The sequence below is a fragment of the Faecalicatena sp. genome (assembly GCF_058819085.1).
Genome location: NZ_JBZUUL010000018.1, coordinates 115343 through 172483 on the forward strand (window position 1 = coordinate 115343; position 57141 = coordinate 172483).

At 47.4% G+C, this 57141-nt stretch carries 60 protein-coding genes (2 of these 60 only partly in view); 4 read left to right on the forward strand and 56 right to left on the reverse strand.

Going from position 1 to position 57141, the window contains the following annotated elements:
- From AC4OGX_RS08760 to AC4OGX_RS08865, 22 genes are all read right to left on the reverse strand, one after another.
- A protein-coding gene (locus AC4OGX_RS08760; protein WP_493329851.1) for a sensor histidine kinase crosses the window boundary here: on the reverse strand, nucleotides 1-357 show its 5' end (the start). Its footprint begins 888 nt before the window's first position; only the first 357 of its 1245 coding nucleotides appear in the window; it begins with the start codon at nucleotides 355-357; its stop codon lies off the left edge, out of view.
- Between the two features lie 20 nt (nucleotides 358-377).
- Complete coding sequence (locus tag AC4OGX_RS08765) at nucleotides 378-1151, reverse strand: cell division ATP-binding protein FtsE (RefSeq protein ID WP_493329965.1); 774 nt, start codon at nucleotides 1149-1151, stop codon at nucleotides 378-380.
- 16 nt (nucleotides 1152-1167) lie between these two features.
- On the reverse strand, nucleotides 1168-2238 hold the full coding sequence (gene flhB / locus AC4OGX_RS08770; RefSeq protein ID WP_493329853.1) for a flagellar biosynthesis protein FlhB: 1071 nt from the start codon (nucleotides 2236-2238) through the stop codon (nucleotides 1168-1170).
- A gap of 19 nt (nucleotides 2239-2257) precedes the next feature.
- The gene (locus AC4OGX_RS08775) at nucleotides 2258-3031 is read right to left on the reverse strand and encodes a flagellar biosynthetic protein FliR (RefSeq protein ID WP_493329855.1); all 774 of its coding nucleotides are present in this window, start codon (nucleotides 3029-3031) and stop codon (nucleotides 2258-2260) included.
- 13 nt (nucleotides 3032-3044) lie between these two features.
- Nucleotides 3045-3308 carry a flagellar biosynthesis protein FliQ gene (fliQ, locus tag AC4OGX_RS08780; RefSeq protein WP_493329856.1) on the reverse strand — a complete coding sequence of 88 codons (264 nt, stop codon included), beginning with the start codon at nucleotides 3306-3308 and terminating at the stop codon, nucleotides 3045-3047.
- 13 nt (nucleotides 3309-3321) lie between these two features.
- A complete protein-coding gene (gene fliP / locus AC4OGX_RS08785; protein WP_493329857.1) occupies nucleotides 3322-4128 on the reverse strand; it encodes a flagellar type III secretion system pore protein FliP in 807 nt (268 codons plus the stop codon).
- Nucleotides 4125-4484, reverse strand: coding sequence for a FliO/MopB family protein (locus AC4OGX_RS08790; RefSeq protein WP_493329858.1), 360 nt, complete (start codon nucleotides 4482-4484; stop codon nucleotides 4125-4127). Before AC4OGX_RS08790 ends, fliP begins: the two co-directional genes overlap by 4 nt.
- Nucleotides 4485-4495: 11 nt before the next feature.
- On the reverse strand, nucleotides 4496-5440 hold the full coding sequence (locus AC4OGX_RS08795) for a FliM/FliN family flagellar motor switch protein (RefSeq protein WP_493329860.1): 945 nt from the start codon (nucleotides 5438-5440) through the stop codon (nucleotides 4496-4498).
- Between the two features lie 18 nt (nucleotides 5441-5458).
- Complete coding sequence (locus AC4OGX_RS08800) at nucleotides 5459-6343, reverse strand: flagellar motor switch protein FliM (RefSeq protein WP_493329861.1); 885 nt, start codon at nucleotides 6341-6343, stop codon at nucleotides 5459-5461.
- Nucleotides 6344-6456: 113 nt separating this feature from the next.
- Complete coding sequence (locus AC4OGX_RS08805) at nucleotides 6457-7251, reverse strand: OmpA family protein (protein ID WP_493329863.1); 795 nt, start codon at nucleotides 7249-7251, stop codon at nucleotides 6457-6459.
- 37 nt (nucleotides 7252-7288) lie between these two features.
- Complete coding sequence (gene flgC, locus AC4OGX_RS08810; RefSeq protein WP_493329865.1) at nucleotides 7289-7762, reverse strand: flagellar basal body rod protein FlgC; 474 nt, start codon at nucleotides 7760-7762, stop codon at nucleotides 7289-7291.
- Between the two features lie 12 nt (nucleotides 7763-7774).
- Complete coding sequence (flgB, locus tag AC4OGX_RS08815) at nucleotides 7775-8137, reverse strand: flagellar basal body rod protein FlgB (protein WP_493329866.1); 363 nt, start codon at nucleotides 8135-8137, stop codon at nucleotides 7775-7777.
- Nucleotides 8138-8153: 16 nt separating this feature from the next.
- Entirely contained in the window at nucleotides 8154-8540 is a 387-nt protein-coding gene (fliS, locus tag AC4OGX_RS08820) for a flagellar export chaperone FliS (RefSeq protein WP_493329867.1), read from the reverse strand.
- 12 nt (nucleotides 8541-8552) lie between these two features.
- On the reverse strand, nucleotides 8553-11114 hold the full coding sequence (gene fliD / locus AC4OGX_RS08825) for a flagellar filament capping protein FliD (RefSeq protein ID WP_493329868.1): 2562 nt from the start codon (nucleotides 11112-11114) through the stop codon (nucleotides 8553-8555).
- A gap of 11 nt (nucleotides 11115-11125) precedes the next feature.
- The gene (locus AC4OGX_RS08830) at nucleotides 11126-11611 is read right to left on the reverse strand and encodes a hypothetical protein (protein WP_493329869.1); all 486 of its coding nucleotides are present in this window, start codon (nucleotides 11609-11611) and stop codon (nucleotides 11126-11128) included.
- Entirely contained in the window at nucleotides 11598-11867 is a 270-nt protein-coding gene (gene csrA / locus AC4OGX_RS08835; protein WP_493329871.1) for a carbon storage regulator CsrA, read from the reverse strand. The genes AC4OGX_RS08830 and csrA overlap by 14 nt, the downstream gene beginning before the upstream one ends.
- Before the next feature lie 3 nt (nucleotides 11868-11870).
- Nucleotides 11871-12308 carry a flagellar assembly protein FliW gene (locus tag AC4OGX_RS08840; RefSeq protein WP_493329872.1) on the reverse strand — a complete coding sequence of 146 codons (438 nt, stop codon included), beginning with the start codon at nucleotides 12306-12308 and terminating at the stop codon, nucleotides 11871-11873.
- A gap of 30 nt (nucleotides 12309-12338) precedes the next feature.
- Complete coding sequence (locus AC4OGX_RS08845; RefSeq protein ID WP_493329873.1) at nucleotides 12339-12926, reverse strand: DUF6470 family protein; 588 nt, start codon at nucleotides 12924-12926, stop codon at nucleotides 12339-12341.
- 20 nt (nucleotides 12927-12946) lie between these two features.
- Nucleotides 12947-13927 (reverse strand): flagellin N-terminal helical domain-containing protein, encoded by a 981-nt coding sequence (locus tag AC4OGX_RS08850; RefSeq protein WP_493329874.1) that lies wholly within the window; start codon nucleotides 13925-13927, stop codon nucleotides 12947-12949.
- Between the two features lie 14 nt (nucleotides 13928-13941).
- Entirely contained in the window at nucleotides 13942-15387 is a 1446-nt protein-coding gene (gene flgK / locus AC4OGX_RS08855) for a flagellar hook-associated protein FlgK (protein ID WP_493329875.1), read from the reverse strand.
- Between the two features lie 33 nt (nucleotides 15388-15420).
- On the reverse strand, nucleotides 15421-15867 hold the full coding sequence (gene flgN / locus AC4OGX_RS08860; RefSeq protein WP_493329876.1) for a flagellar export chaperone FlgN: 447 nt from the start codon (nucleotides 15865-15867) through the stop codon (nucleotides 15421-15423).
- 125 nt (nucleotides 15868-15992) lie between these two features.
- The gene (locus AC4OGX_RS08865; RefSeq protein WP_493329878.1) at nucleotides 15993-16298 is read right to left on the reverse strand and encodes a flagellar biosynthesis anti-sigma factor FlgM; all 306 of its coding nucleotides are present in this window, start codon (nucleotides 16296-16298) and stop codon (nucleotides 15993-15995) included.
- Nucleotides 16299-16473: 175 nt separating this feature from the next.
- On the opposite strand from AC4OGX_RS08865, the gene AC4OGX_RS08870 reads away from it, so the two are divergent.
- Both AC4OGX_RS08870 and AC4OGX_RS08875 read left to right on the forward strand, forming a co-directional pair.
- Nucleotides 16474-17262, forward strand: coding sequence for a ParA family protein (locus AC4OGX_RS08870; RefSeq protein ID WP_493329881.1), 789 nt, complete (start codon nucleotides 16474-16476; stop codon nucleotides 17260-17262).
- Nucleotides 17238-17771: a late competence development ComFB family protein gene (locus AC4OGX_RS08875; protein ID WP_493329883.1), complete on the forward strand. Its 534-nt coding sequence runs from the start codon at nucleotides 17238-17240 to the stop codon at nucleotides 17769-17771. The genes AC4OGX_RS08870 and AC4OGX_RS08875 overlap by 25 nt, the downstream gene beginning before the upstream one ends.
- 99 nt (nucleotides 17772-17870) lie before the next feature.
- On the opposite strand, the gene ttdB is transcribed toward AC4OGX_RS08875, so the two are convergent.
- The 3 genes from ttdB to AC4OGX_RS08890 all read right to left on the reverse strand — a co-directional run bounded on the left by ttdB (nucleotide 17871) and on the right by AC4OGX_RS08890 (nucleotide 20744).
- On the reverse strand, nucleotides 17871-18497 hold the full coding sequence (ttdB, locus tag AC4OGX_RS08880; protein ID WP_493329885.1) for a L(+)-tartrate dehydratase subunit beta: 627 nt from the start codon (nucleotides 18495-18497) through the stop codon (nucleotides 17871-17873).
- On the reverse strand, nucleotides 18497-19396 hold the full coding sequence (gene ttdA / locus AC4OGX_RS08885) for a L(+)-tartrate dehydratase subunit alpha (RefSeq protein ID WP_493329886.1): 900 nt from the start codon (nucleotides 19394-19396) through the stop codon (nucleotides 18497-18499). Before ttdA ends, ttdB begins: the two co-directional genes overlap by 1 nt.
- Before the next feature lie 82 nt (nucleotides 19397-19478).
- Complete coding sequence (locus tag AC4OGX_RS08890) at nucleotides 19479-20744, reverse strand: SLC13 family permease (RefSeq protein WP_493329887.1); 1266 nt, start codon at nucleotides 20742-20744, stop codon at nucleotides 19479-19481.
- 359 nt (nucleotides 20745-21103) lie between these two features.
- On the opposite strand from AC4OGX_RS08890, the gene AC4OGX_RS08895 reads away from it, so the two are divergent.
- The gene (locus AC4OGX_RS08895) at nucleotides 21104-21985 is read left to right on the forward strand and encodes a LysR family transcriptional regulator (protein ID WP_493329889.1); all 882 of its coding nucleotides are present in this window, start codon (nucleotides 21104-21106) and stop codon (nucleotides 21983-21985) included.
- 108 nt (nucleotides 21986-22093) lie between these two features.
- On the opposite strand, the gene AC4OGX_RS08900 is transcribed toward AC4OGX_RS08895, so the two are convergent.
- The 25 genes from AC4OGX_RS08900 to fliE all read right to left on the reverse strand — a co-directional run bounded on the left by AC4OGX_RS08900 (nucleotide 22094) and on the right by fliE (nucleotide 47486).
- A complete protein-coding gene (locus AC4OGX_RS08900; RefSeq protein WP_493329890.1) occupies nucleotides 22094-22336 on the reverse strand; it encodes a hypothetical protein in 243 nt (80 codons plus the stop codon).
- A gap of 20 nt (nucleotides 22337-22356) precedes the next feature.
- On the reverse strand, nucleotides 22357-24300 hold the full coding sequence (locus AC4OGX_RS08905; protein WP_493329892.1) for a YeeR family protein: 1944 nt from the start codon (nucleotides 24298-24300) through the stop codon (nucleotides 22357-22359).
- 124 nt (nucleotides 24301-24424) lie between these two features.
- Nucleotides 24425-25903: a flagellin N-terminal helical domain-containing protein gene (locus AC4OGX_RS08910; RefSeq protein ID WP_493329894.1), complete on the reverse strand. Its 1479-nt coding sequence runs from the start codon at nucleotides 25901-25903 to the stop codon at nucleotides 24425-24427.
- Between the two features lie 191 nt (nucleotides 25904-26094).
- Entirely contained in the window at nucleotides 26095-26901 is an 807-nt protein-coding gene (locus tag AC4OGX_RS08915) for a M15 family metallopeptidase (protein ID WP_493329895.1), read from the reverse strand.
- 12 nt (nucleotides 26902-26913) lie between these two features.
- Nucleotides 26914-27522 (reverse strand): PilZ domain-containing protein, encoded by a 609-nt coding sequence (locus AC4OGX_RS08920; RefSeq protein WP_493329896.1) that lies wholly within the window; start codon nucleotides 27520-27522, stop codon nucleotides 26914-26916.
- A gap of 2 nt (nucleotides 27523-27524) precedes the next feature.
- Nucleotides 27525-27899: an EscU/YscU/HrcU family type III secretion system export apparatus switch protein gene (locus tag AC4OGX_RS08925; RefSeq protein WP_493329897.1), complete on the reverse strand. Its 375-nt coding sequence runs from the start codon at nucleotides 27897-27899 to the stop codon at nucleotides 27525-27527.
- Nucleotides 27886-29277, reverse strand: a complete 1392-nt coding sequence (locus AC4OGX_RS08930) for an antitoxin (RefSeq protein ID WP_493329898.1) — start codon at nucleotides 29275-29277, stop codon at nucleotides 27886-27888. The genes AC4OGX_RS08925 and AC4OGX_RS08930 overlap by 14 nt, the downstream gene beginning before the upstream one ends.
- Before the next feature lie 48 nt (nucleotides 29278-29325).
- On the reverse strand, nucleotides 29326-30936 hold the full coding sequence (locus AC4OGX_RS08935) for a flagellar assembly protein A (RefSeq protein ID WP_493329899.1): 1611 nt from the start codon (nucleotides 30934-30936) through the stop codon (nucleotides 29326-29328).
- Nucleotides 30937-30993: 57 nt separating this feature from the next.
- Nucleotides 30994-31728: a flagellar hook-basal body protein gene (locus AC4OGX_RS08940; protein ID WP_493329901.1), complete on the reverse strand. Its 735-nt coding sequence runs from the start codon at nucleotides 31726-31728 to the stop codon at nucleotides 30994-30996.
- Nucleotides 31729-31767: 39 nt separating this feature from the next.
- Entirely contained in the window at nucleotides 31768-32508 is a 741-nt protein-coding gene (locus AC4OGX_RS08945) for a flagellar hook-basal body protein (protein ID WP_493329903.1), read from the reverse strand.
- A gap of 1 nt (nucleotide 32509) precedes the next feature.
- Nucleotides 32510-33304: a sigma-70 family RNA polymerase sigma factor gene (locus AC4OGX_RS08950; RefSeq protein WP_493329904.1), complete on the reverse strand. Its 795-nt coding sequence runs from the start codon at nucleotides 33302-33304 to the stop codon at nucleotides 32510-32512.
- Between the two features lie 15 nt (nucleotides 33305-33319).
- Nucleotides 33320-35368, reverse strand: a complete 2049-nt coding sequence (flhA, locus tag AC4OGX_RS08955) for a flagellar biosynthesis protein FlhA (RefSeq protein ID WP_493329905.1) — start codon at nucleotides 35366-35368, stop codon at nucleotides 33320-33322.
- Between the two features lie 2 nt (nucleotides 35369-35370).
- Nucleotides 35371-36411: a flagellar motor switch protein FliN gene (gene fliN / locus AC4OGX_RS08960; RefSeq protein ID WP_493329906.1), complete on the reverse strand. Its 1041-nt coding sequence runs from the start codon at nucleotides 36409-36411 to the stop codon at nucleotides 35371-35373.
- A gap of 41 nt (nucleotides 36412-36452) precedes the next feature.
- On the reverse strand, nucleotides 36453-37331 hold the full coding sequence (locus AC4OGX_RS08965) for a motility protein A (RefSeq protein ID WP_493329908.1): 879 nt from the start codon (nucleotides 37329-37331) through the stop codon (nucleotides 36453-36455).
- Between the two features lie 30 nt (nucleotides 37332-37361).
- The gene (locus AC4OGX_RS08970) at nucleotides 37362-37565 is read right to left on the reverse strand and encodes a flagellar FlbD family protein (RefSeq protein ID WP_493329967.1); all 204 of its coding nucleotides are present in this window, start codon (nucleotides 37563-37565) and stop codon (nucleotides 37362-37364) included.
- A gap of 45 nt (nucleotides 37566-37610) precedes the next feature.
- Nucleotides 37611-39281, reverse strand: a complete 1671-nt coding sequence (locus AC4OGX_RS08975; RefSeq protein ID WP_493329909.1) for a flagellar hook protein FlgE — start codon at nucleotides 39279-39281, stop codon at nucleotides 37611-37613.
- A 67-nt stretch (nucleotides 39282-39348) separates the two neighbouring features.
- A complete protein-coding gene (locus AC4OGX_RS08980; protein WP_493329910.1) occupies nucleotides 39349-39756 on the reverse strand; it encodes a TIGR02530 family flagellar biosynthesis protein in 408 nt (135 codons plus the stop codon).
- Nucleotides 39737-40258 (reverse strand): flagellar hook capping FlgD N-terminal domain-containing protein, encoded by a 522-nt coding sequence (locus AC4OGX_RS08985; RefSeq protein WP_493329912.1) that lies wholly within the window; start codon nucleotides 40256-40258, stop codon nucleotides 39737-39739. The genes AC4OGX_RS08980 and AC4OGX_RS08985 overlap by 20 nt, the downstream gene beginning before the upstream one ends.
- Nucleotides 40259-40273: 15 nt before the next feature.
- A complete protein-coding gene (locus AC4OGX_RS08990; protein ID WP_493329914.1) occupies nucleotides 40274-41815 on the reverse strand; it encodes a flagellar hook-length control protein FliK in 1542 nt (513 codons plus the stop codon).
- A gap of 44 nt (nucleotides 41816-41859) precedes the next feature.
- A complete protein-coding gene (fliJ, locus tag AC4OGX_RS08995; protein ID WP_493329915.1) occupies nucleotides 41860-42309 on the reverse strand; it encodes a flagellar export protein FliJ in 450 nt (149 codons plus the stop codon).
- A gap of 11 nt (nucleotides 42310-42320) precedes the next feature.
- Complete coding sequence (locus tag AC4OGX_RS09000) at nucleotides 42321-43625, reverse strand: FliI/YscN family ATPase (protein WP_493329969.1); 1305 nt, start codon at nucleotides 43623-43625, stop codon at nucleotides 42321-42323.
- A 43-nt stretch (nucleotides 43626-43668) separates the two neighbouring features.
- Complete coding sequence (locus AC4OGX_RS09005) at nucleotides 43669-44433, reverse strand: FliH/SctL family protein (protein ID WP_493329918.1); 765 nt, start codon at nucleotides 44431-44433, stop codon at nucleotides 43669-43671.
- Complete coding sequence (gene fliG, locus AC4OGX_RS09010; protein WP_493329920.1) at nucleotides 44408-45415, reverse strand: flagellar motor switch protein FliG; 1008 nt, start codon at nucleotides 45413-45415, stop codon at nucleotides 44408-44410. Before fliG ends, AC4OGX_RS09005 begins: the two co-directional genes overlap by 26 nt.
- A gap of 3 nt (nucleotides 45416-45418) precedes the next feature.
- Nucleotides 45419-47026 carry a flagellar basal-body MS-ring/collar protein FliF gene (fliF, locus tag AC4OGX_RS09015; RefSeq protein ID WP_493329922.1) on the reverse strand — a complete coding sequence of 536 codons (1608 nt, stop codon included), beginning with the start codon at nucleotides 47024-47026 and terminating at the stop codon, nucleotides 45419-45421.
- A 151-nt stretch (nucleotides 47027-47177) separates the two neighbouring features.
- A complete protein-coding gene (fliE, locus tag AC4OGX_RS09020) occupies nucleotides 47178-47486 on the reverse strand; it encodes a flagellar hook-basal body complex protein FliE (protein WP_493329970.1) in 309 nt (102 codons plus the stop codon).
- Between the two features lie 466 nt (nucleotides 47487-47952).
- On the opposite strand from fliE, the gene AC4OGX_RS09025 reads away from it, so the two are divergent.
- On the forward strand, nucleotides 47953-49227 hold the full coding sequence (locus AC4OGX_RS09025; RefSeq protein ID WP_493329924.1) for a dicarboxylate/amino acid:cation symporter: 1275 nt from the start codon (nucleotides 47953-47955) through the stop codon (nucleotides 49225-49227).
- A 132-nt stretch (nucleotides 49228-49359) separates the two neighbouring features.
- Here the strand turns inward: AC4OGX_RS09025 and AC4OGX_RS09030 are convergent, their stop codons facing one another.
- The 6 genes in view from AC4OGX_RS09030 to AC4OGX_RS09055 are tightly spaced (at most 57 nt apart) and all read right to left on the reverse strand, a layout consistent with a single transcriptional unit that may run on beyond the window.
- The gene (locus tag AC4OGX_RS09030) at nucleotides 49360-50325 is read right to left on the reverse strand and encodes an ROK family protein (protein WP_493329925.1); all 966 of its coding nucleotides are present in this window, start codon (nucleotides 50323-50325) and stop codon (nucleotides 49360-49362) included.
- A complete protein-coding gene (locus AC4OGX_RS09035) occupies nucleotides 50291-51493 on the reverse strand; it encodes an ROK family protein (protein WP_493329927.1) in 1203 nt (400 codons plus the stop codon). The genes AC4OGX_RS09030 and AC4OGX_RS09035 overlap by 35 nt, the downstream gene beginning before the upstream one ends.
- Nucleotides 51494-51550: 57 nt before the next feature.
- On the reverse strand, nucleotides 51551-52465 hold the full coding sequence (locus tag AC4OGX_RS09040; RefSeq protein WP_493329928.1) for a glycyl-radical enzyme activating protein: 915 nt from the start codon (nucleotides 52463-52465) through the stop codon (nucleotides 51551-51553).
- The gene (locus tag AC4OGX_RS09045; protein WP_493329929.1) at nucleotides 52462-54825 is read right to left on the reverse strand and encodes a pyruvate formate lyase family protein; all 2364 of its coding nucleotides are present in this window, start codon (nucleotides 54823-54825) and stop codon (nucleotides 52462-52464) included. Before AC4OGX_RS09045 ends, AC4OGX_RS09040 begins: the two co-directional genes overlap by 4 nt.
- 19 nt (nucleotides 54826-54844) lie before the next feature.
- Entirely contained in the window at nucleotides 54845-55813 is a 969-nt protein-coding gene (locus AC4OGX_RS09050) for an ABC transporter permease (protein ID WP_493329931.1), read from the reverse strand.
- A gap of 16 nt (nucleotides 55814-55829) precedes the next feature.
- On the reverse strand, nucleotides 55830-57141 hold the 3' portion of the coding sequence (locus AC4OGX_RS09055; protein ID WP_493329933.1) for a sugar ABC transporter ATP-binding protein. The gene runs 173 nt beyond the window's last position; the window shows 1312 of its 1485 coding nt (coding positions 174-1485); the start codon falls outside the window, past its right edge — the gene reads right to left on this strand; it ends in the stop codon at nucleotides 55830-55832.

Consider the following 57141-nt stretch of genomic DNA (forward strand, 5'->3'; position numbering starts at 1 on the left):
CAGCCGGAACTTCTGGCTGTGGTTTGAAATATAAAACCAAATGCTCATCAGAATGCTGTATATCCCATAATAAAAAAGGGCCGGAAGGAACATCGACATAAATCCCGCATCCCCCGCGGCTCCCACAGTCCCCCTCAACAGACATGCTGTTGCTGACATCACTGTCATCAGAGGCAGGACCGGAAATTCCGGCTGAAATAAAAGAAGGGTATTCACAGCAGGTGTACCCAGTGATACCACATAGCTTGTATAAGTAAATGGAGAGATGTAGACCTGGCATAAAAGCCCAAGCAGCAGGCCATAGCATAGAATACGGAACCACTGCTTTTTAAACAGATCTCTGATATGTCTTGTCATCCTGCCGCCTCCCATTCTTCTTATTCTATGAGTGTGCCATTCATTCCCATATGTTCTTCTTCGGCCTCCTGGCACATATATCTCCCATGCTCACAGTCATTGATCACCCTTCCATTCTCCAGCGTCACCACTCTCTTGCCAAGTGCATTCACGATCTCCCGGTTGTGGGTAGCCACGACCACGGTTGTCCCTGTCTGATTGATCCTCTCCATGATCTTGATGATCTCGATCGCGTTCAGCCTGTCCAAATTCCTGGTCGGCTCATCTGCCAGAAGGATGTATGGCTTATTAATGACCGCCCTGGCGATTGCCACACGCTGCATCTCACCGCCGGACAGCTGGTCTGGATGGCTCTTGGCCTTATCCTCCAGCCCTACCATGGCAAGGACTTCCTTCACATGCCTGGAGATACTATGGGAGGTCACACCCAGCACGCGCTGTGCAAAGGCAATATTCTCATAAACCGTCCACTCTGGGATCAGCCGGAAATCCTGGAATACCACCCCGAGGATACGGCGGTATCGGTATAGATAATGGGGAGTCACCTTTCCCAGGTCAACCCCGTTCACGACGATCCTCCCTCTGTCCGGTTCCAGATCCTTTAACAGCAGATTGATCAGAGTCGTCTTCCCTGCACCGCTCTGCCCGGTCAAAAAGACAAACTCTCCCTTTTTAATATGAAGGCTGATCCCATTAAGCGCCGCCTCATCCGCATACCTTTTCTCTACATTTTCCAGAATAACCATATGAACTCCTGTCCGCTGCTTCCCTCCCTGGGAGGGCGGTTTCCTCATACACTCCAAACACAGCCTATTTGGATGTGTGCTTCCTCTTTCTCATATTATAAACCACTGCCAGTATCGCTGCAACTGCCTGATAAAACTGGGCAGGAATCTCCATATCGATCTCCACCGCCTCAAACAGCCCCCGGGCAAGCGGCCGGTCCTCGGTGATATAGATCCCGTGTTCTTCCCCGATCGCCACGATACGAAGTGCCACCCGGTCGGCGCCTTTTGCCAGGACAACGGGCGCATGGTTTTTCTCAGAATCATATTTGATCGCAACGGCATAATGGGTCGGGTTACGGATAATAACATCTGCCTCCGGCACCTTCTGCATCATACGCATAGAGGCCATCTGCCGCTGCTTTTCTTTGATCTTCCCTTTGACCTGCGGATCCCCCTCCGACTGCTTATATTCTTCCTTGATCTCTTGTTTGCTCATTCGCAGATTTTTCTCATAATCCCACCACTGATACAGATAATCAAACACTCCCATCACAAGAAACATGATCCCCACCGTATTGACCAGAGAGACCAGGCTGTCTCCTGCAAAGCTCAGTGCTCCCACGACACTTCCGTCCATCAGGCGGGGATATTCATAGATCCTGCTCTTGATATTTAGATAGATCACCACGCCAAGTACACTGATCTTCACCACTGCTTTGAGAAGCTCGATCGTGGAACGTAGAGAAAACAAGCGTTTGAATCCTTTCAGGGGACTGATGCGGCTCCCTTTAAACTTGATTGCATCTCCCGAAAACAGCATTTTGGTCTGAAATGCAGTAAAAATAACAGCTCCTGCCATACTGACAAGCAGTAGTGGAAGTGCCGCCATACCAAACAGCATGACCGCCTTTACCAGCATATCTTTGATATTTCCGGATGTCACCGGATACATGGTCGCTGCCAGAGAAAAGAAAAGCTGTACTGCCTGCCGGATATGTTTATAAATGTAAGGAGCCAGCAGCCTAAGGGCATTAAAAATAACTAAAAGCGACAGCACGGAAGTCAGATCATGACTCTGGAAGATATTTCCTTTCTTCCGTTCATCCCGGCGCCGCTTGGGAGTGGCTTTTTCAGTTTTTTCGTCCGCTGCCATAACCGATCAACTCCTTTTTCTACACCGCGACCGTCAATAATTTCTGCATGTTATCGAGTATCACACCTATATAATTATCAATAAAATTCCCTATAGGCTGTGCAAACAAAAGCACCAGCAGAAGTCCTGCGATGATCTTGCACTGCATATTAATCACAAACACATGGATCTGCGGGATCAGCTTCATCAGAATCCCCATTGCAGCCTCCACGATAAATTCAGCAATGATAAACGGAAGACTCATCTTGAGCATCAGAAGAAATGCCGAATTGAACAATGTTAATAGAAAGCTGCTGATCTCTTCCAAAAGAAGGGTATAGGCTCCCGGCGGAATCACATCAAATGAGTACGCAAAAGTTTTGATCATGACCAGATGGCTTCCCGTGGCAAAAAAGTACAGAACAAACACGATCTGAAGCAGCTGTCCCATCACAGAAACCTGTGTTCCGCTGACTGGGTCAAACACTTTTGCCATGGACAACCCAAAGACAGTATCCATAACATCGCCTGCCACAAATATCATATAATAAAAAATCTGGAACACCAGACCGAAGCAGACTCCTAAAGCTGCCTCTTTGAACAGTGCCATCATCATCTCTACCGTTTGAAAGCCGGCAGCAGCCTGAGCATCCAGATTCGGTGCGAGTAAAAGACTGAGCGCCAGCACAAGCCCGACACGCACACGCATCGGCACATTTTTCCTGGAGAGAAGCGGGTTGGCAAGGAGCATCCCTCCCATTCTGGCAAATACCAGCAGAAACACATCGAAGTAACCCATGAGACTGTCCATCATCTATCCCTCCGCATTACAGGCCTGCCATAAGCGAAAACAGCTTCTGGATAAAATCATTAAAAATGTTGAACATCCAAGGGCCGAGAAGTACCAGGACGATCGCTATCACGATCAGCTTCGGCACAAAAGTCAGGGTCTGCTCATGGATCTGTGTTGCCGCCTGGAATATGGCAATGATAAGTCCCACCACGATACTCACGATCAAAAGCGGCCCCGCAAGCTCAAAGGCAACAAACATCGCCTCTTTCATTACTTCTAAAACTTCTCCTGTACTCATCTGATCTCTCCTGTCACTTGAATCCCTGCACTAATGTCTTGATCACCAGATCCCATCCGCCTACCAGTACAAACAGCATGATCTTAAAAGGCAGTGCGATCATTGTCGGCGGCAGCATAACCATTCCCATCGACATCAGTGTGCTCGCCACCACCATGTCAATGATCAGAAATGGGATGAAGATCAGAAATCCCATCGTAAACGCCCGGTTCAGTTCACTTAGAACGAACGCCGGGGTAAGTACCGTAATGCTCAGAGGCATATATTTCTCGATCCCCTTCGCTTCCTTCGATATCTCCGGCAGCTTTGTCTTGGAGATGGACATGATCAGATCCAGACTCTTCTTCTCCGTCTGCTTTAGCATAAACTCCTTCACCGGAACTTCCGCCTCCTTTAAGGCTTCCTGTCTGGTCATCGTCCCTTCCTTATAGGGCTCATAGGCGTTTGTATTTACCTTTGAGATGACCGGGCTCATGATGAACACCGTAAGCACCAGCGCCAGTCCCACAAGGATCTGGTTCGGCGGTGACTGCTGGGTGCCCAGTGCATTTCTCATAAAGGAAAGTACGATGATGATCCTCGTAAAGCTGGTCATCATCACAACAAGAGAAGGCACAACAGCTAAAAAAAGGAACAGCAAAAGAACGTCCAGTGTATCCGAACCATTCCCGTCTGTTCCATTTCCCAGGCTGATACTCAGATTGGCAGCCTCTGCCTGACGTCCCCAGATAAAAAACAGGACTGCTGCGGCTGCAAATGATAGTAAAAAAATAGCACCGTATTTGATTAGATCTTTTCGTGTGTACTGCCTTTCCTTCATGCCCTGTCCCCTCTGTTTCTGCTTCTGCCTGACTTACTGCCGAAATTTTTCTGAATCTGCTTTGCCAAAATCCTGCCAAAATCCTCCGGCTGCTTCTGACTGCCCTCTATATACTCCTCCAACTCCTCCAGCTTCTGTATCCCACCCGGCGTTACCCCCAGAAGGACCACCCGCTCCTGGATACGGGCGATCAGAAGATAACTGTCCTTCCCAAGCATCACCTTCTCCAGGATCTGGATATTCGCTGATGCCTGTCTTTGCCCCGCTGTCCCCGCGATCAGCTTTGTTGTGTAATAAGCAAGCACTAAGACCCCGATCAACACTGCAAAATACAGCAGAAGTTTTAATACAATCATAATTTACCTAACTACCCTTTCCTGTTCACGATCTCTGTAATACGGGTCGCGAACTGTTCTCCCATGACCACGATATCTCCCTTGGCGATCAATTCACCGTTCACCACGATATCAGCGGGGGAGCCTGCCTGTTTATCCAGCATCAGCACACGTCCCTCTTCCAGATTCAGGATGTCCTTCACCGTACACTCCATGCTTCCGATCTGCACCGACACCCCGAGTGTGATCTCCTGTATCTTATCACGCTTTTCATCGATATCCGTCACTGTCTCTTTCAACTCTTCCATCTTAAATTCCGGGAAACCGGCTTCTTTTACCTTGATCATCCTTCCCGGTCTTTCAGCCGGCCTGAACTTCTGCTGTACTGTTTCCCTTGAAACAGTCTCTCTGCTTGACCCGATTCCAAGTACCTTAAGTATCTGCTCCGACAGTACACAGAAGATCCGTCCAGATACGGTGTCCTGAATCTCCATCTCCCAGTTGATCAGTAAAAGCTCCTGCATATCTGCCTCACGGCACCAGCCTTCCAGCTGTTCTTCTGATTCCATACGCTTGAGGCCGAGCAGCTCCTGATGAACCTCATATCCCAAAAATTCAGTAACTGCCTCCCTGGCTGATTCTACGCTCTGTGCAGTAATCTCCTTTAGTGTGCTCAGTACAATATCATCGATCGTCTGCGCATTGCCTGTCCCCATCACCAGTCCTGCCGCATATCCGGCAAGCACCTCCTCGACCAGGAATATCTCTCTGCTCTGTGTCTGTTCTCTGTACACCCTGATCCCTGCCGCCACACAGGACTCCGGCAGGATGGTCCGAAGTTCTCCGAACGTGACCCTCTGGATTTCAGGCTCTGACATCACAGCCCTTTTTCCAAAAAGCATCGACATCGTACTGGCAGCCGGCACCAGGGCCAGCTTTATCAGTTCTATCAATGATTCAAAATCCAATCTGCCCATTTTATTCTTCCCTCCGGCCTAAAGTACTTTCTCTATCTGTACAGCCTTGCGAAGCTTGGTGTGTCCGGGCTTTGCCGTAAAACTTAAGACATCCTCGACCATCACTTCCACATCACTGTCTATTCTCCTATTCAACGGCACCACATCTCCGACCTGCAGCTTCATGACCTCTTGTGCATCCAGCTCAAACCGCTGCAGGATCGCTCTAAGCTCTACCTCTGTCTCCAGAAGATTCTGTACAAGATTCACTCTTCTTGCCGCCCCATTATCTCTGCGCTTTGTCTTCTGAACATACTTGAATCCAAACTTAGAAGTCAGTTCCTCCACATTTGCAGCCGGCATTGCAAGATAAAATTTCGTTGCAAGTTCTTTCACACGTACTTCCATCTCCACGACCAGGATCACATCCTCCGATGCACTCATCTGAAGAAGGTGAGAATTCGTCTCCATTCCCGTCAGTACGGCCCTGATATCCATATAACCGTTCCATGCATCCTGCACATATTCGGTGATCTTCTTTAACAGGTGCTCTATGATCGCCATCTCTATGTCCGTAAACTCCCGGTCCAATTCGTATTCTGTCCCCTGTCCGCCCAAAAGACGTTCGATCATAAAGAAACACAACGCAGGCTCCATCTCAAACACGATGGGAGATTCGTTGTATTCCTTGTTATCAGGGATCAGGTTCATCAAGGCGAACATAGAAATATCCTCCCCCGCACTGATGTATTCCTGATACCTGCATTCTTCTATTTTTGAAACACTGACCTCACAGTACACCTGCATAAGCCCGGTCAGCCAGGTTGCAAGTGAGCGTGAAAAACTTTCGTAGAGATTCTCCACGATGCTCATGCGCTCTTTTGTAAACTTTTTTGGAGATTTAAAATCATATGTCTTGATCAATGTTATGTCCTTCCTCTGCCGCTTTCGGATCTATACTGCCTCATATTACCTCGAAATCCGCACTCCCCGGTCTATAATCCGTTCTGTCTATGTAATATGTCTATAGGAGCTGTCTACTGGGTCTGTGCCCCCGGGACATCGATCGGTGTCAGCGGGTCGAATTTTTGTGCACTTCCGGTCCCGTCCCCTTCCAGCTGGGTCCACTCAAAATCTTTTCCTAAAATGATGATGTCGACCCTGCGGTTCTGATCCCGGCCTTCCTTTGTACTGTTGTCTGCTATGGGATAATTCTTGCCATATCCTCTGGAGATCAGCTTCTTCGGCTCGATTCCTTTCTGCTCCTCCAGATAGATCGCAACATTGTCCGCTCTCTGTGAGGAAAGAATCCGGTCATTCCATGCTGAATCCGGTGCATCTGCCGTATGGCCGTTGATATAGATCGCCAGGATCTCCGGCTCCTTCGCCTTTAAGACATCCCCCACATAGTCCAGATAGCTGATATTCTCCTGGCGGATATCCGGGCTGTCCGGTGCGAACAGCATCTCGTTCTTAAACCGGATATATAACACATCATCCTCCTGTGTCACTTCTGCTGCCGCATGATTTGCCTGCATATAAGACTCGATCTTCTCCTTAGCCTCATTCAGCGCCGCTTCCGAGGCAGTCAGTTCCTCCTTTGTATCTCCCACCTGGGGATACTTCAGGTTCTGAGGCAGATCCTTTAATTCCAGCTTGGATTCGATTCCAAGCTTCTTCTGCATGGCCTCTGCCACCTTCTCCAGCTTGACCATGTTAATGTTCGATATACTATACAATAAAACGAAGAAGGTCAGAACCAATGTAATCATATCTGCATATGTATTCAACCATTCCTGACCGTCTCCGCTATTCCTCTGCTTCCGTTTCATCGGGAACACCGCCTTCTTCCCTATCTATTTCCCGTATCTATTTCCCGATTTCAAGAGCCTTCATTGCCATTGATTTCGTAATATTCAGTGCTGTGATATTCGCCTCATATGCCCGGGTAGCTGCCATCAGATCCACCATCTCCTCGGCATTGTTGACATTGGGCATCTGTACATATCCGTTCTCGTCCGCATCCGGATTGGTGGGATCATACACGGGTACGAAGGCCTCCTGGCTCTCCACCACTTCCTCCACGATCACGCCGCCCTCTGTCCTGCTGCCTGTTCTGTGGTTCCTGCCCACAGAGGCGCCGCCGGTCTTCATTGCATTGCCAAGCTGCTCCTGAAAGGAGAGGGGCTGTTCCCGAAAAACAACCTGCTTCCTCCTGTAAGGTCCGCCTTCTTCTGTCCTGGTCGTATTCTGATTCGCAAGATTCTGGAGGATGATATCTGTCCGGAACCGTTCCGCCGTCAAGGCAGAACCTGTAATATCCAGTGAATTTAAAAATGACATCTCTTCTCCTCCTTACTTCGCCGTATTGTTGATGACATAGCGCAGGGAAGAGAGCTTCCCTGCCATCCGCTGTGACAATGCTGAATATTGTGCATATGCCTGCCACATCTCAAGCTCCTCTTTGTCTACATTCACATTATTGCCATCCGGCCTGGAGGAGGTCGAATCATCTGTCGTGATCACTGCCTTCTGCTCCCAGGCTGCCGCCTTTCCTTTCTCTGCCTTGGAAAGGACCTCCTGAAACTCAACATTCTTTGATTTAAATCCCGGTGTCTCACTGTTGGCAACGTTATTGCTGTGCACCTTCTGCTTCATCCAGGCTGCATCCAGTCCGTTGATCAGAGATTGATATGACTTGTCTTCAAATAGTGACATGGCGTAACTCCTTTACTTATGAAACCTGGCTCCTCATGATCCTCGCCTGCTTATCAGCCTGCTTAAAGGACTCCTTAAGCTCTCCGATCAGAGGCAGTATCTCCTCCACCGGCTCCGGGTCCTTCTTCATATTCGCCTGTACGATCTTATAGTTAAAAAACTCATACAGTGCAGATAGATTCTTTGATATCTCATACTTATCATCAAGCGTCACGTCCAGATGGGTGAAGATACTCTGTGCCTTCTGGAATGCAGTATTGCTGCTAACGTAATCCTTCTGTTCCAGAAACTTCAGACCTTCATTCAGACGCTTTTGTGCTGTCTCAAATAATAGATTGATCATATCGCCGCCCGTCATCGTCATCACGGACTGCTCTTTATATTTCTCATATGGATTCTGCATGATATCTACTCCTTAATTCGAACCAGAAAACTGTTGTGTCACCCAGGAACTCTGCGAATTTAACTGGGACAAGGCCTGCTCCATGGCTGAAAACTGCTGCCAGTAGCGCGCCCTCTCAGCTTCATATTTCTTATTAAGCTCTTTGATTCTGTCACTGATCTCAGAGAGTTCCTTACTCAATGTATTCTGTTTGTCGAGTGCTGTTTTTGCTCCCGCATACTCAACTAGGATTCCCGGTGAACCACTGCTGATATTAGCAGTATCCTTCAAGATGTCACCTAACGCCTGGCCCACACCATCCGTCTTATTAGAGAACAGCTGCTGTACTTTATCCAGATTGGTAGAAAGTGCTGCACGCAGCTTTTCCTCATCCAGTATCAGCTTTCCATTGTCCTTATAATCCGAGGAAGTATCAAGACCGATATCATATAATGCCATCCCGGCACTCTCCACAGTCTTGTACATCACAGAGCGCATACTGCCCAAAAAAGAGTCTATGGTACCGTCATTGCGTAGAAGACCTTGTTTCGCTTTTTCCTCCCAGCGTTCGATATCCTTCTCTGTCATCTCCTTTTTCTGTGCGTCTGTCAGAGGTGGATAAGAGCGGTAATTCGATTTTTCTGTCAGATATCCATTCAATTCGTCGACTATTGAATTATAATCTTCGACAAATTCTTTAATTCCACTTACTATTTTATCGGTATCCCGCTCAGTTGTCAAGCTAATTGGGCCAGTTGACTCCGTCATTAATTCGATGTTAACACCATTGATCGAAAATTCATTTGTGTTCCTTTCTATTGCAGTTCCGTCAACAGTGAGCTTTGCATTCTGCCCCTGCTTAATCTCAAGAGGATCACCTGTTGTGTTAAAAGAAAGGGACTCCTCTCCAAACAGCTGTTTCAGCGTATTTTCGCCGTTTACATCCCCTGTGACCGATACATTCTTACCCGTCATATTTGTAATAGATAAGGACTTTGTAACCGGATCAAAAGCAAGAGTACCAATGTTCATATCATTAAACTTTTGTGTGAGCTGTTCTACCGTCCAGGAGGAATCAAGAACTAACGTCTGTGTGACTGCATTCCCTGAATCATCTGTCCCATTAATCGTCCAGCTCCCAGTAAGTCCGAGCGCCCCAAGAGTACTGTCTTTTGTCACTTCCTGGCTGACAAGAGCCTGAGTGGTGTCATCACCTGCACTGAATCCAAACGCGTCATTCACATTATGCAGCAGATCCTCCTCATCAAAGCTTATTGTATATCCATTCGCAGATTTAATCTGTATATGATGGTCCGCTGTCTCTGAAAGCCGGACATTCCCGGCTCCCAGCCCGGTGTCCAGCTGGTCATTAATCGCCTGGATAAAACTGCTTTTGTCATAATCAGGATCATCCTCCGCCAGAGCGGGAATCCCAACCTCTACTGCCCGGCCGTTCAAATGGAATTTAAAACTCTGCCCGCCAGAGCGCGCAGCCGACATGATACTGTCCAAAAGTCCATCATCTATCTCATCAAATCCGGTCAGCGTATCTGTAGAACGCATCCCTGCCATACTGCCTGTGATCCCGCTTCCCTGACCGGATCCGAACATGGCTGACAGCAGGTTTCCCTGGGTCTGCTTTATTTCAATATCTGCGATATCTCCTGTCATTTTGGATTCCATCGTGAACTTATCTGTGATCGAATTGTAAGTCACCCTCACTCCTGCATCACTGTTATTGATCCGGTTAAGTACATCCCCCACCGTATCATTACCGTTTGCCTTGATCACGGTCCCATTGATAGAAAACTCAAACGACGCTCCCTGAAGCTTCGTAGCAAAAGGAGCTTCACTCAGCAGCGCATTGTAATTCAGTTTATTGGAAGCGCCCTCCATAAACCCAAGCTTTTTTAAAGAATCCCCGCCGATTGTATCTGTCAGGATAATGGTATGGCTGCTGCCGCTTCCGTCAAACTTAAGGCCTCCATTTAACTCCGATGCCGTAATTGTATTCCCAAATACACTTTTTAGGCTTTCATTCAGATTTGTTACAAGATCCGTAACATTACCTGCTCCCTGAAAACGAATCGTTTTTTTCACACCATCCAGACTGACATCAATGGAAAGCTCTTCTCCTGCAAAAGCCGCAAGGTCAGCGGCATCGATCGCACCGCCTTCCAGAACCTTTGACACTGTCAGGCTGCTGTTCGTAGAAACCTGATACGCCGTCGCAAGCTGGTCAATGCTGTCGATCCTAATATTCGAAGCCGCCTGTGAGCTGGATGAGATTACCTTCACTGCGCCTGAACTGCTTGTAGAATTCATCACATTAAAAAATGCATTACTCAATAAATTGGTATCGGTCGGACTGCTGAATGTAAAAAATTTGGTTCTGAAATTGTCCAGCTTCGTTATGATATCCCGGTAGATCTCCTGCTTCCATTCAATCTGCTGTTTCTTAGCATACTGCTTATCGATCTTGGACTGCGTACCTGACAACAGCTTCTCGACCATACTCTCCGTATCCAGGCCTGATACAAGTCCCGGCATCATATTACCTATGGTGACACTGCTTGTTGGGTCAATTGATGACATACGGCTCCCTCCTATCTCTTCTCATTATATAAAAATCCCTTTTTCACATCTTCTCCATAATCCATGCTTTTCAGATAGCCGGAAAACTTGGATACCTTCTGGTTCTGCCGGATATTCTTATGAAGCCGGTCCCTTACATGCTCCATACTGGCAGCGGCAAGCCGGTCTTCATTCTGTATCCGTACAATGATCTGAAACACCTGCTGCCCGGCTTTATACACTTCCTGATATTCTGGCGACAGCTTCTCATATTCACAGCAATTCTTAGAGGCATTCCAAAGCTGTCTGCCATCCTCTGACTCTTCACATATACTGCGGATCTGTGCATCGAGCGCATCGATCTCCCCGATCAATTCCTGGCGTACAGCCAAAGCTGCCAGGATCTGTTCCACTGCATCTTCACCATTTGCAGTTAATTTTTTTGTTTCTTCTTCGTATCTCAGGAATTTTTCTTCTTTCTTAAGCAATAAATTTATTACTCGTTCATCTGGTCTCATCTGTTTCCTCCCTGCCTTTTCCGTTCTCTGTACCATGCAGGTTCCTGGATAACTGGAAAATCTTGAGAAGCTCTACTTTATCAGATGCCTCTTTATTATTTTCAACAGTCAGATAGAATTCCGTACGGGTAATCTTCTTATCCGGCGGTGCCGAGATTCCAAGACGCACCTTGTCTCCCTTGATGTCAGAGACAAAAATCTCAATATCATCACCGATCTTAATGGACTCTCCTTTTTTCCTCGATAATACAAGCATCTGTTATCCCTCACTCTCCCCGTCGAATATTCTCTTGCGTATTGGGTAATCCTGCTCCAAAATGATCTGCATTGCAAAATTCATCTTATGGTTGATGACGATCGGGCTTTTCAGGTTCACAGTCGAATCCTGGAATGTCTTCCCGATCACTGTAATGACCCAGCAGTCCAGATCATCCTCCGGTGCCGCCTGCAGGGTGAACAGCACATCCTGCATTACGACCGGTGAGTAATCCTCACATACCTCCAGGGGATTCATCAGGATAAAGCAGACGTCCTTCTCCTCGATAGACTGGAGCCAGCAGATACCGCTGCCCATATTAGAGTCTGATACCAGCACATACTGTGTGTATTCCTCAAATCCAAAAACAGGCTGCTTAAATGTAATGATGTTATTTTCCTCTATGTCAATTATTCCGAAATCTCTCGTTTCTATCTGCACGTTTATGTCCTCCCAAGCTGTAACCACTTTTTATTCCTCATAATTCGGATCGGCCCGCGGCGGTACATACAGCGGGTCTGCCACATATTCAATCTCTACCTTTGGGAACTGTTCCACATTGACCTCTAATTTCCCGGGCACATAATCCATGGCCGGGAGATCCACCTTCGGATCAAATTCCACTTTTCCGGGTGTATAATCAATATTCAGATCCGGGGCATCCCAGCTGATCTTTGGCCCCTGCGACGGGATGAACTTGATTCCCGTGGTGACCGGACCGGGAATGGTAAACTGCTTCATCACATCCGCCGGGGTCACGCCGTTCTGGATCTGTGCCAGCTGGTTTCCCATCTTTGCATACTGAGCAGTGGCATTCCCGGCCGCCTGGACACCGGCATTTGCAGAATCCTTCATAAGTCCCAGACCTGTCCGATACCCCATACTCTGTCTTGCATCAAATGTATCAATATTCACTTTAATATTCTCTGACCTGATCTCCAGCTTCCCCGGCTGATTGATGATCCCTGCCTCCGGCTCCGGGATCTTCGATTCCAGCCTGGCCCTCTGCGAAGACATCGACAGCCTGATCGGTGTCGTTGAAATCCTTAAAACATCCATATCAATACCTCCTGTGTATACTATCTCATGAAATCAAAGATGGAGGGTGGTATGATACTGGATCCTAGCTGCAGTGTCACCATCCATGCCATCTCATAAGACTTATTATTCACAGATTCTGATTCCAGGGAAACCACTTCCAGATCCTTCTGACGCGACTTTAAATTGATCTTCTCCGCGTCCAGTCTGTCCTTGGCACGGTCCAGGATACTCTGTCTGGTCCCCAGTTCTGCGATACATGCTGACAGGTTCTCCTCCGACTTTTTCAGATGCGTCATACTGTTCCCTGCACCCTCCACGTCTCCTGATCTTAACTGTGTCTCGATCTGGGAGATCAGGCTGTAGATGTTATTCGGTTCCCCATCTTCATCCCTTCCATATCCAAGCGCATCCACACCCGAGGTAGAGATCTTAATTCCTGTCTGTCCGTTAATCCCGCCCGGTGCTGCCGTCATCCCGAACCCGATATCCAGATAGACTACCTTATTCTCATGGAAATCCGTACCTGCCACGGCATCATCCACGGATACACCATTAAATAGAAGCTTTCCCGACTCATCTACTTTAAAAGGCTGTTCTCCATTACTGGAACCGGAAAACAAAAACTTATCTCCATATTTGGAATTCATGGTCTGTAATATCTCGTTATTCAGCCCATGCAGCTGTTCCGCATAGGAATCCAGATCCTCCTGGGATTTCGTCCCCGACTTTGCTTTCGTTACTGTCTCATAAACCGTCTTCAATATCGAACTGACTACCGCAATGCTGTCATCCGCCGTATCCAATTCTCCGATGGAGTTCTCAACCGTATTGACATACTCCTGGTTCTTGGAAATCTGATCTCTCACCGCAAATGCCCTTGCCGCACTTCCCGTATCCTCGGACACATGATTAAAATTCCTGCCTGATGACAGCTTCAGGTTAGAGGAGGCCAGATCTGACATATTCCTCTGCAGATTCTTCAGATAAGTCTGGCTCAAAGCACTCTCTGTTATTCTCATCCCATCTTCCTCCTTTACCTTCCGACCAGTCCGGTCTTATTGATCAGGACATCCAGCTGTTCATCCATCGTTGTCATCATACGCGCCAATGCCTGATAAGCTTTATTATAAGTCATCATCTGAATCCCCTCTTCATTCAGGGATACCCCGGAGACAGACATCCTGTCCTTATCTACAGACTCTGCCGTAGATACGGATGCCTCCAGCCTGGATTCATTCAGAGTCATGTCACTTCCAAGAGCCGTTGTAATATATGTAACAAATTCACTGAAATTCCCTGTAAATTCACCATTAAATGTAAACTTCTGATCCAGTATGTTCTTCATATTCAGGACATTAGTATTATCCATCTCGCCGTCCGGGTTCTGCTGGATCACATAATTTGCATCCGCGAGCCATTCTTCGCTGACCGTTAGATTCTCTGCGGTAATGATTCCATCCTCACCGCCCTCCAGCAGCACCTTATAACCGGCTTCCCCGTTATCATTAGGGATTACCTGGTTAAAGGCTGCGGCCAGATTTCCAGCCAAATCATCCAGCTTTTCCTGATAATACGGAATCCCTTTATCCAGCTGGCTGGCTCCATTCAGTACATCCACATATCCTTTCAGCACCCCCGTTGGCAGCTTCAACTGTTCCTGACTGCTGCGCCATGTCAGGCTCGTCTTATCTGCGCCGATCTGGATGGAATCCGCTGTATACTGGCTTCCTGTACCATCTACTACGATCTTCCCGTTAAACTTCACCTGCATTCCGCCGTCGTCCCTGGGAATAACCTGTACTTCACCATATCTGGAAAGCTCATCTAAAATCAGATTCCTCTGATCCAGCAATTCATTGGGACCATATGCCGTCCCATCATAATCCGCATTCGTAAATACCTCATCCACGATAGTCTTATTCAATTCTGCCAGCTGCTCCAGCTTGGCATTGACATCTGCTACTGATATCGCCAGATCTGTCTGCTGCTGTTCCCGGATCGTATTCAGCTTCTGGGCATATTGATTCAGTGTCTGGGCCACTCCGGTAAATGCGGAACGCACGATATTCGCCTGGGTCTCCTGATAAGGATTCTCACTGAACTTCGTCAGAGCTGTCAAGAGAGTAGAGAGGGCATCCTTGATTCCGGTCCCTTCCACCTCCGGGTCACTGATCGCAGCCTCGATCTCACTTAACATTGCCTGCCGCTGGTCATAATACCCCACATCCCCGTACTCTTCCCTAAATTTGCTGTCCAGAAATGCATTCCTGATCTGGCCTACACCGACCGCCTCTACTCCCTGCCCCGCAAGCGGTATAGAAGTCGTTGGAAGATGTGTGCGTCCCCCTGAGTAGACAGATACCATATCCAGGCGCTGCCTGGTGTACCCCTTTGTCTTTACGTTACTGATATTATTGCCTACGATATCAAGTGCCTTCTGGTTCACCATGATACCGCGCTTCGTTGTCTCCAATCCCATGAATGTCGGTCTCAAAACATTCCACCCTCTTCCTTATACTTTCGTCTGTAAGATCGAACCACTGTATCTCTTCCTCTGCTGGTATCCTGATGTTCCTTCTATCTGCTCCTGCGGGATGATCCCCATCCTCGTAAGTGCCGTCTGTGCCAGCTTCATACACTTCTGATTCAGAAACTTGATCTCTCCGATACTTGCATCCAGCCTTCGGTAAATCTCTTCCAATGCGCTCCTCTGCTGCCCTTTAGCGTCAGCTGTCACCTCACGAAGACTCCGTCCGCCATATCCGGCCTGTTCGAAAAGCTCCAGTCGCCTCTGCTCCATATTCTCTATCTGCTTATCCAGTGCCTGCTGCATCACGATCGTCTCTTCGATCCCGGCCAGCTCCCCCTGTGTTAGGACTTTTAGCTTTTCCTGCTGCTTTTTCTCAACCTCTTCAAAAAAGTCTGTATACTCTTTTAAAAATTCTATTAATTCTTCCATCGCGCTTTTCCTTTTCTGCATCTGCCCAGCCTGGTATCCATCCCTGCATGCCGAATCATGCCTATACGGCAATATACCCTGCCTCTCTTATTATGCTGCTATCCTTAGATCAAACGACGCTGCGCCTAAAACAGCAGCCTTCCCGCCAGCACCTCTGATGAGATCCGGTATGTCCCATCCTGTACCTGCTGTTTTAATTCTGCGATCCGGTCGGCCTTCGCTTCCTGTCCCATCGCTTGATAAAGGCTATGTGCCGCCTGGGCTGCCTCCTGCTTCTTAAGGCCGTCGCCACTGATCACAATCTCATCCGGATGTCTCTCGCTTCGTATTCTCTTCTCTGAATCCTCGGAAACGTGCACCGGTCTGCTGCCTTTCGTTTTGTTCATTATGTTCTTATAAACAGCCTGTCCGCCTGTAATCTTCACTTCCATCCTCAACATCCTTTCTCTTCATCAAAACTCCATAAGAACTCTAATAGTATTATCGGACACATTTTTCAAAACTTTACAGTTTTTCTAAAATTTTATTTTCCGGCCTTCCTTGTAAATACATATCAAACTTGGTATAATTATTGCAGAATATGTCGAAAACAAGAGGATTTACACCATGGGAAAGATCATCAGCATATCCAACCAAAAAGGCGGGGTTGGAAAGACCACAACAGCCAATGCTCTGGCTGTCAACTTAAAAGAAAAGGGGTATAAGGTACTGGCCGTCGATTTAGATCCGCAGGGAAACCTAAGCTTCAGCGCCGGAGCCGATACCGATATGAGTGCTACTATCTACGATGTACTAAAGGGTGAACTAAAGACACAGTATGCCGTACAGAGAGGTACGATTGTTGATATCATCCCGGCGAACATCCTATTGAGCAGTATTGAGCTGGAGTTTACCGGTGCACAGCGTGAATTTCTCCTGCGCAACGCACTCAAGCCTCTTGTACCCTTATATGATTACATACTGATCGACACCCCTCCGGCACTGGGCATTCTGACCGTCAATGCATTTACGGCATCGGACTACGTCCTGGTCCCCATGCTGTCCGATATCTTCAGCCTTCAGGGGATCACACAGCTGGAGGAGACCATCGACCGCGTCCGCACACAGTGCAATCCGGATATCCAGATCCTGGGCCTTCTATTGACCCGCCACAATCCAAGGACCAGATTCAGCAGGGAGATCACCGGAACCGTCCATATGATCTCCTCCGACCTCAATATCCCGGTATTCGAGACCTTCATCCGGGAAAGCGTTGCACTCAGAGAGGCGCAGTCACTGCAGAAGTCAATCATGGATTATGCGCCGGCCTGCAATGCCGTGATCGATTATAAATCTTTCACCGAAGAATTACTTGAAAAGGGGCTTACACCATGCCAAAAAGCAAGAACGAGTTAGATAAAGAAATCATGTACCGTAAGATCATGCCTACGGCAAAGCATCTTTCAAATCAGGAGCGTAAAGAGCCGTCTGTCCGGGACCGGACAGCAGACATAAGCGATACGGACTCTGCCTTTGCAGTTCCAAATCCTCCGGAGGCCTTTTCATTTACCCCGGCTGCAACAGGTATCTCCTCCGCACACAGCAGGCGTTCTCCAAGCGTAAACCGCACGACTGCGGCGAGTCAGCAGATCCGGGAATCCCGTGATATGATACTGGTCAATGTTATGGAGGATCTTGTGCTTTCCAGGCTGGATGACACCCTCGCCAGATTCAACTGCTGTAAATGTAATAAATGTAAGAAAGATATTGCCGCCATCGCGCTGAATAAGCTGACACCGCGCTATATGGTCATGAAAGAGCACGATGAGGAAAAGCGCCGGATCACAGAAGAACAATACGGTTCCGCAGTGACCAGCGCCCTGATCCAGGCCATACTGACCGTAAAGAAATCACCGAGACATTAAAAGAACCTGATGCAGTCTTACCGGGCTGTATCAGGTTCTTCCTCTTGACTATATGGTTATTTATGGCAGAATTTTGGTATTATTTCTGAATCCGTCCGCTTATTTTATAAAGCTTACCTGTTTACAGATTTCTTCAATAGCTTTCTCTTTTCTTTCATTAAAGATCACCTTATTTTCTTCGAACAGATTGCGGCCCTTCGTATCAATGGATACGATCAGCGGCCCGAATTCCTTCACACGGCAGTGCCAGAGCGTCTCCGGCATTCCCAGGTCCCTCCACTGTGCATCCACGATCTCCTCGACCTCTGTGGCTGCAACCACTGCATTTCCAGCAGGGAATACACAATGGATCGCCTTATAGTTCTTGCAGGCATATTCTGTATTCGGTCCCATGCCGCCTTTTCCGATGATCACCTTTACTCCGGTCTGTTCCACAAATTCCTTCTCAAACTTCTCCATGCGCATGCTTGTAGTTGGTCCGACAGACACCATCTCAAATTTATCATCCTCCAGTGGGCGGATGATGGGGCCGGCATGGAAGATCGCCGCATCCCTCACGTTCACAGGAAGCTTGCGGCCGCCTTCCACCAGACGTCGGTGTGCCACGTCACGGCAGGTTGTCATGCTTCCGTTCAGATATACGATATCTCCGATCTTGATATCAGCCAGATCTTCTGCTGATACCGGTGTTGTCAAAATCTTTTTCCCATCTTTTATTTCCAGCATTATAACGTCACCCCCGAATGTGTAGTAATTGTATAATTGAGATCCTTATCAAAAATAATATGTCCGCGTCTGTGTGACCAGCAGCCCACATTGACAGCAACCCCGATCGTCGAAGGATGCCTTGCCGTATTCTCGATATGGACTCCCATGACCGAATACTTTCCGCCCATTCCCTGAGGTCCGAGGCCGATCGCATTGATCCCGTCCTCCAGCAGCTTCTCCATGGATGCTGCACGCTCATTTTCATTGTGGCTTCCAAGAGGACGCATCAGCGCCTTTTTGGAAAGCAGCGCCGCCGTCTCTACAGAGGTTGCAACGCCGACTCCCACAAGCAGGGGCGGACACGCATTTAATCCATAGGAGGTCATCACATCCATTACAAATTTTGTCACACCCTCGTATCCTGCGCCTGGCATCAGTACCATAGCTTTCCCGGGAAGTGTACAGCCTCCGCCTGCCATATATGTATAGATCTCACACTGGTCACTATCCGGCACGATATCCCAGAACACGGTCGGTGTCCCTTTTCCGACATTCTTACCTGTATTATACTCATCGAATGTTTCCACACTGTTATGACGGAGCGGCGCCTCAAAGGTCGCCTTTATAACTGCTTCTTTTAACAAGGCTTCCAGTTCACCCATCAGCGGAAAATTCACCCCGCATTTTACCCAGAACTGGAGAACCCCTGTGTCCTGACAGCTTGGACGGTTTAGCTCCTTTGCCAGCACCTGATTTTTCTTCATTGTTTCGTAGATCACCTTAGAGAGCGGTGCATCCTCTTTCTCTGCAAGCTCATCCAATTTTGCGATAATATCATCCGGCAGCACTTTCCCGATATAAGCCACAAAATTCGCCATATACCCGGTAAGCTGCTCTACCTGTTCCTTTTTACTCATTTGATTGCCTCCTGTTTATCTTTACTATCAATCTTTGCTGCTTCCTCACCACTGCTCTTGCAGCTGTGTCCCTTTCCATTCCTTATGGGAAAAATGGAAACGCGATCGGAAGGATGATCATACTTACAATCGTCGCAATGACGATCAGCGGCAGGCCCGCTTTTACATAATCCAGGAACTTATATCCTCCCACACCTACCACCATCGTATTGGCAGGCATTCCGATCGGTGTTGCATATGCGCAGGAGCCGCCGATCACGCAGGCCATTAAAACGGCTCTCGGGTCTGCTCCCATTCCCTGTGCGATGGAAAGGCAGATGGGAACCATCAATGCTGTTGTCGCTGTATTTGACATAAAGTTTGTCAGTGCACAGCACAGCAGAAATACGACCAGGGTCAGAATATACGGGGACGGATGGTCTCCCAATGCACCGATCACCTTATTGGCGATCACCTCGCCTGCACCAGTCTCCTGTAAGGCGGCAGCCAGGGAAAGTGTTCCGCCAAATAAGAAGATGGTCTTTAGATCAATGGATTTTAAAGCATCCTTTTCTGAGATAACACCGGTTAAAATCAGCAGTAAGGCTCCGATCCCGCTGGAAATACAAAGCTTGATCCCGATCTTGTCCTCAAAGATCATCGCCAGCAGAGTTAACACTAAGATGATCAGTGACAGCCACTGTTTCCAGGCCGGAACTTTACTGAAATCTTTTTCTGTGTCAAATGTCCCTTCTTCCGTCACCTCATGGTTGGGAAGCAGCTTATATCCGATGGTCGCATAGAATAGGATTCCTGCTGCTAAAATCGGCAGGCCCACAATGGCATATTCGAAGAATCCGAATTTCAGACCCATTTCCTGCAGTGCACTCTGTGCGATCAGGTTGCCCGGCGCACCGATCAAAGAAAGGTTGCCTCCCATTGCCGCTGCAAATACAAGCGGGAGCAGCAGCCTTGATCTTTTATATCCTGACTTTGCGGCGATCCCTATAACAACCGGGATCAGCACTGCCGCAGTACCTGTATTCGATAATATCCCGCTCATCAGACCGACGATCACCATGATCGCCACGATCAGCATACGCTCTGTCTTGGCAAATCTGGTGACGATCCCACCGATCTTATTAGCCATGCCTGTTTCAAATAATGCACCCCCGACAATAAACATTGCCACAAACAAAATAACATTACTGTCAATGAATCCCGCAAAGGCGGTCTTGACATCCAGCACTCCTGTGACTACCAAGCCGATACAGACGATCATGGATGTGACTCCAAGCGGAATCTTTTCCATTACAAACATGATCACCGCAAACAGAAGTAATAATAGAGTTATTGTAGATGGACTCATGTGTTTTCCTCCAATTCTTTTCCTCGATAAATCTCTTTCTCATTAATATTAATATCAATTTATCCATATTCCTTTATAAAACTGATTCATCAGAAGCGATGCTGCTTGAATCTAATAAAATTTAAAAGTAATAATCCGGCCGTTTTATTATCACTTGTTATGGCTTTATTATATCGGATGTGTTTTTATTTGTACATTTACAAAAAATGATACCCTTATAAAAAAAGATGAATACACTTTGCAAATTTGAGCATTTTCGACAGAAATATGCTATAATTCATATCAACATCAACCGTCTTTTCGGTAAAATTGTCCAGAATCATAGATTCTAAATAAAAAGGATTAAGAGGGAAAATACCATGAAGATCATTCAGTTGGAATATTTTTGCGCTGTCAGCCGCTACCACAGTATTACACAGGCTGCTCAAAAGCTTTATGTGACACAGCCCGCAATATCAACGGCGATCCGTGAGCTGGAGAAAGAATTCTCGATCAGTCTGTTTACTCGTTCTAAGAATCACATGACCTTGACAAAGGAGGGTGAGGTCTTCTACCAGAAGGCAGAGGAACTGCTCAACACCATCAAGCAGACTTCCTCCGAATTCTACGATCTCGGCAGGAAGGTTACGCCCATCCGCATTGGCATCCCGCCGCTTTTAAGCACCATTTTCTTCCCGGATATGCTGATCACATTTCAAAAGGAATATCCTGACATCCCTGTGGAGCTGCTGGAATACGCCTCCATCCGTGCCGCTAATCTGGTACAGGAAGACGCGTTGGATCTGGCGTTGGTGAATATGAATTTTTATGAGATAGATAAGCTGAATTCCTGCCAGATTCTTTCCGACCAGATCGTGTTCTGCGTCTCACCTGAGCACCCTTTGGCGAAAGGAAAAGAAGTAACCATAGAAATGTTAAAGGACGAGCCGCTCATCATGTATAACACAGATTCCGTGCAAAATACTACGCTGGATTCCCTGTTCAAAAGCATCGGGGTAAAACCGAATGTTCTCATGCGCGCCAGTCAGTTATATACGATCCAAAACTTTGTCAAAAACAACTTAGGAGGGGCCTTCCTCTACTCCTCACTTCTGAAAAACATGCCCGGACTGACCGGCATCCCTATTGCTCCTGCGATCAGACAGGAGATCGGGCTCGTATGGCAAAAAGGGAAATATATTAACAGCAGCGTAGAAAAATACATCTCATTCACAGAAAAATATGCGGCTGGGATTAAATAAGACATATTTCTGATATCTATGAAAAGGATAATACATACGTGACAAAAATGGGACCGGACTGAAATATCCATTTCAATCCGGCCCCACAGCCCTCTACAATCGCAATTTCTACTTTCCTGTATATTGAATATAATACTCTTCCGCCTGCTCCCTGCTCAACGAAAAATGCCTCATCAATTTCACAATGATCTGTTCTTTTGTTTTTCCTTCTTCGAGATTATCCTGGATCAATGCATTTATACCGGTTAGTACGCCTTTTTGAAGTCCCAGCTCAATCCCTTCCTCAAGAGCCTCTTCCCGGTTCACCGCAAGTGTTTTCTCCTCGTCATATTCTGTTATCAATGAACTCATTACTTCATCCCTCCTTGATTTCAGAAATTGCTATCTGCCATTTCATCTAATAACAGCCTTAATCCTCTTTGCATTGTCTCTTGATCTAAGGTACTGATTTTTTTGCGCCGTTTTATCTCTTTCCTGACATACGGAAGAATCAATGCTTTCGCATAAGCTTTCCGGTCAGCACTTGCATACATACACTTTAAGTTCTCACCTGTAAGAGACTCTCCAAGATGATCTATGACATGCTCCACCTCTCTTTGAGTTAAAAGATAATCCGAAGCCAATTCAAGAAAAGATTCTTCTAAAATCTTCACCATTTCATCGGCATCGTCCTCAATGAAGGCTCCCATGACTGAATCAGAAATATCCGAGGCCAAAGCCCCGCCACCTAATGCTCCTGCAACTCCTCCTATCAAGGTGCCTACAGCTGTGCCAATAATAGGAACCGCTGATCCTAATGCTGCCCCCGCTGTCGCACCTCCAACCCAGCCTGCTGTTCCTCCTGCAACAGACGATACCGTGCCTGCGACATTTTTCAGTAATTGTCCTCCTGAGATTCTACCGCGGAAAATATTCACAATATCTGCCGTAGATAAGATTACTACCGAAGCCGCACCTGTTATCACATTATTACGCAGCATCTTAGACGCACTTTTCATAGCCGCGGCACCGAAAATATTGTTCCCCTCCCGAAAAGCATTTACTAATAATGCACTTCCTTTCGGCCCAATTGCTTTTATTACAGCCTCGCTGCTTCCGACCAGAATGCTATTCAGTCCAGCCTTAGAAAGCTGTCCGGCCAAAACTGCAGTCACAAAAGTAACGCCGCCAACTTTTAAGCCACAAAGAGCTGCATTTTTCAGAGCAGTATCTATCCCCTCATTATTCCACATGGCTGTCGCGAAAGATAGAATTGCAGAAATTCCAAAAGCAGAGGATGCAATAATCATTCCATTTGCCGCATCATATGTAATAGATTCTACCGTTCCTGCTTTTGCAATATTCTTCGCCTGTTCATATGTAAAATGCCCTTTCTGCACAATATTGCGTGCCTCACCAGGTTCCGTTATTCCCTGTACTTCTCCCCGGCGTATCCGCTCTTCCATCGAAGCTACTGCAGCATCGTATTTATCAGCAGGAACTTCGATCTTCATAGGAGTGCCATCTGGGTTGATATAGCGGAACTTTCCGTCACGAAAGCACTCCGAAACACATTTTCCCCCGGTTTTACAATATTTTGATTGTATCTGCACACCATCAACAAGACGGTCTGCACCATCTTTCACATTGTTATCCCCCACAATTTCTGCCTGGTGTCCAGTATATTTATCATACAACATATTTGCACGTTCTGCCGCAAAACCATGTCCACGTGTTCCCTGAAATTTACTTTCCCCATATATTGTAGCGGCATCGCTTACATTTCCATAAACAGTCCCTGATATCAGCTCTGATACTTTCTGGTTATGCAAGTGAGGTAACTGGATGTCTTTAATTATATTTAGCTCTTTTTTCGTATATCGATAGTGTCCGCTGGCAAATTCCAGAAATATCTTAATACTGCCGATATTCCATAACTTTGTAGTGATTCTGTACACATTATGATCATAATCTGTAATTTCCAAGACATTTCTTTGTGAATATAACTTCAATTTTACAATATCGTCGTATCTGACTCTGAATCTTCTCATTGCGTTTTTAGGTGAGTCTACATACACAGCCTTGGTTGTAAAAAAGATCCCCTCTGCAATATCTGCCCAATCCGCTAGAACGCATATTAAATCGTCGATATCCTCTTTCAGGATATGACTCTGTTTCAGCCCCTTTATAAGTTTGGGAATCTTTTGTGAAATTGTCTTTTTCGTACTGCCGCTGAAGCAAGCTGAAATATTAGAAAAAAATGTCGATTCTCCATAAAATGAATGAACCTGATGAAGCTGATAAATAAAATCGCCAAGCAGTATTTTATCATTCATGGCAAATCCCCCCTGCTAAATGTGTAAGTAAATTGTATTATTGCGGTTATAACTAACATGAAATATAGATTCAAAAGAAAAGCACCGCGGCCGCGGTGCCTTTCCTCCTTCAACACATTTGAAATTATTGTAATAACTGTAATACAGACTGTGGCTGCATATTTGCCTGTGCCAGCATTGCCTGTGCGGACTGCATCAGAACGCTGTTCTTTGTGAATTCCATCATTTCCTTAGCCATGTCTACGTCACGGATACGAGACTCTGCTGCTGTGATGTTCTCTGTTGTAACACCCAGGTTGTTGATGGTGTGCTCAAGACGGTTCTGGATGGCACCTAATTTACCGCGCTGAGTAGAGACTGTATTAATAGCAGTTTTAATCTTACTCATAGCATCTGATGCGCCTTCCCTTGTACTGATATTAATACTGCCTAAATCAAGCGCATCAACATGGATATCTGCAATACTTAAATCTAATTGATTCCATGTATCATTGGTATCACCAATCTGGAGTGTCAATCCACCACCACTTGATAATCCAGTCCCATGGGCAAGGGAAAGTCCCGCACCTGCAGAATCCGTCTCTGTTGCAAAATCTGCTGCAGCAATTTTCCCTTCATATGATACCGTCATGCCTGCACCGGCCTTTGACAGCAATTCATTAATTTCACTTGCGCTATATTCTTTACCGGCTTCAAGATGAACTACTGTATTGCCATTAGCTGCATCTACTGTGACTCCCTTTGTACCTGCAGCATCAATTTTGAGATTACTTGTAACATTCCCCGCTGTATTTGCAGTAACTACAAATTTACCATTGGCAGAATTTGCATAGGCTTTTACAGCCTTCTTTGAAATGGTATCTGCAGCCAATAAAATATCTTTACCAGCAACAGCAGTAAATGTTCTATCAACTGTTATACTTACTTTACCTTCCACCTCTGACGGAGTACCACTTGCACTCTCCAACAGATTATCAATATCAGCCTGTGTATACTGTTTCCCTCCTGTTAAAGTTAAAGTAAGAGTTTTATCTCCACCCCATTCAGCTTTTTCTGCTGCGCCTGCTGCGCCTGCTTTAATGACCAAACTATAGCCTTCTGGAGCTGCAAATGTAAAGTTTGTTGCTGCATCAACACCATCCGCCTTTGCAGGAGTTACACTTCCTGCAGTTCCAACTCCCATAGAGCCATCCAGCAGCTTAATCCCATTGAAATTAGTAGTATCTGCAATACGGTTAATCTCATCCTTCAATGCACTAACTTCATCCTGCAGAGCCTGACGGTCTACATCATCTGTATAAGTACCATTGGATGATTTTGTAGCAAGCTCCATCATACGGTTCAGCATGGAATGTACTTCCTGCAATCCGCCTTCTGCTGTCTGTACTAATGAGATCGCATCCTGTGAGTTGTCGGTTGCTGCTTCCAGACCTTTGATCTGTGCTCTCATCTTTTCTGAAATAGCAAGTCCTGCTGCATCATCGCCTGCACGGTTGATTCTGTAACCGGATGACAATTTTTCCAAAGATTTTGCGATGTTGGAATTGTTGATTCCTAATTGACGGTGTGAGTTTAACGCCATAATGTTGTGTTGAATCCTCATATCATTACCTCCATGTAATTTGATTCCGGGAATTCCATTTCCCTTTTATTAACGTGTTCTGCCAGACGGGCCCTGTCCGACAGTGAGCCGGCAAAATTCTCCAACCTTACCGCTCTGTTATTATTATCGGACCAAACTCCAAACTCTTTACCGTCAAATTACACAAATTTCCTATTCTTTTTTTATCTATTTTAGCCATACAATCCCTGGTCTATATAGAATTCCTCCAGACACAATCCATGTTCCTTCATATATTGGGCAGCTTTCACACCCACGTACCGGAAATGCCACGGCTCGTAATTGATGCCCGTCTGCTCTTCCTTCCCCTGCTGGTAGCGCAGGATAAAACCATACTCACCTGCATGGTCCTTAAGCCAGGTTCCCTCCGGGGTATCTGCAAAGCCCTCATCCAGCGCCATATAGTTCCCGGAGTAGATATCCACCGCCAGCCCCAGGCGGTGCTCTCCGGCCTCCGGGACGCTGACCTCTCTTTTCGCCAGCTCCTCAGCCTCCCTCTCCGGGTGTCCCTGGGCAATATATTCCTGGATCTGCTGTTCAAACAGCTCTGCCTGCTTTTCCTTCGTTCGGAAACCAGAGCATACGACCGGATCCATTCCCTGTTTCCTCATCGTATCCAGCATCTTCATCAGCGGCTCATAAATCCGCTCATCCACGGATTCCCCTGTACCGTCGATCTCTTTTAACCCGACCTTGATATTCTCCGGCACCGGATGGCTTTCATTCGTCAGCACCAGGCTCCACATTTCGTCCTGATCCAGGACAAGGGTATCGCCCTGATCCTCTGCATCATCCTTCTTTTGTTTCTCTATTTTCAGCGCCGATGCCTGTTTCTTCGCATCCTCTGCCTTTTGTTGTGCTTCCATGGCCATTCTCTGCTGTCTGGAAGCAAAATAGAGGAGCACCAGAATCAGTAGAAAGGTGTAGATCATCAGGTGCCTTGTCCTATGCGAACCGGTTCCTCTGCTATTCTTCTTCATCTGCGTTCTCCTCTAACGGACCCGTTTTAACTGGTCGTTCTGTTTTTTAAGCATGAATTTATAAAGCTGGTCCTCCTGTATCATCGTCAGTTCTGTGAATTCACATCCACAGCCCATATATTCCTTATCAAACTCCACATGCCTGCGCACGATGCAGTGGAATGCAGTCGTATTTCCCAGGATAGGGATACGGATCGTGAGGTGATCACCGATCTGGTACTCACGCCTGCTTTTGAACAAGAGGCCTCCCAGGCTGATATCCACCAGCTCCACCTCGTATTCATCCGCATTTTCATCGTATAGATAACCCGCCTCCCGGACATTGATCCTGAAAAATTCTCTTCTCTCGGATGCCGCCGCCTCGCTTAGATTGATGATCCTCACAAGCTTGGATGATGAAATATAGACATTTCCAAGTAATACACGGAAGCCGATCTGGGAATTATAAATTTCTATTTTTACCAGCATGTTATAGGGAATCTCCGGCAGTTCATTCCTTGTATTACTGATATCAAGATAGGATTCCTTGATTTTCTGGAGCGTCCCCATTGTCAGAAGATCATTACTTTTGGTCTTGATTACACAGGATGCCCCTACATATGCATCTTCTAATATAGGCATTTTTATTCCTCCGTACCCTTTCTTTTCCTTTTCCCGCTCGTAAGATTTGCTCTCACACTGCTTTTCGCGCTCTCTGAGCGGCTTTTCTCTGCCGCCGTGCTCCCGGTGCTCTTGATCTGCTCAGATGTCTCCATCAGTTTACAGTAGATCGCCGCCACCACCTCATACAATTCTGTAGGGATATTGCTCCCCACCTCCATCATGCACAGCATAGATGCAGCGCTGTCATCCTTGAATACAGGGATTCCTTTTTTCTCTGCAATATCTATGATCTTCTCCGCCGCAGTTCCATATCCCGAGGCGATCACCACCGGAGCCGCATCCTCTTCGGCATTATACTTAAGAGCAGCGGCTTTGTTTTTCTTATATTTTGACATCGACACCAGTCCTTTTGTACGGTAATGTTTTAAATACATCCATCAGAGACCGGGTCTTTTCCATCCGGTCGATCTTAATCTCTGAAAGATGGTAGCCATGTTCCTGAATGATTTTTTCAAAGGTTCCATAGAGCCCGGAAAACACCTTATGATACTCTTTCGGACAGAACAGGTAGAATTTGAGACTGTCACCTGCCATCCAGAATTCTGCCTCAAACTGCCCGATCCCCTCGATATCAAAGGTGATCAGCACATGGATCCCGCGCTGCGTGCCCTCCTTTGTCTCCTGATAGTCATTCGGATCCACCCACAGTTCCGAAAAGGCTGTCATATCATGATAAGACAAAGGGATGACAAAATGCAGCAGAGGAGTATAATTACACGGAGAAGAAAGAAGGCTGATAATGATCTTCTCAATCTTATCTCCGTTCAGACTGGTGATATCCGTCTCCTGGTCCTGTTTTCCAATGATCTTGGCAAGCACACTCATGATACGGGACCGGTTTTCCACGGCCTCCCCATTCTGGTATCTCTCCAGATAATCAAAGACCAGGGCTTTGAGCTCTTCCTTATTTTCCCGTCCGTTCACATGTACGAGGACATTGAGCAGCGCCTCGTTCAGGCATTGCGGATTGTCCTGGTAGCGGGAAAGATTGTAAATGATGATGGGAACCACCTTTTCCATCTGTGGACTGTAGAGGATACTGCCCTCTACCTCCTTTAATACCTGCTGGATATTCTGTTTCAGTGCCTGGAACTCCCCATCTTCAAGCGGATATCTGGCACGCGCGGCCAGTTGGGCAAGCTTGGCTGAAAGAGCGCTGCTCCCGGTCAGCTGGTCAGACAAAAAATCTAAATTATTTGCCACAGAGTCCAGGACGTCCTGCCTGGATAAGATCCCATTCATAGCCTTTAAAAGCTCTGCGATCTCCCTGCGGATGCCCGGATTCTCATGCAGCATCCCCCGCAGGAAATCGAACAATTCTCCTTTAAACAAGGTGGAGGAAAATTCCTGCCGCATCAGTTCCTCCACGATCTGCTCCGGGTGGATCAAAAGGGACTGAAAAAGCTGCTGTATCTCCTGGGTCACAGTATTATTGTTAACCGGAAGGAGGTTAATGATCTCCTCCAGCATATAAATGTTTTTCAAATAGTTGACAGTCACATCCGGATCCTTTAACAGGTTCATCAGAACCGCCGATCCGGTCTCATTCTGATAGACATTATGCTGTCCCAGAAGTTCACTGGACTGATTATTCCTGACGATATGGCTGATCTCCTGAAGGTCAAAGGGGACCGACGGATCCTGGGCCGCCTTATTGGTCTGGATCACATTCTTGCTGACCATAGGCGCTGTTACTTTTAATATATCCGCCATCCCCTCTTCCCCCCTTTCTGATCATGCAGTCTCTTACTCTTAGGGTGATCAACGCATCCCTTTCTGTATTTCCCCGTTGACAAGATAAAAGGAACAGCACTCCTCCTGCCGCTTGATCGTCAGCGTGGCATTTCCGATGCGGATCGTAGTCCCCTCGTGGACGATATCTGCGGACAGACGGCTTTTCCCTACCTCCTGTATCCTCTGGTTCATCTCTGCCAGGCGCTTTCGCAGCTGCTTTAACAGCATCTTATTCACAGGCTCCTGGATCTTAAGTTCATTCAGGCTGTGCCTCTGCTTCTCCGTGATCGTCCCGGCCTCCAGCTTTGCAGACAGATAATCCATATCCTTCTTGCAGTCGATCAGCTTCTTGGTCACCTCCGCAAGCTCCTGCTTTGTCTGCTCCATCCGGTCCAGAAGCTCCGGGGTCACCCCCAGGATCACCTCCGTGGGAACGTGGCTCATAGCCCCTACTACTTTTACGCGCATGGTATTGTATACGGCACAGCGTCCGCCGATAAAGGCGCCCTTTCTCCCTGCAAGGATCACGTCCTTCTCGCAGGAGACCTGGGAGTTGATGATATATTCCGCCTCTACATTGCCCTTCGCGTAAATGGTACAGTCCTCCAGGAATTTCCCGGTCACGTTTCCGCCCGCTTTCAGGACTCCCGTCTTCATGCCGCGCATTCCTTTATGAAGGAGAATATCTCCGCCTGCGATCAACTCTGCCCCTTCTACCATTCCCACAACGGTAATGTCCCCCTTAGCTTTTACGGAATATCCCTCAAACACATCTCCGTGAATATAGACACTTCCCGTAAAATTGATATTTCCCACAGAGTTATCCACATTTCCTGCTACTTCATACACATTTTCCACATGGAAACGTCCCGAACGGAAGGTCAGATTCCCCTCACATGCAGTAAGCAGCTTATCCTTTTTCTCCGAAAATATAATATTCCTGCCCTGTGGGACCGGCGGCATCTTTCCCCGCTTCCCGGGAGCATTTTTGCCGAACACATCGATGCCGTCCAAAGGCTCCTCCGGCATGGTGATCTCACAGACCACATCTCCCTTTTTCACATTGTGGATCAGGTTCATGGTCTTAAAGTCAATTCCCCCGTTCCCTGTCTGGGCAAACTTCAATTCCCTTTTTCTCGGGAAATAATCCTTGATCTTTCCATTTTTACCGTCAATGGGAGGTTTCCCCTCTGCAATATCGAAAAGCTGCCTGTAAGCTTTTTTTTCCACGATCTCATCGATCCGTTTGGAATCCACTCCATATACGATATTCTTTTCATGCAGGGCATCTAAGATCATCTGTCTTGTGATATCCTGTCCATTCCCGGAAGGCTCGTACACGAATATCGTCGCAGACATCTTGTCTTCCCGGACAGAGAGCTCCACACAGGCGTCCTTAGACTCGGGTTCTGGCTCTGCTTCTGCCTCGGATTCGCTCAATTCTTCCTCATCCTCCAGATCCCCATCCCAGTCATCGAACAGATCTCCCAGGATATCCTTCTCTGACAATTCCTCCTGTGCGCTGCCGTCCATATAGGAGGCAGCGCTTTTTTTACGCTCAATATCTGCGTCATTCCAATCTTCCACTGTCTCGATCATCGAATCATAATCACTGTCATTGTCATACCTGTTGTCCATCCCTGCACCTCCTGCCCGTTGTCCATCTTACGACCTTCTTTATGTCCGCTGCCCGCCTTATCTGAGATTATTGATCATCTCCTCCACCTCATCCGCAGAAGTAACGATCCTTGCATTCATCTGCAGTGCTCTCTGGGACTCGATGACACGGATCATCTCTGTGGCTGTATCTGCCATGGATGCCTCCAGAGCACAGTTTACAAGTCTGTTTTCTTTCGAACTTTTCACAGCCACTGCTGCCCCGGAATTCTCACTCACACGGCAGAGGTTGCTGCCTGTCATGGTCAGGCCGGACGGATTCTCAAAAGTATACAATCCGATCCGCTCCTGTAAAGAGTCAATATCTGCCGTGTTCGTACCTGGCAGAAGCGACACCTGGATCCGGTTTCCATTCCCGTCCAGAACAAATGCTCCGGTGGCATTCATCAGATAGGGCGCCCCCTGGCTCATGCCGATCCGAAAAGCTCCGTCTCTTGTATAGGCGGTTGTTCCGCTCCCGTCATCCACTGCAAAATATGCTTTCCCTGCGACCGCAAAGTCGAGGGGTCTTCCTGTCTTCTCCAACAGCCCCTGCAAAAATACAGAATCCACGCCTGCCACATGGCTCCCGTGCCCCATCCTGTGCTCACCTTCTGCCTTGGTATTCATATCTGTATAGATCAGATCCTGGAAGGAAACCTCCATATTCTTATAACCTGTTGTATTGACATTCGCCATATTGTTGGCCGTGACGTCCAGCTTTTCCTGGCATGCCCTCATCCCGGCCGCGGCTGAATAAAATGCTATATTCATCTGCGTTGATCCTTTCTGTTTCTCCCGAAACGAAATCCGCTAAATCTTCCCAATCTCAGAAGCTGTCTTCTGATTCATCTGGTCGATGATTGTAAGTGCCCTTCCACAGGACTGGAATGCTCTTTGTACACTCATGGCATCCGTCATCTCTTTCCCCAGGTTTACATTGGAGGCCTCCAGCCACCCCTGGCTCACCTGCGGATACACTCTTTGTAACTGTCCGCCATCGGCTGTATAGGTGCCGTTGCCATTCTGGACTAAGGCATCATAATCCGTCGGTTCTTCCATTCGAAGCATTCCCAGCAGCTGCCCGTTCTCTGAAAAAACGCCGCCTGTACTTCCCACGTTAAAAAATTCATTATCCACTCTGATCGGGCCGTCATCCCCCAGGACGCGTCCTACGCCTCTGAGGACTAGATAGCCCTCATTATCTCTGTCAAAGTTACCGTTCCGGGTCAGATATTCCTGTCCTTCTCCCTGGATCACAAAGAATCCCTTCCCGCTGACCGCCACATCATAGGCACGCTTCGTCTCCTTGAGATTCCCCTGGGTAAAATCAACGGCTTCCCTATCCACAACGGCAATGGGAGAGCCAACACCGATGGGTGTCTCAACGTTCCCCTGCTGCCGCAGAAGCTCCTCATCAAACGTCGTACCGATCACTTTTTTCGCCTGATAACCGGGTGTATTCTGGTTTGCCATATTATTAGAAACCGTATCCAGCCGCCTCTGGTTCATCAACATTCCCGATGCAGCCGTATAAAATCCTGAAAACATCATATCACCCTTTCCTGTATTCTTCCAGTTTTATCTTGAGTTTCAAGATCGCCTTTGTGTGGAGCTGGCAGACTCTGGATTCGCCCACTCCCATCACTTCCGCGATCTGCGCATATTTCAATTCTTCATAATAGTACAAGCTGATGACCAGACGCTCCTTCTCTGTGAGCGTGTCGATCGCATCGGCCAGCACCTGCCTGATCTCTTTCCGGAACAGACTGGCCTCCGGACGGATCGAGAGGTCTGTGCTTGCCGGCTCTGCCTTGAGTGAAAACTGAGCCAGGTCCTGCAAAACATTTTCAAAGGACAGGATCACGGAGTTGCTCATGATCTCCATATTCTGGTCCAGTTTTTCCACCGGAAGCTCCATATGCCTGGCAACCTCTTCCACAGAAGGCTTTCGCATCTTTTCATTGGCAACCTCCATGTAAGCCTGGTCGATCTGCCTTCCCAGCTTCCTGGTCCTGTGCGGGATCCAGTCCTGCTTACGGATGTAATCGATCAGTGCCCCCTTAACCCGGATAAATGCATAGGTCTCGAACTTTGCCCCTTTGGTTCCGTCATAGCGTTCCAGACATTCCATCAGCGCCAGGACCCCCTGGTTGATCAGATCTTCCTCCTCCACAGAGCTTTTCAGAATTCCCCGGAGCTGCACGGCTGCACGCCGCACAATATACAGATAATCCATCAAAAGCTCATTGCGCAGGTCCATGTTCTCAGTTCTTAAGTACTCCTCCAGCTTTTGGTGCTCCTCTGTCTTCTCCGTTGGCACTGCCTGCCTTTCCATCACAGCCGGCATCTTGTTCACCTCGCTTTAAGGAAGCCGAATGCTCCCCAGTGCCTGTATTTGTATATTGTTATCTATCTCGCTGAACGAAACCACCGTTACATCAGGATAGAATTGGTCTAATAATTTCTTAAAATAAATCCGTACCACCGGCGAGGTCAGAATGATCGGAACACTCACCAGTTCCTTCACCTTATTGATCTCTTCTGTGGCAGAGCTGATGATCTGCTGGATGGACGCAGGATCCAGTGTCAGATAAGACCCGGTATCCACTTTTTTCACGGAAGCCATGATCAGGTTCTCAATCTTTTCATCCAGGCTGACCACTTTCATCTGTCCGGCCTCTGAAAAACGATGTGAGATCGTCCGTCTCAATGCCTGGCGCACATATTCCGTCAGCATATCTGTATCCTTTGTCTGCATCCCGTAATCACCTAACGTCTCGATGATCGTCTCCATATCCTTGATCGGTACTCCTTCACGCAGAAGGTTTGCCAGGATCTTCTGGAGGCTGCCCACGGAAATAATATCCGGAATGGTCTCATTTACGATCAGTTCATTGGTCTTCTTTAGATTCTCCAGAAGGTTATTGACCTCCTGACGGTTCAGCAGTTCATTAAGATGCTGCTTGATCACTTCCGATAAATGTGTGATGATGACCGAGGTCGGATCGATCAGGGTGTAGCCTGCCATCTCCGCCTGCAGCTTCTTGTCCTCACTGATCCATTTTGCCGGGATATGGAACGCCGGATCGATGGTATCGATCCCGGTGATCTCCTCCGCATTATCCCCCGGGGAAAGTGCGAGATAATGATTGGTCAGGATATCCCCCCGGGCCACCTCTTCGCCTTTGAGCATAATGCTGTACTGGTTCGGATTGAGCTGCCCGCTGTCCTTTAATCTGACGGAAGGAATGACAAATCCCATCTCCATCGCCATCTGCTTGCGGAACATCACAACACGGTCGATAAAATTGCCGCCGCTGCTCTCATCCACGAGAGGGATCAGGCTGTAGCCGAATTCCATCTCGATCTGCTCTACATTTAATAATCCATAGATATTCTCTACATTTTTATAATAAGAAGCCTCACTCTGTACCTCCGCCTCCATAAGTGCCGGTGCTGCCGCCTCCAAGGCCGCAGTCTGCCTGCGCTGCACGGTAACTCCCAGGGCGATAAGTGCTCCTGAAATGACAAGGATCTGCAGCACCGGAAATCCCGGGATCAGACTTAAGCACGCCGCCGCACATCCTGCAATGATCATGACCTTAGGCTGCGCCAAAAACTGGCTGCTTAATTCCTCACTCAGGTTATTCTGGGATGCAGAGCGGGTCACGATCATACCTGTGGACACTGAGATCAGAAGTGCCGGTATCTGGGATACCAGACCGTCTCCGATCGTAGCGGTGGTGTAGATCTGCATGATCTCACCAAAGCTTCCCTGCTGGTTCATGAATCCCACGATCAGTCCGCCGATAAAGTTGATCACAGTAATAATGATGGAAATGATAGCATCTCCCTTGACGAACTTGGTCGCACCATCCATGGAACCGAAGAAGTCTGCCTCTCTTTGTATCTTAGAACGTCTCTCTCTTGCCTCCTGCTCATCGATCAGCCCGGAGTTTAAGTCCGCATCGATCGCCATCTGTTTTCCCGGCATAGCATCCAGGGTAAATCTGGCAGCGACCTCCGCAACCCTCTCGGAGCCCTTTGTAATGACGATAAACTGTACCAGCACGATAATGAGGAAGATCACAAATCCAATTACGGCATTCCCCCGGATCACGAATTCTCCGAACGTCTTGACAACCTGGCCTGCATATCCATTGTCGAACAAAATCCTTCTCGTGGACGAAACATTCAGCCCCAGACGAAGGAGTGTCGTGATCAAAAGGATGGACGGAAAAATAGAGAATTCCAGCGGCTCCTTGATATACAATGTCATACACAGAATCAAAAATGACAAGGAAATATTAAATATAAACATAAAATCCAGGAGGAATGTGGGCAGCGGAAGAATGATCAGGAAGATGATCCCGATCACTCCTGCTGTCAGCACGTAATTAAACTTTTTCAACTTTACTCACCATTTCCAAAGATGTTCGTCTTGTTTACGATTTCTGTCACACGTACGCCGAAATTATCGTCGATCACAACCACGTTGCCCCTCGCGATCAGCTGTCCGTTGACAATGATGTCTACAGGTGCGTCCGCCTGCTTCTCCAGCTCCACTACAGTGCCGCTGTCAAAGCTTAGGACTTCTTTGAGTTTCCGCTTGGCGCGTCCGATCTCCACCGTTACATTCAGCGGTACATTCATGATCAGGCCAAGATTGCTTTTATAAGGGATGTCCTGGATCACACTTCCTTCGATTCCACTGCCCTGCTTTAATCCCGCCGGTCTTCCCGGGAATCCGCTTCCGGTCTGGCCTGCCTCTCCCATGGGGACATTTCGGATATTCTCTGCCTTTTCCTTCATCCTCTGCTCTTCCAGAGCATCCTTTAGAAGCTGCTCTTTCTTGGCATGGATTTCTTCCTGGATGCTCTCCTGTGCCCCGGCAGACACCACCTGTAAAAATTCGCTGTCGATCATTCCATCAATGTTCATCTTATGGTTGATGACCATGACCGTAGAGTCCGGATCCTCGCCCATGGCCTCTGCGAGACTTCCCGTATCATCAGAAGTACTCAGTACGCAGTCCGAGGATTTCATCGTGTTCCCGAGATAGGCAGCCACTGCTTCTGTGGCCCTGTGTACCATCTGGTTCATGATCTCATTGGCAGCACTTAAGGATATCTCATCAAATACGAAATCCGGGCTCGCCAGTTCATCGATCCCCATCAGCTTATTTAAGAAGATCTGGATGTCCCGCTGCCGGAAGATCAAAAGCTCTGTTCCCGCTACCTGTGATGTAAGGCAGCTTTTCACGAAGATCGCCGGTTCCAGCAGCATATACTCCACACTCTTTAATTCTGTATGAGAGGCCTCTGGCTTAGAGACCGTGATCTGCGTCCTCATGATAGAGGACATGGCCTGCGCTGCAGCTTCCTGGTACACACCCGTCATCTCATAAAAAACATTCTCGCCTGTTACTTCTGTCATATTTTCTCCGTTCGGCATGATCGAAAACTCCTTTTACTCTTTCCCTGAAATTCTTCCAACTATCCTTCTTTAACCTGTTCCTGTTTTTCTTTTCTCTTTCTTCTCTTTTTCTTCGGCTTTTCGCCCTTTGCTTCCCCTTCTTCTGACTGTACCTCTTCCATCAGCTTCATCTGGGTTGCAGGGAGCAGCTTATAAAGCTTCTCTTCTATAAATTTGGGATTCTCTCCCTCCTGTATCGCGATCACGCCTTCCATGATCAGCGTCTTACACAGGAATTCTTCGTCATGTCTGGCTTTCAGCTTATTTGCCATGGGTGTGAAGATCACATTGGCAAGCAGTGAACCGTATAAAGTGGTGATCAGAGCCACAGCCATGCCCTGCGCCAGCTTGTCCACATCAGACATGTTGCCGAGCATCAGGATCAGACCGATCAGCGTACCGATCATACCAAAAGCCGGAGCCGCCGAGGCGCCGCGTTCATAAAACTCCCGGTCCAGCGCATGTCTTTCATCTAACTGGGTCAGCTCCGTCTCCATCAGGTTCTTGACCTTTTCCAGATCCACAGAATCCACGACAAGAAGCAGGCTGTTATGTAAAAACGGGTCGTGGATATCGTTCAGCTTGTCCTCCAGGGATAGAAGTCCTTTCATCCTGGCCTCCTTTGCGATCTCTACGATCTGGTCAATATACTGGGCTGTATCATACTTCTCCGGCTTGAACACGATCTTTAGATGCTTTCCGATCTTCTTGAAATTCTTAGCCGGGAACGAGATCATCAGCACACCGATGGTCCCTCCTATCGTGATCGCAAAACTGGTAGGATCCAAGAATGCCTTTAGATTCGAAAACATGAAATGCATCGTCTCCGTATCAAAGACCATACCAAAGGTTACAAACCCTACCGCTACGATTATCCCCAAAATAGACATTATATCCATAATCTGCCTCCTGCCGCTCTCCTATGTTCCTTACTTCTCCATACAAAACAATCCTGCAAAAATCTTTCTCCTGTATTCCAGCACCTTACCGGCCACCTCGTTAGGAGTCTCCTTTACGATCATTTTCTTTCCGTTGGTCAGTGAAATGACTGTATCCGGATTCCCAAGGACTGTCTCGATCAGATCACAGTTCAGAATAAATTCTTCCCCGTTTAACTTTGTCAATGTAATCATCATTTTCCTCCATGATCATTTTCCCGATAGCCGTACAAAACATGATTATCGTTTCAGATTTACAAGTTCATTCAGGATCTCATCGGAAACTGTAATGATCCTGGAGTTTGCCTGGAAGCCTCTCTCGGTGATGATCATATCAGAAAACTCACTTGAGATATCCACGTTAGACATTTCCAGTGCAGATCCTTTGATCGCACCTGAGCCGCCCAGTCCCGGTGCTGTGCTTGTAGCTGCCCCAGAATTGGCTGTTGCCGCAAAGTAGGAATTTCCCACCTCCTCTAAGCCTGCCGGGTTCTCGAATGTCACCAGGTCGATCCTTCCCATCTGCCACTTTCCAAGGTTCGGATGGGTCGCCTCGATCACTCCCGTAGAGGTGATAGAGATAGAACAGCTTCCGATCGTCTGCGGTCCTCCCGCATTGCCCAGCTCCAGCTTAAAGGACTTTAATCCGATATCCTTTGACTGGGTGGATGCCTGCGCCATGAGTCCTGTCACCGTCTTAAATGCCGGTGTGTCCGTCTGGTCTTCCGGCTCCCCTGTCATTCCGCTGTCTTTCCTCCACGCACTTGAGATGGATGAAAATCCGGGATGGCTCATCTCGATATAGTCTCCGTCATCCTCATTCTTCAAAAGCACTGATTTCGCTGTTGTACTGTTGGATGTCACGATTCCGGTATAAACTTTGCCTCCCACCTCTGCGGTGATCGTCCAGTTTGCCGGTGCTGTATCGGTCGCCTTATTATAAAAAGCATTGTACGTCATTTCCCCGTTCCCCGTGAAAGGAGGGTCTATACTGACTGACTTGGGCATCATACTTCCGAAGATCCCCTTCGTCTTTAACTTATCCGGCAGCTTCACGCTTCCTTCCTTGATATTGAAGTTCGTACCGCATATCTCCTCACCTGTCAAACCTCCCGGCGGGAAGAGATTTTCATCCGGGATCGCCTGGATCGTAAAGTTTCCGGCCGGATGAGGACCGCCATTGGCCGAAGTGATAGCCTTATTCATCTTATCTGCCACATCTTCAAGATCTGTAAAGATGGCTGCCTCATTGACTCTGACCGTGATAGAGCTGCTTGTGATCTCATCCGGGTTCACAACGATATCGGAACCGTCCGGAAGAGAGGTATCTTTCAGGAAGTTGATGATGATATTTCCTGCATCGGTCGTATTCTCAGCGGTAACCGTAAAGCCGATCTCATTGATCGTCTCTGTACTGACAGCCCTTGTGGGCTCCACATTCGGCACGGTAAGCTGGATTCGTTCACTGGATCCCGCCCTTCCCAGAGGGTTGCCGGCAACACCAAGAACGATATTTCCGTTGGCATCGATCAGATTGCCGTTCGGATCGATGTTGAGCACTCCCGCCCTAGTGTAGAATACATTTCCGTCGCCATCCATGACCTGGAAAAAACCTTCTCCTGCGATCGCTAAATCCAGCGCATTATCTGTACTCTGGAAAGCGGAACGTCCCATATTCAAGTCGATGCCGCCCATCTGGGCTCCATAACCGACCTGGCTTGCATTCGTACCGCCCTGTGTTGCTGTGCCTGCCGTTGCACTGGATAAGGTCTGGTAAAAGACATCCTGGAATCTTGCACGGCTTGATTTGAATCCGTAGGTATTCACGTTGGCAATATTATTGCCTATGATATCCAGCCTTGTCTGGTGTGACTTCATTCCAGATACTGCTGAGTATAAAGATCTTAACATAATGTTTTCCTTTCTAACCGCCCATCCGTCCGTCATTCGGGATGGGGATAGCCTCCAAAAGGTCCGGCTATATCATAACGGTCCCATCAATATTAGTAAAAACTGTTCCTTTTAAATTCTCATCACTGACTACGGTGATCACCTTATTATTCTTTACGCTGACTACAAACGCTGTGGAATCTACAAGGATCAGCGGCTCCTTAAGTCCCTTTTCCTCTGCAAGCTTCACCCCCTCATTCAGACGTTCCATATGCTCTGTGGATACATTCACATTCCTTTGTACCACACGATCCATGGCATGTTTGGAAAACTCGATCCTGCTTTCCTTACTGACCTTCTGCTTTAGTATCTCCTGGAACGAGGCAGTGCTTTCTCCATCTGCGCTCTTATTTATTCCTTTATTCTGCTGCGCCTGCGGTACTGTGCCGGTATAGATCGGTGACTGCAGCCGTTTGTTATACAGAATCGGATCCATCTTCTTCCCCCTTTCCCCCGTTGTCTGTATCATTCCCCTTATCCGGGTCTTTGTTATCCCCGGCTCCGCCTGTCTGTCCCTTTTCTGTGACCTGCATGATCTGGTCCATGGTAAAGCCCTGTGAGCCGATATAAAACATGAACTTATTGTCTACAAATGACACCTTATCCACGATTCCCTCTGTCCGGTCCAGGTCGCCGTTTACATTCAGCTTTGCAGCGACAACGTTTTTTCCGATCAGAGAAGTCAAAAATGTGGTCTTGGAATTATAGGACATCTCCTGCATCTGCTGCAGTGTCGTGAATTGCGCCAGCTGCGCCATATACTGTGTATCATCGACCGGATTCATAAAGTCCTGGTTCCGAAGCTGTGCCACCATCAGATTCAGGAAATCCTCGATCGACACATCCTGTTCGGACGGGTCAGCATAGACCGCATCAATCACATTTCCTGGCTGGTTCAATCGATCCTGGGAGGTTACTCCCGACATATCTAACGGCATATTTCCTCCTTTTCTCTACACGTAAGCATTCCAATTCCCCGGTGTATATGCTGTCTCACCTGGAATTCCCGGGATCTTTGTTTCTTCACGGCTCTCAGGCATCTCATCCTGCATGCTGCCGTAATGGCGGATCCCTCCGTTATTCCCTGCATAAAACAAATTTCTGTTCTGCTGGGAAAGGTTTTGCTGATAGGTCATCATATCAAAATTCTCTGTCTGGCTCTGGTAGATCTCCTTTACCTCCGCGTTCAGCGGCCTTAACATCTCTTTGAGGTTCATCATCTCACCTGCCAGCATCTTCTGCGTCTGTTCACTGGTCACCCCAATGCTCATAGCGATCCTGTCCCCGGCATGTTCCATATGGATCAGGATCTCGCCCAGTCCTTCCGGCTTTAACCGGATCGTGAAGGTATCCAGCTTTTGAGATATTCCCCTCTCAAGGCCTGTCTGAAACTGCTCCATGACCGGCTTCGGTGCTTCTGTCTGTTTCATCTGTCCGGCTTCATAAGTCCCTGACAGACTTCTGGCTGCAAGCTTTCCCGGATCGATAAATACCTGCTCATCCACATACTTCTGCAGCTCCTCTACATTCGCACTCTTTCCCGCCTTTTCAGTGGTTTTCTGTATCTGTGATATGCTGTTCCCTCCTGACATCTGCTTTAGGATCCCTGCCTGGTCTTTTAAAGCTTCCCCGGCGCTTCCTCCTGTACTGCCCGGGTGCTCCTGCCGGCCTGCTGCCTGGGTGCTTTCCGGCTTTCCGGCCGTCTTTTCCAAGTTCCATCCTTCCGTCTGCTTTGTCATGGTTCCTTCGGTCTGACCTGCTGCCTGACTCGTTTGAACATCCTTTACCGCCTGCTCACCTGCCTGTTTCGGCATGCCTGTCTCTTCCTGCGGTTCAGGGCTTAGACCCGTGCCATCCTGCTGTCTCTTTTCTGCCATGTTCAGTGCTTCCAGAAGCTCCTGGTCTGCTTTTGTCAACGTCTGTCTGTCCTGTACCGTCTGCAATATCTCTCCATCCGATACACCGGATCCATTCTCTCCTGCCAGTACTGACGAACCTCCTGCTGTTTCAGCGAAACCCGCACCTGCCAGATCAAATCCCTGACTGCCTGTTATCTGTGCCCCGGCCTTTACAACAGCTTTGGCATCATTCTCTGCCATTTCCTGCTGTCCCTGCTCCGTCTGCACAGTGCCTGACTTCTGTGCTTCCTGCACCGGATCCGCTTCCTGACTGTCTTGAATTCCTGTCTCCCGGATGTCAGATTCCTTTTTTTCTGCCTGTTTTCCTGCCTTCTTTGCCTCTTTGGAAGCCGCCTGATCCAGATTTTTTTCATAGGACTTCTCAAGTGTCTCCCTGGCAGCTCTGCTTTGGTCCGCCTTTTTCCTGACATGCTTCTGTCCGTCCGGCTGCTCTGCCTTTGCATCAAAACTGCTGTATCGACTCTCTTTCTGAATCCTCTGGTTCAGGATATCCATGAAATCTGACCCCTGGAGCTTACTTTTTGTCCCCGGTCTGATCGTGGACCTTTCTGCACTGCCCACATTCTGCATCCTCATTCTCTTCTCACCTGCCTTTCTTTATTGTTTTTAAAAACTTTATATTAGGAAACGCCCTGTCGCACAAACTTGCCGGAGACATGTTCCGATACGGTATTCTCCTGCTCCTTTGCCTCGGCATAGTGGTATTCCTCCAGCTTTTTGTCCCTAAGCTTTTCCAGCTTAGTGACCTCCCTGGACGCCTCAACCACAACTTCCCTCTGTCGTTCGATCCTCGCTTCCACAATCTGAAGCTTATGCTTGATCCCTTCTAACTGAACCTTTCCATTCTCTAACATCATCGTAAATGCCCGGATCTGGAAAATGGTAGTTCCGTTTCTGATCTCCTGATCCATCTCGGCATGTATTTTTTCAAGCTGTGATACCATATGTTCCCTCTGCTTTTCAAATCCTCGCTTTTCTTCCATCATCTGCCCCATCAGATTCTTTTCCTTCTGCAGATTCTGCTGTTGGAAATCCAACATCCTTCCCAGAGAAAACTGAAACTTTTTCACTTATATTCCTCCTACTCCACCAGACTGATCAGCTGTATCACAGTCTCATCCAGCGTATAACTCTCATCCACATTCTGCCTCAGAAAATCATACAGGCGCTCAATTCTTGCAACTGCCTCGTCCAATTCCTGATTGGAGCCTTTTTTATATGCCCCGATAGAGATCAGATCAAAATTGGCTTCGTACAGGGAAAGCATCTTCCTGAAACGAGATGCCGCCTCCTTATGCTCCGGCAGGACGATATCATTCATCAGACGGCTGATGCTCGCCAATACGTCAATGGCAGGATACCGATTGGACATCGCCACCTTCCGTGACAGCATGATATGTCCGTCTATGATTCCTCTTACAGTATCAGATACCGGTTCATTCGAGTCATCTCCCTCCACCAGCACCGTATAGATGCCTGTGATCGAGCCCTCTTTAAAATTCCCTGATCGTTCCAAAAGCTTAGGAAGGTCCGAATATATGGACGGCGTATACCCTCTTGCAACCGGAGGTTCCCCGATGCTCAATCCGATCTCACGCTGTGCCATCGCAAACCGGGTGAGGGAATCCATCATCAGGAGGACGTCCATCCCCTGATCCTTGAAGTACTCTGCGATCGTGGTCGCCGTCATGGTACATTTGGAGCGCATCATCGCGGACTGGTTCGAGGTCGCGACCACTAAAACGGTCCGCTTCATACCTTCTTCCCCAAGATCCTTGTTAATAAACTCCACGACCTCACGGCTTCTTTCCCCTACAAGGGCGATGACATTGACATCTGCCTTGACATTCTTGGCAATCATCCCCATCAGGGTACTCTTTCCCACTCCGCTTCCCGAGAAGATCCCGATCCTCTGCCCTTTTCCCACAGTCAGCAGTCCGTCAATGGCCTTGACCCCAAGCTGGATAGGCGTATCGATCCTGGGGCGTTCCATGGGATTGGACATTTGTCCGGTAATGGGATAATAATATTCCCCGCAGATCGGTCCTTTCCCGTCTATAGGACTGCCCAGTGCATCCACCGTGCGCCCCACAAGAGCATTCGTCACCGGGATCCGCAGCTTGTCCCCGGTATTTTTCACTGCGCTGCCATAGCCGATCCCTTCCATCTCATCATAAGGCATCAAAAGCACCTTATTCTCACGGAACCCCACCACCTCCGCATAAAACCGTTCCTCACTTTTGGGTGCCTCGATCTCGCAGACATCTCCTATATTGCAGACCGGTCCGGTAGCCTCGATGGTCATGCCGACGATCTTGTCGATCCTGCCCATCTGTGTGTACAGACTCGCATTCTCTATCGTGTTCCTGATCATTCTAATATCCATAAAACCGCCATTCTCTATCTGTACTCTATCTGTTCCTTCTTCGTTATCCTTCATTCCTTAACAGCTCCAGCTGTTCCCGCAGGTTCTCAAGCTGAACGTCTACAGATGCATCTATGATCCCATCCTCTGTCTCTACCCTGCAGGTACCAGGAGGCATCGGAACGCCTTTCACCTTGATCGTGTTCTGGTAACGCTCCCTGACAGGCTCCAGCTCCTGATCCATCCGATCGATCAACTGCATCATATGATCCGAAACTTGTAAACTAATATGTTTCTTATCTTTTTCTGACATGACCACTGCACGTGCAAGCTCCTGCAGCTCATTCTCATCTTCTTCAATGTGCTTATGCAGGATCTTCTCAGCCATGGCCAGGGACAGCTCTATGAGCTCACCGTTTAAGGCCTCCATGTTCTGCTTTAGCGTACCCCTGATCTCGCAGAGTTCCTCCTGCATCAGCGCCAGTGCCTTTCCAGTTTGAGATGAAGCCTTTAAAAGCCCCTCCTCATATCCTTCTTTGACTGCCTTTAGCCGGACTCTTTTTACATCCTCCTCCGCAGTGCTTACGATCTTATCCCGTTTCGCATACGCTCCTTCTAAGATGCGCGCCGCCGACTGATTGGCCCGCTGCCTTGCCTCCTCATAGATCTGTTGTACCTGCATCTCTATGAGGTCCGGCTGGTTCTCCTGCTGCCTGACTGCCTCTTCCTCGAAGCCGTCTGTGCCTTCTTTATATAATTCGATCCGGTTTCGTTCGAATATCGTCTCTTCTGATTTGATCACTCTAAACAATGAAATCATCCTTTCCATCCTTGGTGATGACAAGCTCTCCGCTCTCCTCCAGCCTGCGGATGGTGGATACGATCCGCTGCTGTGCCTCCAGTACATCGCTCATGCGGATATTATGCAGATATTCAATATCTGTGCGGATCGAATCACGCATTCTGGATGACATATTGGAAAATATCGCGTTGGAAACATCCTGATTGGTTGCCTTGAGTGCCACAGCCAGATCCTTGGAATCCACCTCTCTGATGAAACGCTGGATGGACATCGGATCGAGAAATGCGATATCCTCGAACACAAACATCAGCTTTCTGACACTGTCCGCCAAAGGTGCATCTTTCAAGGACAGCTCCTCAAAGATATCCTTCTCCGTGCTTCGGTCTACATTATTCATGATGTCAGCCACATAATTGAGGCCGCCTACCTCCATCATCTCCTCAGATGCAGAAGTATCCAGCTTGCTTCCTACGACCTGCTCCACGATCCTGACGATTCCCGGGACTGCCCTGTCCATCTTAGCGACCCGCTCCACCACATCGGTCCTGATCTCCCGCGGGAGATTCTCGATGATCCTGGATGCCTGGTCCGGGCTTGCATAAGACAGGATCAGCGCCAGTGTCTGGGGATGTTCATTCTGGATGACTGTCATCAGTGTCTTATAGTCAACCTTCCGTAAAAATGCAAATGACTTGGTCTTAAGCGCTTTATTCACTCTTTCCATGAGATTTCGCGCCTGCTGCTGTCCGAATGTCTTCTCCAGGACTTCCTTCGCATAATCCTGCCCGCCCTCAGTGATCACCTTCTGGGCCAGACAGCAGTCATGGAACTCCCTTGCGATCTCCTGAAGCTCATCGTCCTTGATCTTCGGCATCCGGGAGAGTTCCACGGAAAGCAGTTCCACTTCACTTTCTTTAAGATACTTAAAAACTTCGGAGGCATATTCAGAACCAAGCATCGTAATCACAGTGGCAGCCTTTTCCGCCGCCCTTCTCTTTCCCTCTGCCATCTCTTATTCATCCTCCTTTAACCAGGAACTGATCATCGCAGCGGTGATCTCAGGATTGGCCTTGGCAAATATTTTTACTTCCTCTGAAGGGCTCTTCGGCCTCTTCGGCTCATTCTTGATCAGATTCTCAACTGCATCACTCTGAGCACGTTCCAGTATTCCTGTAGAATCCAGCTTCTCCTCTGCAAAGATCTGCTCTTCCTCTGCGTCCTTTTTCTTATGTAAACGATGTACAAGCACAGCGGTGAGGATGATCAAAAGCAGGATCAACGCCCCCGCCCCGATCAGGATCCATGGATTCATCCCCTCGAGTCTCGTAAGAAATCCGCTGACCGCCTCCTTTGGTGCGTCTGCCTTTATAGGCTGGTTGAATCCTGTTACAACAATATCCTCCGGCGCGATATTCGCTGCCTTGGATGCAGAGTTAATAATGGCATTTCGTTTTGCCTCTGTCAGGTCACTGTCATTCACTGCGATCGCAACCGTAGCCTTTTCAAGCTTTACATTATCCTTTTCGATCTGCTTCTTGATATAGCTGATCACATAATCCATCTCACGGTAATAATCGTTCTTTGTACCGTCAGCATTGTTATTCTCATTCTCTGCGGTATAATCCGGCACATCCGTGTTGTTCTCTTCCCCGGCCACGCCGCCTGCCGCATTTCCTGTCCCATTCCCCGTATTACTTTCTACACTATGCTCTACAATGCCTTTCCCGTTATCCTTTGGCACATACTCAAAATCTTCCGTGATCATCTTATCGTAATCGATCACAACAGTAGCCGAAACACGGTACTGCTCCGGTGAGTAGCCTAAAGACAAAACATTCTCGATCTTTTTGGTCAGCTTAGATTCTACTTTTGATTCAAAATCCAGCCGTTCTATTCCGTCCAGGCCGTCAGACACAGAAGAATCTCCCTCGAATTCCTGCATCGTATCCGCGTTCACGACCGTAACGTGCTCCGGCAGAAGATTCGGCACACTGTCCGAGATCAGATTCTTGATCGCCGAAACCTTCTCCGCAGAAAGCTCGTATCCCGGTGCCAGGGTAAGAGAGACAGACCCCGTACTGCTGGAATCCTCGTCCTCCCACACATAAGTGCCCTCATCCGGTACATTCAGAGTCACAATAGCGTTCTTCACACCGGACATATCCTTTAGAGTCCTCTCGATCCTGTCCTGAAGGTTTAAAAGAAGATACTGCTTCTTCTCAAATTCCGTGGTCGTAAATCCCGTATTATCAGAAAAAATGTCAAAAGGCAGGGTCGTTTTCGGATACCCTAAAGCAGACATATCAAGCATGATATCACCAGCCTGGCTGGACTTTACCATCACCTCTCCGTCTGCATTCCTTTTGACATCTACGTCCCGGCTCTCCAGGACCGCATATATTTCTGCATTCTCCTCCTGGCTCATGCCGGGGAACAACACTTCATAATTTCCTTTACTCACATTAATAACCACAGTTATAACAATTGCTGTTATCACTGCGGCTATCAGTAAGATCACGATACCTTTTTTCTCTTTTATTACTTTCCGTACTTTATCAATGGCAGAACCTAACTTTTGGTTGTCTGCTGCCTTCTTTTTCAGTTTGTCCGTCGCGCCCATAATCCACCGTTATCTTAATTTTATCTCATTCCTGAATCTCTATCTATTATGTATGCCAATCTATTCTGCCCTGTCACTGCTCAAACGCCGCCAGTCTATGTACCTGTACCTATACTTCTTGAACTACTAATATTCAAGAAGATTTGCTCTTCTATACCTGCATGTTCATGATCTGGTTATATGCGCTAACCACCCTGCTTGTAAGCTGTGTGGTAAATTCTACCGCCGCAGTGCTCTGCTCGGCCTTGATCAAAGCGGTGTGAAGATCGTCGATCCCCCCGGACGCAAGAAGTTCATCCGCCTCATTGGAAGCCTTTTGTGCCTCCTCCATCTGCTTCATCGTATCCTCCAGAACCCGTTCAAAATTCCTGCCGGATACTTGCCCGCTTTCCTTTCCTGCACCGGAAACTTTCTCCAATGATTCTACTCCCGGCATCCTTGTGATTGGCACAATAAACATATCCATTCCCCATTTCCTGTAAATTCCACTTAAAATATTCATTTTCTCATATTATAGTAAAGTATATCACCTTTGTTTAAAATAGTCTATAGCGCAGGATCAATATTACATTTTTTTATGCAAAGTGCATGTAATATTTTCCATTTCCCCTTGTAAAACAAGGGGTTTCCGGGAATCGGCATGATATTTTTTTGAGATATATGATTCTCAAAAAATATGATTATAAAGTGATTTTTTTCACAATCCCCCCTCACTTATTATCTAATCATCATGAGACAGCAAAATGCTTTTCCGGTGCTTAGATTCCCCTGCGGGTTACAGGCAGAAGGGGTAGGATCCTGACAGGATGTAAATTTTTTATAGTTTTTCAGAGTATTTTTGTAGTTTTTTGTAGGTTATTACTAAGATGGTGGTAAGAAAAATGAATGAACGTAATATTTTTTAACAATTGAAGGGAGATCACAATATGAAAAAACTGAAATTATCACTGCCGGTTTTGATTATGCTTGGTATGGTGCTTGGTATTCTGGGAGGGATTCCGTTCCAAAAGAATCCTGAGTTCGCTGTTGAATATATCAAGCCATTCGGAACGCTGTTTTTGAACCTGATCAAAATGATCGTTGTCCCGGTAGTACTCTGCTCTATCATCAGCGGGGTCATCTCTATGAAAGATATCCGCAAAGTCGGCTCCGTAGGGCTTAAAAGCGTATCCTTCTACTTAGCGACGACCGCCGTTGCCGTTACGCTGGGAATGATTTTTGCAAATGTAAGCAGGGTTGGCACAGGATTTCATTTTGCAAGCGAAAGCCTGACCTTTGAATCCGTAGAAACACCCAGCTTTATGGACACACTGTTGAATATTTTCCCCTCTAATGCCGTCGAACCGCTTGTTTCCGCGACCATGCTCCAGGTCATCGTACTGGCTCTGTTCTTTGGCTTCGGTATCATCCTGGCTGGTGAAAAGGGAGAACCTCTGGGAAGGCTGATCGACAGCATGACGGAGGTATGTCTCCAGATCATGGGAATCATCATCAAACTTTCTCCGATCGGTGTCTTTGCCCTCCTGCTTCCGGTCGTTGCAGAGAACGGTCCGTCCGTACTGCTGCCTCTATTAAAGCTGATCGTCGTGATCTACCTTGCATATATTTTCCACATGGCAGTTGTATTCTCAGCCACAACGAAAGGACTTGCAAGGATGTCACCAGTTAAGTTCTTCAAAGAAATGATGCCTGCAATGACCATGGCATTCTCCTCCTCCAGTTCTGTAGGCGCACTGCCGCTGAACATTGAATGTACCCAGAAGCTGGGGGCCAAAAAAGAGATCACCAGCTTCGTGCTCCCGCTGGGCGCTACGATCAATATGAACGGGACCTCCATTTATCAGGGTGTGTGTGCAATTTTTATCGCTAACGTATTCGGAATCCATCTGTCACTGACACAACAGATCATGGTAGTCCTCACCGCCACACTTGCTTCCGTAGGAACCGCAGGCGTTCCCGGCTCCGGTGTCATCATGCTCTCTATGGTACTCCAAAGTGCCGGGCTGCCGCTGGAGGGGATCGCACTCATCGCAGGAATCGACCGTATCCTGGATATGGGCCGCACCGTTGTCAACATCACCGGTGATGCTAACTGCGCGATCTGCATCTCAAAAGCAGAGGACCGCAAAGCTGCACGTAAGGCTGCGAAAGAAACTGCACATGGGATCGGATTCAATCGGGCTGAACCCACTGCAGAATAATGAAGAAAAGGGACAGAGCAAAGGGGTCAGACCCCTTTGCTCTGTCCCTTTTCTTCGCGCGAAACTAAAAAGATCACTCAGTCAACTTTTTTATTACGTTGTCTGAGTGATCTTTTTCACATTTCCTATGTCTTACCTGATTCCTGTCCCTTTATATATAAATGCCGCCCCTATCATCGGAGCATCACTCCCAAGCTTTGCCTGTATGACTGCAAGCCTGTTCTGGCGTGTCCAGGAATGATAACCATATTGTAAGATATATTTCTGCAGCGGCTTTAATATTAATTCTTCATGTTCACATAATCCTCCGCTGATAATGATCGCTTCTGTAGATAGGATCCCGACCAGATTGGCTAATCCCATCGCTAACATCTGTACACTGTGTTCGATCAGCTGAAGCGCCGGGCCATATCCCTGGTAAGCAAGTTCAAACACTGACTCAGCCCCTTCTTTCATTCCTTCCAGCTTCTCCGGAAAGAGTTCCAGTGCCTGGTCATATATCCCATTTCCAGATGCATACTTTTCGAGGCATCCTTTATTCCCGCAATTACAGTTTCGTCCGTCCTTCTCGATTATGATATGTCCTATTTCCCCCGCACAATGCATGGCTCCTGCAAAAATCCTGTTATTTACGATGATTCCGCCGCCGATCCCTGTGCCTAACGTGATACACGCCATGTCTGCAAATCCGATCCCTGCCCCGAATTCATGTTCTGCCAAGGCTCCTGCCCATGAGTCCTGGATGATCATGATCTCCTGTTTTAAAAAAATAGTCTGGAAATATTCCTTAAGCGGCACCATATCCCAAAATAAATTGGGACAATACTCCACGATGCCTCTTCTCATATCGACAGTCCCCGGAACCCCTATCCCGATAAAATCAATCTCATCGATACGGATCCTGCATTTTTCCGCCAGGTGCTTTAATTCGGATCCTATCCTGTCAATAAAGATCTCAATATCTTCACTCTGCTGGGATGCGATCTTTACTTTATCCACAATGACTCCCGTTTTATGGAAAATCCCAATGTTGACCTTTGTGCCTCCTATGTCTATTCCTACATTATATTTGCATTGTTTCAACCCATTCACCGCCATTTTCACTTATGTTCGTTTGGAATTTAGGTTGTTCAAAGAATTTTTCCAGTACAAACTGGCAGGCTCCCATACCATACTCATCTTTCTTATGGATGCTCAGCCTTACGGTTGGCTGTTTTACACTAAAGTTAACGGAATTTTCCGCCACGCTCTCTTGAATACTTTGAAAGAATATGTGGTCTTCATTACACCGCAGGTCGCCGATCACAACATTTAATATGTCATACGTCTTGATAGCATTCGTGATCCCTATGCCGAAATAATTCCCGGCTTTCCGAAAAATTTCACATGCATCTTCATCGCCATTGTCTGCTGCCAGAACAAGTGCATCGTACCCCAGCTTACATCCGGTGATCTCTTCATAAGACTTCTCGATGCTTCTCTTGGAACAATATACTTCCAGGCAGTCCTTTAATCCGCAATTGCACAGCCTGCCCTGGGCACCGATCCTGGTATGGCCGATATACCCGGCGTTCCCGAAAATCCCTTCATAGACCTCCCCGTTGATGATCGGTGCCATACCGATACCAGAACGGTGAAGAATATAAAGCATATTTTCATTTTCCGACTCGATCTCCATATGTCCAAGCAGATGTGTATCATTTCTAACATAAATAGGAAAATCAAAGGCTTCGCCTAATTCCCTTGCAATGTCATAATTCTCCCACCCGCGTATACGGCTGATCTTCTCTGCAATATTCTGCTGAAGATTCATAACACCCGGAAGGCCGATCCCCATTCCAATTATCTTATCACGGCTGATCTTAGCCTCCACAAAGGCCCTGCTCACGTGCTCAATGACAGAGTCCTTGATCTCCCTGCCATCGGCATTCTCAGAGACCTCCCACTGCCTGGAATATGCGATCGATCCGTCCAGCCTGGAGATTGCCATATAGATTGGTGCCACGTCGATATCGATCCCAATTGCATAATACACATCCCTGCTCAAAGAGTATAGAATTGGCTGACGCCCTACAGACTGCCTGACATTTCCTCTTTTTTCGATCAGCTTCTGCTGGGAAAGCTCTTTCATCATGGTCAGGACCGTAGTGCGGCTAAGCCTCGTCTGATTGATGATCTCTTCCGTTGTGATCTTCTTATTTTTTTTTATTGAATCTAATACCAACGCCTGATTGGCCATCTTTACTATGTTCGTATTCTTTAACATCACATATGCTCCTGGTAATTTATTCCACATTTTGATTATATACTTTCAGAGATTTATTTACAAGTTCCAGCCTCCCACATTTACTTTGAATCCTTCATTCTCAGCCTCTTGCCTGCATTTCTCTGCAACCTCATCTGAACACTCTCTCCACGCATCCATTTCATACTCCTGTCCTGAAAGCCTGTATTTTGATGCTCCTAATTGATGGAACGGGAGGATATGGATCTCTCTAACCGATGGAAAACGTTTCAGATAGTCTAAAATCTTCTGGAATTCTTTCCCGTCATTCACGCCCTCGATCAAGGGAATCCTGATCACTACATTTTTCCCTGTCTGGATCAAGTGTTCCAGGTTTGCCTTTATTTTTTCATTCCCCTGCCCCGTCCATTTTTTATGAAGGTCAGGAGTGATCAGTTTGATATCATATAAAAATAAATCTACATCATCTTCCATTACTGCCAATGCCTCTGGTTCACAGAAGCCACATGTCTCAACTGCCGTGTGGATTCCCCGGGCCTTTGCCTTTTTAAGCAGCAGAGAAGCATACTCAGGAAACATGGTACACTCTCCGCCGCTCAAGGTAATACCTCCCCCGGTATTTTTAAAGAACACCTCGTCTTTTATTACCTCTTCAAACACTTCCTCCGCAGACCGTGCCTCCCCGCAGACCTCCCGCGCCTGCTGCCGGCAGTAACGTGTACATTCCCCACATGCAGTGCATAGACTCCGATCCAGCAGTATTTCTCCCAGAGCCCCTCTCCTGACTGCATGATGGAAGCATTTTTCAATACAGATCCCGCATCCGGTGCATTTGGAGGCATCAAACATGACCTTCGGAGTATTATAAAAATTCTCCGGATTCTGACACCATCTACACCGCAGAGGGCACCCCATAAAAAACACGACTGTCCTGATTCCCGGCCCGTCATACACACAAAACTTCTGGATATTAGAAATAAATACTTTACTCACTTAATCAAGGCTCCTTTTGAGAATCTCTGAATAATATTTTCCTGCTGTGCCGGGGACATCGCGATAAAATATGCGGACAGGCCGCCCATCCTGACCATCAGATTCCGATGATTTTCCGGATGAAGCCTGGCATCTTTTAATTCCTCAATATCGCATGTAGTAATCGTAGCGATACAGCCGCCCAGCTCACAGAAGGATTTCAGAATACCGGTCATCCTCATGGTTCCCACTTCTCCCTGGAAGTCATTAGCATTCAGTGAAATATCAAGAGGACAGCCGCAGTAATACTTTAGTAATTCCGGCTTTGTAGCACTCTTGATCACTGCCGTTGGCCCCTGGATATCCATTCCCGGTGTCGGGGCATAGTTTGGTGCCAGTGCCTCTCTTGCTTTCCTGCCATCGGGACTTGCGCTTAAGTTCCAGCCAAGCGCCGCATAATTCTCGAACGTACCGATTCCACAGGGCACCATAATTTCATTCTGCTTCGTTCTCCACTGTGTGATATGATCCTCAAAATCACGGATAACGCGCAGCAGGATCTCATCTGCATAATCATCATCATTTCCATATTTCGGACATTGGGTCCTTACTTTATGAAGAAGCTCTTCATAGCCCTCCCAGTTATGGATCACCGCATCCCGGAATTCCTCTAATGTAGCTGCATGGTCATCAAACACCAGCTTTTTGATAGCTGCCAGCGAATCTACAGTATCTGAAAGCCCTGTGATCAATACTAAATGGAAGGTATACGGCACGATCGCCCTGTCCGTCAGATCCCTGCCCTTTTGGATACAGTTTTCAAATATAGAAGACATCAGTGGATCCGGTGCAACTGCGCAGGATAACCCCAGATTTTCAAGTCGTTTCTCCACCTGCAGATCGATCTGGGAGTTTACCTGCTTACAATAAGCCTGATAGAAACTCTCAAAATCCTGATATCCGGACAGCTCTCCCGTATCAATGCCCTCCTGTTCCCCTGTAAGCAGTGTCTCACCTCTGGTCAATACCCATTCCAGACAGCGCAGGTTCTGTACGTGTGCATAGCTGAAATGGCTTTTTCCAGGAATCAGGCATTCCCAGCAGCCATCATTCGTATAATTTCTTGCATCCTCTATAGGTACCCCGATTTCCACAAATCCTGGTATGATCAGATCGTCATTGTAGATCGCCGGTTCCCCCTGGCTGTGTTTTAGGCATTCGGACAGTGCCATCCAGAAGCTTTCCGGGGTCTTTTTCGATACCCTTGCTGACAGCGTTGGCATTACAAAATCCATCTCAAACCTAAGCTTGAGAAGTTCAAAGGAGACCTCATTGGTTCCATCTTCCCCGTTCGGTCTAAGCCCGCCGATGACCATATTCATCAGCCAGTCATTCGCTGACTGCCCGAAGTTAAAATTATTCTCACTATATGGATCGTCCTCATCCTTCCACATCAGGCTTCTGCTGTCATAGCTGCCGCTTTCATGCCCCCCTGTCTCCTCCATATCATTCGCAAACTCGGGAGGAACGCCCTGGGAAAACACCCCGAAATCATAATGATTCTCACATTTTTTTGTATCTGTACAGACTCTTTCATTGCATTTTGCAAGGAAGGATCCCAACAAATCCCTGGCCTCTTCCTTTGTGATTCTTCCTGCCTCGATATCTGCCTTATAAAACGGATAAACATTCTGATCCACACGTCCAAGAGGTACAAATTCCCCGCCGCTGTTCACCAGACAATAGGTAAACCAATATGCCTGCAGTGCCTCCCACAGTGTCTGTGCCGGAAAATATGGCACTCTGCTGCAGTTCTTATAAATCTGGAAGAGTTCTTTCCTTCTTTCCGGCTCCTTTTCTGCCACACTCAGCTTTAACGCTTCCTGTGCATGGCGCTGTGCAAAAGCTAATACACCTTCGATTCCGGCCAGCATTGCTCTATACTCTGCGACCGCTTTCATATCTGTCTCTTCTGCTTCATATTGTTTCTCGACCGCTGTTTCTATTTCTTCCATGATTCCTTTGAACCCGACATTTAAAACTTTCTCCCAGTACGGCGGATGATGCCCCCATATCGACTTCTCGTTTAGTTTAAACTTTGCACCGTACGCTTCCTCCTCAGGCGTTGCATATTTGGGTACGACCGAACCAAATCCTACACTGTTCATATTGGGATTTCCTACGATCAGTTCATCCGGTTTGATGATAACCGGCAGGTTTTCTCCCAAAAACTTAGATGAAAGCCCTTTTCTAACTACAAGTGGTTCATCCTTATTCTCATCGTTCAGGATATTAATATCTGAAAAATACCAAATATTCGGGTCATGGAATTCAATATCAAAAACCCTGGCTTTAATCTTCTTTAGTCTTTCAGAAAGCATAGACTACTCCTTTCTTGTCCTAGGAACGGACACGGCTGCTTTTTGACAGCAGATTCAATTTTAAGATCTGATCGATGCTGACCGCAAAGAGAAGTACTAATCCCTTGATCAGCTGCTGATAATATGTGGAAACATTCATCATGACCAGGCCGCTGGACAGAATGCCCATGATCAAGATACCGAAAACAACTCCGCTAAACTTTCCTTCCCCTCCTGAGACACTGATACCGCCTAATACAACTGCTGTGATCGCGGACATCTCATATCCTTCCCCTGCATTGGGCTGTCCGGAACTGAGTCTTGATAGTTCAATGATCCCGGCAAGTGCTGCCAGCCCGCCTGAAATTGCATAGGTCATAACAAGGCGCCTGTTTACATTGATTCCCGAAAGTCTGGATGCTTCATTATTTCCTCCGATCGCATATAAATAACGTCCGAATTTTGTCTTATTGATTACATACCATCCTATCACTAAAACAACAATCAGCAGGATGACGGGTACCGGTATCCCTGCAATATATCCTTTTCCGATAAAATCAAAGGCTTTCGGAAAACCGTATACCGTATAGCCACCCGTCATTATGTAAGCCAGCCCACGGATGGCTGTCTGTGTTCCAAGAGTCGCGATCAACGGAGGTATCTTAATGTATGTAATGAACAGTCCATTGATCAATCCTGCCGCCAGCCCTGTGAGAAGTGCGATCAGGATCGCCACCCACATATTCATTTTCAGATTCACCATGCACATACTACATGTCACAGACGAAATAGCCACCACGGCACTGACCGAAAGATCGATTCCGCCTGTCAGCATAGCCATTGTCATACCAAGGGAAATAATCCCTGTAACAGCCGTCTGTCTGAGCATGTTCCAGATATTGCCGACAGACAAAAACGTTTCTGTCCTCAACGCAAAGAATATAAATAGTAATACCAAGATTACAGCAGTTCCATATTTCTGGAACACTTCGCCTTTTCTCTTTTTCATAAAAGCTCCTTTCAACCTAGTCCTCATGTAAAGCAATATCCAGTATCTGTTCCTGTGTACAGTCCTCGCTGTCCACTTCCCCGGCGATCTTCCCGTGTCTCATAATAATGATACGGTCGGAAACGCCGATCAGTTCCGGCATCTCTGATGAGATCATGATGATCCCGATTCCCTGCTTCGCCAAATCCTTCATGATCTGATAAATTTCCTGTTTTACTCCAATATCAATTCCGCGGGTGGGTTCGTCAAAAATGATGATCTTTGAATCTGTCAGAAGCCATTTTGCAAGCACAACCTTCTGTTGGTTTCCTCCCGAGAGACTCGATACAAGATATTCAAGCCCGGCACATTTTGTTTTTAGCTTATCAGCATATTCCTGTGCCGTATTGATCTCTGCTTTCTTATTGATCGTGGGTCTATGTCTGATCACTTTATCGAGAGAACTGATCATAATATTCTCCCGGATACTTCTTTTTAAGATAAGCCCTTCTGTTTTCCTGTTCTCCGTAATAAATGCGATGCCATGTCTGATCGCCTCCCTGGGGCTTCTGATGGTAACTGCCTTCCCCATTACCTCAATCTTACCCGTTGCATAATCTGCACCGAAAATTGCTCTGGCAACTTCCGTTCTGCCCGCACCTACTAATCCGCCAAATCCCAGGATTTCCCCCTCATGGAGTTCAAAGCTTACATCCTTCACATAAGAATTCTTTAGGTGTTCCACCTTTAATATTACCTTGTCCGTACCAAAATGCCCCGGCGGAAACTGTTTTCCCAGCTCCCTTCCCACCATTTTGGCAATGAGCTGTTCTCTCGTACAGGAACCGACCGGAAGTGTTTCTACATATTCCCCATCACGCAGGATCGTGACATCATCCGCGATCTCATCCAATTCCTCCATACGATGTGAAATATATATAATAGACACTCCCTGTTTCTTTAATCTGCGGATGAGCTGAAACAGCGCATTCACCTCTGAGTCAGACAGCGCCGCTGTAGGCTCATCTAAAATCAAAAGCTTCACCTGTTTCGACGCTGTCTTTGCTATTTCTACCATCTGTTGATAAGCCACCGGAAGATTCTTGACCTGTGCCCTGACGTCGATATCAACACCCAGCATTTCAAATATCTCCCCAGCCTTTTTGTAATACTGCTTCCTATCTAAGTGGATCCCTTTTACTGGTTCATTTCCCAGAAACATATTATCAGCCACTGTCAGATAAGGGACCAGGTTAAATTCCTGGTATACTACCCCGATTCCCAGCTCCAGAGCCTGTTTCGGCCCGAACCCCTGATACGTCTGTCCCTCATATTCGATCGTTCCACTG

Excerpts from the sequence above, each read along its gene's own strand:
- AC4OGX_RS08765 (WP_493329965.1), bottom strand. The coding sequence starts at position 1,151 with ATGAGGAAACCGCCCTCCCAGGGAGGGAAGCAGCGGACAGGAGTTCAT.
- flhB (WP_493329853.1), bottom strand. The coding sequence starts at position 2,238 with ATGGCAGCGGACGAAAAAACTGAAAAAGCCACTCCCAAGCGGCGCCGG.
- AC4OGX_RS08775 (WP_493329855.1), bottom strand. The coding sequence starts at position 3,031 with ATGATGGACAGTCTCATGGGTTACTTCGATGTGTTTCTGCTGGTATTT.
- fliQ (WP_493329856.1), bottom strand. The coding sequence starts at position 3,308 with ATGAGTACAGGAGAAGTTTTAGAAGTAATGAAAGAGGCGATGTTTGTT.
- fliP (WP_493329857.1), bottom strand. The coding sequence starts at position 4,128 with ATGAAGGAAAGGCAGTACACACGAAAAGATCTAATCAAATACGGTGCT.
- AC4OGX_RS08790 (WP_493329858.1), bottom strand. The coding sequence starts at position 4,484 with ATGATTGTATTAAAACTTCTGCTGTATTTTGCAGTGTTGATCGGGGTC.
- AC4OGX_RS08795 (WP_493329860.1), bottom strand. The coding sequence starts at position 5,440 with ATGGGCAGATTGGATTTTGAATCATTGATAGAACTGATAAAGCTGGCC.
- AC4OGX_RS08805 (WP_493329863.1), bottom strand. The coding sequence starts at position 7,251 with ATGAAACGGAAGCAGAGGAATAGCGGAGACGGTCAGGAATGGTTGAAT.
- flgC (WP_493329865.1), bottom strand. The coding sequence starts at position 7,762 with ATGTCATTTTTAAATTCACTGGATATTACAGGTTCTGCCTTGACGGCG.
- flgB (WP_493329866.1), bottom strand. The coding sequence starts at position 8,137 with ATGTCACTATTTGAAGACAAGTCATATCAATCTCTGATCAACGGACTG.
- fliS (WP_493329867.1), bottom strand. The coding sequence starts at position 8,540 with ATGCAGAATCCATATGAGAAATATAAAGAGCAGTCCGTGATGACGATG.
- fliD (WP_493329868.1), bottom strand. The coding sequence starts at position 11,114 with ATGTCATCAATTGACCCAACAAGCAGTGTCACCATAGGTAATATGATG.
- AC4OGX_RS08830 (WP_493329869.1), bottom strand. The coding sequence starts at position 11,611 with ATGAGACCAGATGAACGAGTAATAAATTTATTGCTTAAGAAAGAAGAA.
- csrA (WP_493329871.1), bottom strand. The coding sequence starts at position 11,867 with ATGCTTGTATTATCGAGGAAAAAAGGAGAGTCCATTAAGATCGGTGAT.
- AC4OGX_RS08845 (WP_493329873.1), bottom strand. The coding sequence starts at position 12,926 with ATGGATGTTTTAAGGATTTCAACGACACCGATCAGGCTGTCGATGTCT.
- AC4OGX_RS08850 (WP_493329874.1), bottom strand. The coding sequence starts at position 13,927 with ATGAGAATAACAGAGAGTGCTTTGAGCCAGACTTATCTGAAGAATCTG.
- flgK (WP_493329875.1), bottom strand. The coding sequence starts at position 15,387 with ATGGGATTGGAGACAACGAAGCGCGGTATCATGGTGAACCAGAAGGCA.
- flgN (WP_493329876.1), bottom strand. The coding sequence starts at position 15,867 with ATGGAAGAATTAATAGAATTTTTAAAAGAGTATACAGACTTTTTTGAA.
- AC4OGX_RS08865 (WP_493329878.1), bottom strand. The coding sequence starts at position 16,298 with ATGGAAGTGAAGATTACAGGCGGACAGGCTGTTTATAAGAACATAATG.
- AC4OGX_RS08870 (WP_493329881.1), top strand. The coding sequence starts at position 16,474 with ATGGGAAAGATCATCAGCATATCCAACCAAAAAGGCGGGGTTGGAAAG.
- AC4OGX_RS08875 (WP_493329883.1), top strand. The coding sequence starts at position 17,238 with ATGCCAAAAAGCAAGAACGAGTTAGATAAAGAAATCATGTACCGTAAG.
- ttdB (WP_493329885.1), bottom strand. The coding sequence starts at position 18,497 with ATGCTGGAAATAAAAGATGGGAAAAAGATTTTGACAACACCGGTATCA.
- ttdA (WP_493329886.1), bottom strand. The coding sequence starts at position 19,396 with ATGAGTAAAAAGGAACAGGTAGAGCAGCTTACCGGGTATATGGCGAAT.
- AC4OGX_RS08890 (WP_493329887.1), bottom strand. The coding sequence starts at position 20,744 with ATGAGTCCATCTACAATAACTCTATTATTACTTCTGTTTGCGGTGATC.
- AC4OGX_RS08895 (WP_493329889.1), top strand. The coding sequence starts at position 21,104 with ATGAAGATCATTCAGTTGGAATATTTTTGCGCTGTCAGCCGCTACCAC.
- AC4OGX_RS08900 (WP_493329890.1), bottom strand. The coding sequence starts at position 22,336 with ATGAGTTCATTGATAACAGAATATGACGAGGAGAAAACACTTGCGGTG.
- AC4OGX_RS08905 (WP_493329892.1), bottom strand. The coding sequence starts at position 24,300 with ATGAATGATAAAATACTGCTTGGCGATTTTATTTATCAGCTTCATCAG.
- AC4OGX_RS08910 (WP_493329894.1), bottom strand. The coding sequence starts at position 25,903 with ATGAGGATTCAACACAACATTATGGCGTTAAACTCACACCGTCAATTA.
- AC4OGX_RS08915 (WP_493329895.1), bottom strand. The coding sequence starts at position 26,901 with ATGAAGAAGAATAGCAGAGGAACCGGTTCGCATAGGACAAGGCACCTG.
- AC4OGX_RS08920 (WP_493329896.1), bottom strand. The coding sequence starts at position 27,522 with ATGCCTATATTAGAAGATGCATATGTAGGGGCATCCTGTGTAATCAAG.
- AC4OGX_RS08925 (WP_493329897.1), bottom strand. The coding sequence starts at position 27,899 with ATGTCAAAATATAAGAAAAACAAAGCCGCTGCTCTTAAGTATAATGCC.
- AC4OGX_RS08930 (WP_493329898.1), bottom strand. The coding sequence starts at position 29,277 with ATGGCGGATATATTAAAAGTAACAGCGCCTATGGTCAGCAAGAATGTG.
- AC4OGX_RS08935 (WP_493329899.1), bottom strand. The coding sequence starts at position 30,936 with ATGGACAACAGGTATGACAATGACAGTGATTATGATTCGATGATCGAG.
- AC4OGX_RS08940 (WP_493329901.1), bottom strand. The coding sequence starts at position 31,728 with ATGAATATAGCATTTTATTCAGCCGCGGCCGGGATGAGGGCATGCCAG.
- AC4OGX_RS08945 (WP_493329903.1), bottom strand. The coding sequence starts at position 32,508 with ATGATGTTTTCAGGATTTTATACGGCTGCATCGGGAATGTTGATGAAC.
- AC4OGX_RS08950 (WP_493329904.1), bottom strand. The coding sequence starts at position 33,304 with ATGCCGGCTGTGATGGAAAGGCAGGCAGTGCCAACGGAGAAGACAGAG.
- fliN (WP_493329906.1), bottom strand. The coding sequence starts at position 36,411 with ATGCCGAACGGAGAAAATATGACAGAAGTAACAGGCGAGAATGTTTTT.
- AC4OGX_RS08965 (WP_493329908.1), bottom strand. The coding sequence starts at position 37,331 with ATGGATATAATGTCTATTTTGGGGATAATCGTAGCGGTAGGGTTTGTA.
- AC4OGX_RS08970 (WP_493329967.1), bottom strand. The coding sequence starts at position 37,565 with ATGATTACATTGACAAAGTTAAACGGGGAAGAATTTATTCTGAACTGT.
- AC4OGX_RS08975 (WP_493329909.1), bottom strand. The coding sequence starts at position 39,281 with ATGTTAAGATCTTTATACTCAGCAGTATCTGGAATGAAGTCACACCAG.
- AC4OGX_RS08980 (WP_493329910.1), bottom strand. The coding sequence starts at position 39,756 with ATGGATCCGATTCTGTATAACAAACGGCTGCAGTCACCGATCTATACC.
- AC4OGX_RS08985 (WP_493329912.1), bottom strand. The coding sequence starts at position 40,258 with ATGCCGTTAGATATGTCGGGAGTAACCTCCCAGGATCGATTGAACCAG.
- AC4OGX_RS08990 (WP_493329914.1), bottom strand. The coding sequence starts at position 41,815 with ATGAGGATGCAGAATGTGGGCAGTGCAGAAAGGTCCACGATCAGACCG.
- AC4OGX_RS09000 (WP_493329969.1), bottom strand. The coding sequence starts at position 43,625 with ATGGATATTAGAATGATCAGGAACACGATAGAGAATGCGAGTCTGTAC.
- AC4OGX_RS09005 (WP_493329918.1), bottom strand. The coding sequence starts at position 44,433 with ATGGAAAGGATGATTTCATTGTTTAGAGTGATCAAATCAGAAGAGACG.
- fliG (WP_493329920.1), bottom strand. The coding sequence starts at position 45,415 with ATGGCAGAGGGAAAGAGAAGGGCGGCGGAAAAGGCTGCCACTGTGATT.
- fliF (WP_493329922.1), bottom strand. The coding sequence starts at position 47,026 with ATGGGCGCGACGGACAAACTGAAAAAGAAGGCAGCAGACAACCAAAAG.
- fliE (WP_493329970.1), bottom strand. The coding sequence starts at position 47,486 with ATGTTTATTGTGCCAATCACAAGGATGCCGGGAGTAGAATCATTGGAG.
- AC4OGX_RS09025 (WP_493329924.1), top strand. The coding sequence starts at position 47,953 with ATGAAAAAACTGAAATTATCACTGCCGGTTTTGATTATGCTTGGTATG.
- AC4OGX_RS09030 (WP_493329925.1), bottom strand. The coding sequence starts at position 50,325 with ATGGCGGTGAATGGGTTGAAACAATGCAAATATAATGTAGGAATAGAC.
- AC4OGX_RS09035 (WP_493329927.1), bottom strand. The coding sequence starts at position 51,493 with ATGTTAAAGAATACGAACATAGTAAAGATGGCCAATCAGGCGTTGGTA.
- AC4OGX_RS09045 (WP_493329929.1), bottom strand. The coding sequence starts at position 54,825 with ATGCTTTCTGAAAGACTAAAGAAGATTAAAGCCAGGGTTTTTGATATT.
- AC4OGX_RS09050 (WP_493329931.1), bottom strand. The coding sequence starts at position 55,813 with ATGAAAAAGAGAAAAGGCGAAGTGTTCCAGAAATATGGAACTGCTGTA.